Source organism: Spongiibacter sp., from assembly GCF_984394615.1.
On record NZ_CFHTQA010000025.1, the window covers coordinates 1 to 53056 of the forward strand.

The 53056-nt window shown below is 57.1% G+C and carries 60 protein-coding genes; 33 read left to right on the forward strand and 27 right to left on the reverse strand.

From position 1 onward, the window contains the following. Positions 1 to 98 precede the first annotated feature (98 nt). Together AC5DB9_RS10500 and AC5DB9_RS10505 are read left to right on the forward strand one after the other, a co-directional pair. A complete protein-coding gene (locus AC5DB9_RS10500) occupies positions 99 to 482 on the forward strand; it encodes a SpoIIAA family protein (protein ID WP_022958879.1) in 384 nt (127 codons plus the stop codon). 79 nt (positions 483 to 561) lie between these two features. Beyond that, positions 562 to 1254, forward strand: coding sequence for a cytochrome b/b6 domain-containing protein (locus AC5DB9_RS10505; RefSeq protein ID WP_272994073.1), 693 nt, complete (start codon positions 562 to 564; stop codon positions 1252 to 1254). Here AC5DB9_RS10505 and AC5DB9_RS10510 read toward each other — a convergent pair. From AC5DB9_RS10510 to AC5DB9_RS10545, 8 genes are all read right to left on the reverse strand, one after another. Beyond that, positions 1244 to 1693 carry a c-type cytochrome gene (locus tag AC5DB9_RS10510; RefSeq protein WP_272994072.1) on the reverse strand — a complete coding sequence of 150 codons (450 nt, stop codon included), beginning with the start codon at positions 1691 to 1693 and terminating at the stop codon, positions 1244 to 1246. The two genes, AC5DB9_RS10505 and AC5DB9_RS10510, sit on opposite strands and share 11 nt — an antisense overlap. A 126-nt stretch (positions 1694 to 1819) precedes the next feature. Beyond that, entirely contained in the window at positions 1820 to 2239 is a 420-nt protein-coding gene (locus AC5DB9_RS10515; protein WP_272994071.1) for a CBS domain-containing protein, read from the reverse strand. A 9-nt stretch (positions 2240 to 2248) separates the two neighbouring features. Next, positions 2249 to 3472: a saccharopine dehydrogenase family protein gene (locus AC5DB9_RS10520; RefSeq protein ID WP_272994070.1), complete on the reverse strand. Its 1224-nt coding sequence runs from the start codon at positions 3470 to 3472 to the stop codon at positions 2249 to 2251. A 132-nt stretch (positions 3473 to 3604) separates the two neighbouring features. After that, positions 3605 to 3775, reverse strand: a complete 171-nt coding sequence (locus tag AC5DB9_RS10525; protein ID WP_022958874.1) for a hypothetical protein — start codon at positions 3773 to 3775, stop codon at positions 3605 to 3607. Beyond that, positions 3760 to 4173, reverse strand: a complete 414-nt coding sequence (locus tag AC5DB9_RS10530; protein ID WP_272994069.1) for a CBS domain-containing protein — start codon at positions 4171 to 4173, stop codon at positions 3760 to 3762. The genes AC5DB9_RS10525 and AC5DB9_RS10530 overlap by 16 nt, the downstream gene beginning before the upstream one ends. Before the next feature lie 69 nt (positions 4174 to 4242). Then, on the reverse strand, positions 4243 to 5109 hold the full coding sequence (locus tag AC5DB9_RS10535; protein ID WP_272994068.1) for a pirin family protein: 867 nt from the start codon (positions 5107 to 5109) through the stop codon (positions 4243 to 4245). Positions 5110 to 5138: 29 nt separating this feature from the next. Beyond that, the gene (locus AC5DB9_RS10540; RefSeq protein WP_272994067.1) at positions 5139 to 5744 is read right to left on the reverse strand and encodes an FMN-dependent NADH-azoreductase; all 606 of its coding nucleotides are present in this window, start codon (positions 5742 to 5744) and stop codon (positions 5139 to 5141) included. Between the two features lie 135 nt (positions 5745 to 5879). Further along, on the reverse strand, positions 5880 to 7400 hold the full coding sequence (locus tag AC5DB9_RS10545; RefSeq protein ID WP_272994066.1) for a carboxylesterase/lipase family protein: 1521 nt from the start codon (positions 7398 to 7400) through the stop codon (positions 5880 to 5882). Positions 7401 to 7579: 179 nt separating this feature from the next. Between AC5DB9_RS10545 and AC5DB9_RS10550 the strand changes: the two genes are divergently transcribed. Beyond that, positions 7580 to 8488, forward strand: coding sequence for a LysR family transcriptional regulator (locus AC5DB9_RS10550; RefSeq protein WP_272994065.1), 909 nt, complete (start codon positions 7580 to 7582; stop codon positions 8486 to 8488). Positions 8489 to 8542: 54 nt separating this feature from the next. Here the strand turns inward: AC5DB9_RS10550 and AC5DB9_RS10555 are convergent, their stop codons facing one another. Together AC5DB9_RS10555 and AC5DB9_RS10560 are read right to left on the reverse strand one after the other, a co-directional pair. Then, a complete protein-coding gene (locus tag AC5DB9_RS10555; protein WP_022958868.1) occupies positions 8543 to 8857 on the reverse strand; it encodes a hypothetical protein in 315 nt (104 codons plus the stop codon). Between the two features lie 173 nt (positions 8858 to 9030). Continuing rightward, positions 9031 to 10353 (reverse strand): MATE family efflux transporter, encoded by a 1323-nt coding sequence (locus AC5DB9_RS10560; RefSeq protein WP_273009860.1) that lies wholly within the window; start codon positions 10351 to 10353, stop codon positions 9031 to 9033. Positions 10354 to 10819: 466 nt separating this feature from the next. Between AC5DB9_RS10560 and coxB the strand changes: the two genes are divergently transcribed. From coxB to AC5DB9_RS10580, 4 genes are read left to right on the forward strand one after another with little or no spacing between them, the layout of a single operon-like run. Beyond that, complete coding sequence (gene coxB / locus AC5DB9_RS10565; protein WP_272990143.1) at positions 10820 to 11983, forward strand: cytochrome c oxidase subunit II; 1164 nt, start codon at positions 10820 to 10822, stop codon at positions 11981 to 11983. A gap of 11 nt (positions 11984 to 11994) precedes the next feature. Continuing rightward, on the forward strand, positions 11995 to 13551 hold the full coding sequence (ctaD, locus tag AC5DB9_RS10570; RefSeq protein ID WP_022958865.1) for a cytochrome c oxidase subunit I: 1557 nt from the start codon (positions 11995 to 11997) through the stop codon (positions 13549 to 13551). Positions 13552 to 13563: 12 nt separating this feature from the next. Further along, positions 13564 to 14130, forward strand: a complete 567-nt coding sequence (locus AC5DB9_RS10575) for a cytochrome c oxidase assembly protein (protein WP_022958864.1) — start codon at positions 13564 to 13566, stop codon at positions 14128 to 14130. Positions 14131 to 14172: 42 nt separating this feature from the next. Next, entirely contained in the window at positions 14173 to 15156 is a 984-nt protein-coding gene (locus AC5DB9_RS10580) for a cytochrome c oxidase subunit 3 (protein WP_272990139.1), read from the forward strand. Between the two features lie 73 nt (positions 15157 to 15229). Here AC5DB9_RS10580 and AC5DB9_RS10585 read toward each other — a convergent pair whose 3' ends face one another. Continuing rightward, a complete protein-coding gene (locus tag AC5DB9_RS10585) occupies positions 15230 to 15487 on the reverse strand; it encodes a DUF2909 domain-containing protein (protein ID WP_022958862.1) in 258 nt (85 codons plus the stop codon). Between the two features lie 50 nt (positions 15488 to 15537). On the opposite strand from AC5DB9_RS10585, the gene AC5DB9_RS10590 reads away from it, so the two are divergent. Genes AC5DB9_RS10590 through AC5DB9_RS10610 form a run of 5 tightly spaced genes read left to right on the forward strand, consistent with a single transcriptional unit; the run spans position 15538 to position 19580 of the window. After that, positions 15538 to 16266 (forward strand): SURF1 family protein, encoded by a 729-nt coding sequence (locus AC5DB9_RS10590; protein WP_272990136.1) that lies wholly within the window; start codon positions 15538 to 15540, stop codon positions 16264 to 16266. 11 nt (positions 16267 to 16277) lie between these two features. Further along, positions 16278 to 16895, forward strand: coding sequence for a redox-active disulfide-containing membrane protein (locus AC5DB9_RS10595; protein WP_022958860.1), 618 nt, complete (start codon positions 16278 to 16280; stop codon positions 16893 to 16895). 35 nt (positions 16896 to 16930) lie between these two features. Beyond that, a complete protein-coding gene (locus AC5DB9_RS10600; RefSeq protein ID WP_335986804.1) occupies positions 16931 to 17983 on the forward strand; it encodes a COX15/CtaA family protein in 1053 nt (350 codons plus the stop codon). Further along, a complete protein-coding gene (cyoE, locus tag AC5DB9_RS10605) occupies positions 17980 to 18912 on the forward strand; it encodes a heme o synthase (protein ID WP_022958858.1) in 933 nt (310 codons plus the stop codon). The genes AC5DB9_RS10600 and cyoE overlap by 4 nt, the downstream gene beginning before the upstream one ends. Further along, positions 18912 to 19580 (forward strand): SCO family protein, encoded by a 669-nt coding sequence (locus AC5DB9_RS10610; protein WP_022958857.1) that lies wholly within the window; start codon positions 18912 to 18914, stop codon positions 19578 to 19580. Before cyoE ends, AC5DB9_RS10610 begins: the two co-directional genes overlap by 1 nt. Before the next feature lie 44 nt (positions 19581 to 19624). On the opposite strand, the gene AC5DB9_RS10615 is transcribed toward AC5DB9_RS10610, so the two are convergent. The 3 genes from AC5DB9_RS10615 to AC5DB9_RS10625 are packed head-to-tail and all read right to left on the reverse strand — an operon-like array spanning position 19625 to position 21660. After that, the gene (locus tag AC5DB9_RS10615; protein WP_335986806.1) at positions 19625 to 20446 is read right to left on the reverse strand and encodes a metal ABC transporter permease; all 822 of its coding nucleotides are present in this window, start codon (positions 20444 to 20446) and stop codon (positions 19625 to 19627) included. Beyond that, entirely contained in the window at positions 20409 to 21179 is a 771-nt protein-coding gene (gene znuC / locus AC5DB9_RS10620; protein ID WP_022958855.1) for a zinc ABC transporter ATP-binding protein ZnuC, read from the reverse strand. The genes AC5DB9_RS10615 and znuC overlap by 38 nt, the downstream gene beginning before the upstream one ends. Further along, entirely contained in the window at positions 21172 to 21660 is a 489-nt protein-coding gene (locus tag AC5DB9_RS10625; protein WP_272990128.1) for a Fur family transcriptional regulator, read from the reverse strand. Before AC5DB9_RS10625 ends, znuC begins: the two co-directional genes overlap by 8 nt. A 172-nt stretch (positions 21661 to 21832) precedes the next feature. Here AC5DB9_RS10625 and AC5DB9_RS10630 point away from each other — a divergent pair, with 172 nt between their 5' ends. After that, entirely contained in the window at positions 21833 to 22600 is a 768-nt protein-coding gene (locus AC5DB9_RS10630) for a metal ABC transporter solute-binding protein, Zn/Mn family (protein WP_272990125.1), read from the forward strand. Positions 22601 to 22624: 24 nt separating this feature from the next. Here the strand turns inward: AC5DB9_RS10630 and AC5DB9_RS10635 are convergent, their stop codons facing one another. Continuing rightward, positions 22625 to 22891, reverse strand: coding sequence for a hypothetical protein (locus AC5DB9_RS10635; protein ID WP_272990122.1), 267 nt, complete (start codon positions 22889 to 22891; stop codon positions 22625 to 22627). A 260-nt stretch (positions 22892 to 23151) separates the two neighbouring features. Between AC5DB9_RS10635 and polA the strand changes: the two genes are divergently transcribed. Then, positions 23152 to 25881 carry a DNA polymerase I gene (gene polA, locus AC5DB9_RS10640; RefSeq protein ID WP_272990119.1) on the forward strand — a complete coding sequence of 910 codons (2730 nt, stop codon included), beginning with the start codon at positions 23152 to 23154 and terminating at the stop codon, positions 25879 to 25881. A 14-nt stretch (positions 25882 to 25895) separates the two neighbouring features. On the opposite strand, the gene yihA is transcribed toward polA, so the two are convergent. Further along, a complete protein-coding gene (gene yihA / locus AC5DB9_RS10645) occupies positions 25896 to 26504 on the reverse strand; it encodes a ribosome biogenesis GTP-binding protein YihA/YsxC (protein WP_022958850.1) in 609 nt (202 codons plus the stop codon). Positions 26505 to 26706: 202 nt separating this feature from the next. Here yihA and AC5DB9_RS10650 point away from each other — a divergent pair, with 202 nt between their 5' ends. From AC5DB9_RS10650 to AC5DB9_RS10665, 4 genes are all read left to right on the forward strand, one after another. Further along, the gene (locus tag AC5DB9_RS10650) at positions 26707 to 27003 is read left to right on the forward strand and encodes a c-type cytochrome (protein WP_022958849.1); all 297 of its coding nucleotides are present in this window, start codon (positions 26707 to 26709) and stop codon (positions 27001 to 27003) included. 38 nt (positions 27004 to 27041) lie between these two features. Next, positions 27042 to 27668 (forward strand): c-type cytochrome, encoded by a 627-nt coding sequence (locus AC5DB9_RS10655; RefSeq protein ID WP_022958848.1) that lies wholly within the window; start codon positions 27042 to 27044, stop codon positions 27666 to 27668. A 128-nt stretch (positions 27669 to 27796) separates the two neighbouring features. Continuing rightward, entirely contained in the window at positions 27797 to 28468 is a 672-nt protein-coding gene (locus AC5DB9_RS10660) for a thiol:disulfide interchange protein DsbA/DsbL (RefSeq protein WP_028968287.1), read from the forward strand. 135 nt (positions 28469 to 28603) lie between these two features. Next, positions 28604 to 29509, forward strand: a complete 906-nt coding sequence (locus tag AC5DB9_RS10665; protein ID WP_272989262.1) for a DMT family transporter — start codon at positions 28604 to 28606, stop codon at positions 29507 to 29509. Here the strand turns inward: AC5DB9_RS10665 and AC5DB9_RS10670 are convergent. Next, positions 29463 to 30413 carry an AraC family transcriptional regulator gene (locus tag AC5DB9_RS10670; protein ID WP_272989265.1) on the reverse strand — a complete coding sequence of 317 codons (951 nt, stop codon included), beginning with the start codon at positions 30411 to 30413 and terminating at the stop codon, positions 29463 to 29465. The genes AC5DB9_RS10665 and AC5DB9_RS10670 overlap by 47 nt on opposite strands. A 132-nt stretch (positions 30414 to 30545) precedes the next feature. Between AC5DB9_RS10670 and AC5DB9_RS10675 the strand changes: the two genes are divergently transcribed. Next, positions 30546 to 31694: an iron-containing alcohol dehydrogenase gene (locus tag AC5DB9_RS10675; protein ID WP_272989268.1), complete on the forward strand. Its 1149-nt coding sequence runs from the start codon at positions 30546 to 30548 to the stop codon at positions 31692 to 31694. A 1-nt stretch (position 31695) separates the two neighbouring features. On the opposite strand, the gene AC5DB9_RS10680 is transcribed toward AC5DB9_RS10675, so the two are convergent. From AC5DB9_RS10680 to AC5DB9_RS10705, 6 genes are all read right to left on the reverse strand, one after another. Next, on the reverse strand, positions 31696 to 32808 hold the full coding sequence (locus AC5DB9_RS10680) for an alpha-L-glutamate ligase-like protein (RefSeq protein WP_022958843.1): 1113 nt from the start codon (positions 32806 to 32808) through the stop codon (positions 31696 to 31698). Beyond that, the gene (locus AC5DB9_RS10685; RefSeq protein ID WP_272989272.1) at positions 32805 to 34340 is read right to left on the reverse strand and encodes an inactive transglutaminase family protein; all 1536 of its coding nucleotides are present in this window, start codon (positions 34338 to 34340) and stop codon (positions 32805 to 32807) included. Before AC5DB9_RS10685 ends, AC5DB9_RS10680 begins: the two co-directional genes overlap by 4 nt. After that, a complete protein-coding gene (locus AC5DB9_RS10690) occupies positions 34337 to 34921 on the reverse strand; it encodes an ATP-dependent zinc protease family protein (RefSeq protein ID WP_051151266.1) in 585 nt (194 codons plus the stop codon). The genes AC5DB9_RS10685 and AC5DB9_RS10690 overlap by 4 nt, the downstream gene beginning before the upstream one ends. 112 nt (positions 34922 to 35033) lie before the next feature. Next, positions 35034 to 36404 carry a deoxyribodipyrimidine photo-lyase gene (gene phrB / locus AC5DB9_RS10695; RefSeq protein WP_272989277.1) on the reverse strand — a complete coding sequence of 457 codons (1371 nt, stop codon included), beginning with the start codon at positions 36402 to 36404 and terminating at the stop codon, positions 35034 to 35036. After that, complete coding sequence (locus tag AC5DB9_RS10700) at positions 36401 to 37360, reverse strand: YbgA family protein (RefSeq protein ID WP_272989280.1); 960 nt, start codon at positions 37358 to 37360, stop codon at positions 36401 to 36403. The genes phrB and AC5DB9_RS10700 overlap by 4 nt, the downstream gene beginning before the upstream one ends. Positions 37361 to 37533: 173 nt before the next feature. After that, positions 37534 to 38064 carry a MarR family winged helix-turn-helix transcriptional regulator gene (locus AC5DB9_RS10705; RefSeq protein WP_022958839.1) on the reverse strand — a complete coding sequence of 177 codons (531 nt, stop codon included), beginning with the start codon at positions 38062 to 38064 and terminating at the stop codon, positions 37534 to 37536. A 232-nt stretch (positions 38065 to 38296) separates the two neighbouring features. Between AC5DB9_RS10705 and ectA the strand changes: the two genes are divergently transcribed. The 10 genes from ectA to AC5DB9_RS10755 all read left to right on the forward strand — a co-directional run bounded on the left by ectA (position 38297) and on the right by AC5DB9_RS10755 (position 46799). Next, positions 38297 to 38824, forward strand: a complete 528-nt coding sequence (ectA, locus tag AC5DB9_RS10710; RefSeq protein ID WP_037509050.1) for a diaminobutyrate acetyltransferase — start codon at positions 38297 to 38299, stop codon at positions 38822 to 38824. Between the two features lie 52 nt (positions 38825 to 38876). Next, positions 38877 to 40148 (forward strand): diaminobutyrate--2-oxoglutarate transaminase, encoded by a 1272-nt coding sequence (ectB, locus tag AC5DB9_RS10715; protein ID WP_022958837.1) that lies wholly within the window; start codon positions 38877 to 38879, stop codon positions 40146 to 40148. A 90-nt stretch (positions 40149 to 40238) separates the two neighbouring features. Next, positions 40239 to 40622 (forward strand): ectoine synthase, encoded by a 384-nt coding sequence (locus AC5DB9_RS10720; protein ID WP_022958836.1) that lies wholly within the window; start codon positions 40239 to 40241, stop codon positions 40620 to 40622. 58 nt (positions 40623 to 40680) lie between these two features. Beyond that, the gene (locus AC5DB9_RS10725; protein WP_022958835.1) at positions 40681 to 42120 is read left to right on the forward strand and encodes an aspartate kinase; all 1440 of its coding nucleotides are present in this window, start codon (positions 40681 to 40683) and stop codon (positions 42118 to 42120) included. Next, positions 42108 to 42995 carry a TPR end-of-group domain-containing protein gene (locus AC5DB9_RS10730; RefSeq protein WP_272990008.1) on the forward strand — a complete coding sequence of 296 codons (888 nt, stop codon included), beginning with the start codon at positions 42108 to 42110 and terminating at the stop codon, positions 42993 to 42995. Before AC5DB9_RS10725 ends, AC5DB9_RS10730 begins: the two co-directional genes overlap by 13 nt. Positions 42996 to 43148: 153 nt before the next feature. Beyond that, positions 43149 to 43814, forward strand: a complete 666-nt coding sequence (locus tag AC5DB9_RS10735; RefSeq protein WP_272990006.1) for a TetR/AcrR family transcriptional regulator — start codon at positions 43149 to 43151, stop codon at positions 43812 to 43814. 45 nt (positions 43815 to 43859) lie between these two features. After that, on the forward strand, positions 43860 to 44762 hold the full coding sequence (locus tag AC5DB9_RS10740; RefSeq protein WP_272990003.1) for a TIGR03619 family F420-dependent LLM class oxidoreductase: 903 nt from the start codon (positions 43860 to 43862) through the stop codon (positions 44760 to 44762). A 30-nt stretch (positions 44763 to 44792) separates the two neighbouring features. Further along, positions 44793 to 45206, forward strand: a complete 414-nt coding sequence (locus AC5DB9_RS10745; RefSeq protein WP_272990000.1) for a nuclear transport factor 2 family protein — start codon at positions 44793 to 44795, stop codon at positions 45204 to 45206. Further along, positions 45203 to 46048, forward strand: coding sequence for an SDR family NAD(P)-dependent oxidoreductase (locus AC5DB9_RS10750; protein ID WP_272989998.1), 846 nt, complete (start codon positions 45203 to 45205; stop codon positions 46046 to 46048). Before AC5DB9_RS10745 ends, AC5DB9_RS10750 begins: the two co-directional genes overlap by 4 nt. Beyond that, complete coding sequence (locus tag AC5DB9_RS10755) at positions 46032 to 46799, forward strand: SDR family NAD(P)-dependent oxidoreductase (protein WP_272989996.1); 768 nt, start codon at positions 46032 to 46034, stop codon at positions 46797 to 46799. The genes AC5DB9_RS10750 and AC5DB9_RS10755 overlap by 17 nt, the downstream gene beginning before the upstream one ends. Before the next feature lie 57 nt (positions 46800 to 46856). Here the strand turns inward: AC5DB9_RS10755 and AC5DB9_RS10760 are convergent, their stop codons facing one another. Beyond that, the gene (locus tag AC5DB9_RS10760) at positions 46857 to 48404 is read right to left on the reverse strand and encodes a SulP family inorganic anion transporter (RefSeq protein ID WP_272989994.1); all 1548 of its coding nucleotides are present in this window, start codon (positions 48402 to 48404) and stop codon (positions 46857 to 46859) included. A gap of 12 nt (positions 48405 to 48416) precedes the next feature. After that, complete coding sequence (locus AC5DB9_RS10765; protein ID WP_022958827.1) at positions 48417 to 49076, reverse strand: carbonic anhydrase; 660 nt, start codon at positions 49074 to 49076, stop codon at positions 48417 to 48419. 134 nt (positions 49077 to 49210) lie between these two features. On the opposite strand from AC5DB9_RS10765, the gene AC5DB9_RS10770 reads away from it, so the two are divergent. Then, the gene (locus AC5DB9_RS10770; RefSeq protein WP_272989990.1) at positions 49211 to 50149 is read left to right on the forward strand and encodes a hydrogen peroxide-inducible genes activator; all 939 of its coding nucleotides are present in this window, start codon (positions 49211 to 49213) and stop codon (positions 50147 to 50149) included. Positions 50150 to 50184: 35 nt separating this feature from the next. Here AC5DB9_RS10770 and AC5DB9_RS10775 read toward each other — a convergent pair whose 3' ends face one another. Then, a complete protein-coding gene (locus tag AC5DB9_RS10775) occupies positions 50185 to 50958 on the reverse strand; it encodes a sulfite exporter TauE/SafE family protein (RefSeq protein WP_022958825.1) in 774 nt (257 codons plus the stop codon). A gap of 103 nt (positions 50959 to 51061) precedes the next feature. Here AC5DB9_RS10775 and AC5DB9_RS10780 point away from each other — a divergent pair, with 103 nt between their 5' ends. The 3 genes from AC5DB9_RS10780 (at position 51062) to AC5DB9_RS10790 (ending at position 52470) form a co-directional block, all read left to right on the forward strand. After that, a complete protein-coding gene (locus AC5DB9_RS10780; RefSeq protein WP_272989985.1) occupies positions 51062 to 51304 on the forward strand; it encodes a DUF2164 domain-containing protein in 243 nt (80 codons plus the stop codon). 74 nt (positions 51305 to 51378) lie between these two features. Beyond that, positions 51379 to 52044: a nitroreductase gene (locus AC5DB9_RS10785; RefSeq protein ID WP_022958823.1), complete on the forward strand. Its 666-nt coding sequence runs from the start codon at positions 51379 to 51381 to the stop codon at positions 52042 to 52044. Between the two features lie 21 nt (positions 52045 to 52065). After that, a complete protein-coding gene (locus AC5DB9_RS10790; RefSeq protein ID WP_272989978.1) occupies positions 52066 to 52470 on the forward strand; it encodes a putative signal transducing protein in 405 nt (134 codons plus the stop codon). A gap of 23 nt (positions 52471 to 52493) precedes the next feature. Here AC5DB9_RS10790 and AC5DB9_RS10795 read toward each other — a convergent pair whose 3' ends face one another. Then, entirely contained in the window at positions 52494 to 52901 is a 408-nt protein-coding gene (locus tag AC5DB9_RS10795; protein WP_286846201.1) for a DUF805 domain-containing protein, read from the reverse strand. Between the last annotated feature and the right edge of the window lie 155 nt (positions 52902 to 53056).

Sequence of the window (53056 nt, forward strand, 5' to 3'; positions counted from 1 at the left end):
CGCGGAAATTTGGCGATATTTTATAAAAGGGAGAGGTTGTGCAGACCTTCCTTAGAGTAACGGCGTGACGCGGTTTCGACCGCTGTGGAGGTAGCAGCATGTTGGAGTTATTGCCTATTCCCTTTCCCCACGTGGTGGGCCTGCGGGTGTCTGGCAAGGTTAATCACACAGATGTAGAGCAGTTGCGTGACAGTGTGGCGCGTAAACTTGAGAGCGAAGATCATCTGGGTATCTATATCGAGCTGGAGCATTTTCAGGGCTTCACTCTGCGTGGCTTGTTGCGCGAGATGCGCTTTGTCGCCAGCTTTTTTAAACGGATTACGCGTACGGCCTTGGTGGGTGAAGCGCGCTGGTACAGCCGTGCGGCGCAGTTGATAACGCACTGGATGCCCAATGCAGAAATTGAGCACTTTACCGATATCCAGCGTGACGAAGCGCTGCTTTGGGTGAGCGAGCGCGATGTTGGCGCGTTTTCAGGTTGATGTGACCGCTGGCGCGATCAACCGCCGGAATGGCAAGGCGCAAGGCAGTAATCAGACAGCAGTAAGGTAATGACTCCGCATGGCATCTTCCTCTCCCGCAATAGCGAGTTCCTCTCTCAAGGTCTGGGATGGCTTTGTCCGTATATTTCACTGGCTGCTGGTGGCCTGTGTTGCTTTTGCTTGGTGGTGCGGTGAGCAGGGCGGCGAGTGGATGGTTTGGCATATGCGTTGTGGCTATACCGTGCTGGGCCTAGTGATCTTCAGACTGGTGTGGGGCTTTGCTGGCCCCTTCTACGCGCGCTTCGCCCAGTTTGTGCGCTCCCCAACAACCGTGCTGCGCTACGGGCGAGAACTCATCAAGCGTCGTGAGCCTCACTATGTGGGGCACAACCCGGTCGGTGGCTGGGCGGTTATCTTGCTGCTGATGTTCTGTGCATTGCAGGCCGGTACCGGACTGTTCGCCAACGATGAAATTTTCAATGAAGGCCCGCTGGCCCATTGGGTGGATTACGACCTGAGCGTCGCCATTACCGAGTGGCATGAAATACTGTTCAATGGCCTGCTGGCCGTAGTGGCTGTGCATGTTCTTGGGGTGTTTTACCACCAGGTAATTCGTCGTGAAAATCTGATTTCGGCGATGTTCCACGGCAAAAAGCCGGCGGCGGACGCCGTCGACGCAGCGCCTGCCACGGCGCCAAAAGCGCGTAACGGCTTGGGGATTGTGGTGGCCGTTGTGGCAGGGCTGTTGGTGTGGGGGCTGATCAGTCTTTAAAGTTGTCGTGACAGCCTTTGCAGCTTTTCGCGACGTCCATAAACGCGGGCGCTACACTGGCTTTATCACCGCTTTTAGCGGCTTCCGCGAGGACGGCCGCGCTTTCTTGGAAAGCGGTCATGCGTTCGTTGAAATCGTCCCAGTTCTTCTCTATGGCGGGCAGTGCATCGCTGTCATCATCGCTGTAACTGCCGGGAATGAAGCCCTCTAATGGCATGGTGCTCAAGGTGGCGACATTCGCAGCGCGGCGGCTGAAATCTTTGCCATCCCAGTCCAGTTTGCCCTTCATCATGTCGCCCATCGGACCGAAATTCCAATAGATGGCGGTAAAGATGCCCTGCCGGTAGTCGATGGCGTCTTCCGGGTCTGGAGTGGCGAGTGCCAGCGTACTGGCGCTCAGCAAGCCGGCGGTCAGGCTGAGAACGGCCATTTTCTTCATGGTGATTTCCTCTCTCTTCATTACAGGGAAATGATCCACTCTCCACTGGATAGCGGATCTAACAAATCCATTAATGCCCTACCATACTACAGCGCTGCGGCGTTGGGGTGGGTTGGAATGCCGCCGTCAGTCGCCGTTGAAGCCGCTTTTCTCCGCCTGACGCAAAACGTCGCGCCAGGTGAGAATGCCGAGTGGCTGATTCTTGTCGTTGATAACGGGGAGACCGGAAACCCGGTGTTCGTTCAATCGTTGGATCGCGGTTTGCAAATCCTCGTCGGGGCGCAGGGTGACCAGTGCCCGACTCATGATTTGGTGAGCCAGCTTGTTCAGCGTGGCAAGGTCTTTCGCCGTCTCGGCGGGGGTGCCGATATTGGGGCTGATGGCAGCGAGCAGGTCGCGGTCAGAAATAATGCCCCGCACCTGCCCTGCGTCCATTACCACAAGGTGGTGAAATCCCGTCTGCTGAAACAGTTCCCTCAGCGTTGCCAGGCGGTCATCGGCGTCGACGGTGACCACCGGGGTGCTCATCAGCGCATCGACCCGCATGGTATTGCCCTATTCCTCGACGACGGCGAACTGCATGCCCGCGTGTTGTTCCAGGCGTTGCATCAGGGTAACGCCCATGCTGCTGGCTGGCGTCCAACTGCCGCCGGCACACTGTGATTCATTGACATCGCGGGCGAGGCAGAGAGCGGCTTGGGAAATCATTTTGGCGGTGGCGCCGTAACCGGGATCGCGATCGCCAGTCACCTTGCATTGCAGTGTTTTGCCGTTGCCGGACAGTGCGTAGAAGCGCATATCGAAAAAGCCCTTTTGCTGGGCTTCAGGACTTGGACCCTCACCGGGAGCGGGTAACAGTTTTTCCAGCAACCAGCGTCCCGGTTTGATGGCGGCTCCCAGCATAAAGGCGGCGAGGCTGCCCCCGATAGCCGAGGCGCGCAGTCGTCCGGCAAGGCCGGTACCGGTCAACATGGTTTCTTCGTAGCGGAAGTGATCGCCGTAGGCTTTGCCCAGCAAATAATGGCTGCGCTGTACGACTCGGGTGTTGATGGCCGCCATGATAAAGGGCGACATCCAACGGCCGCTGATGACGTCCAGTTCGGCGAGGCCGGGGTTGCGCTGTCGGCCGTGGAAGCCGGCACCGGGACACAGCAGGTAAGGGTCTGCCATTTGCTTGCGCAGCGCGGGGTCTTCGGAGGCTTCTTTCATCACGTTGAGCAGGCTGGCGAAGGTGCCGCCGGACAGGCCGCCCTTGGCTGCCTTGACGCGCATGCGGATATCTTCGCTGGGGTGGCCGTAGCGCTCGCGGAAGTGCGTCTGGGTAAACAGCACGCCGAGATCTGAAGGGATGGAGTCGAAACCGCAGCAGTGTACCAGCCGGGCGCCGCTCTGGCTGGCGGTTGTCTGATACCGGTCGATCATGGCGCGTATCCAGTGGACTTCACCCGTGAGATCGCAGTAGTCCGTGCCGGTTTCCGCACAGACTTTGACCAGGGCCTCGCCGTACAGCGCATAGGGTCCAACGGTAGACAGCACAACCTGCGCTTTGGCGGCCATGGCGCGCAGGGAGACTTCGTCGCTGGAGTCTGCGATCAGCAAGTCAGGTTTGTCGCCGCTCAAGGCGTCGCGAGTTTCCTGAAGCTTGCGTTCATTTCGGCCCGCCATTGCCCAGCGGAGCGGGGATTCTTCTCCACGATAGCTGCTCAGGTATTCGCAGATAATCTGTCCGACAAAGCTGCTCGCTCCAAAAACAATCACCTCGTATTGCGTGTCGCTCACGTATCACTCCTCTGTGGGGGTTCAGCCCTATGCTTTTTGGGTTTGCAGCCAGTGTAGTTGTACCCGCTGCGATTGCCATGATCTGCGATGTCCGGTTTGGTCCTGGGCGCGCCAGCCCCGGTATGTCATGGCTTACTGAATGTAGTGGGGGGTGTTGCGCATACAGGCAGAGCGATCTTCTTCATAGAGGATTTTTTCACACTCTCTGAGCCGCCATTCGCGCTCGGCATCGTACTGACCGCTGGCGCAGGCACTGAGTCCTGCGCAGCTGGCCAATGTGAAGAGGATTACTGCATATCGCATGTGGCTCGGTTTTCCCAAAGAGCAGCAAGGATCGCGCTGCGCGTGATCAGGCCGACCAGTTTGCCGTCATCAATAACCGGATAAAGCTTGGGCTTGTTTTTGCCCATGTTCTGCGCAAGATCGACGATGTTCTGCTCAGGAGATACCGCCAGTACTTCGTTGTGCATCACGTCATCAACATTGGGGGCGCCTTCGCAGTGATAGCTGCTGACCAGCATGGAGTGAATACAGTCCTGCTCGGATACAAAGCCGACGACTGCGCCGCCGTCAGCCACAACGGGCAGGCCCATTACGCGGTTACGCAGCAGAATGTCTACCACTTCTCCCAGGGGCGTATGGTGCTTAACGTAAGGCGAAGGGCTGATCATGACGTCCCGAACGCGAATACTTGTACTCATGGAATGCTCCTCCTTTTGCTGTTCACTATACGCCGCTACTTCTGCAAAGTGTGAGTGCTATTCATCAGCTTATGCGGTCAAGCGGCCGTCGCGATAATCGCGCAGTGCTTGTTCGATTTCCTCGCTGCTGTTCATCACAAACGGGCCGTATTGAACGATCGGCTCCCTCAGTGGCTGCCCTGCCAGCACTAATGCCCCGCCGCCGCTTGGGGTACTGAGGCAGAGCTCATCGCCCGGCGTTAAGATGCCCGCCTGTCCTTCTGTAAGTTGGCGGTCGCCGATTTGAATCTCGCCGTCGTAGGCATAGACAAAGGCATTGTGCTGCGGGTTCAACGCGATATTCAGGGTGTTACCTGCCGCAAGCCCAATATCGAGATACAGTGGGTCGCTGCGCAGTTGCCGCCCGTCCAGGCCGTTTACATAGCCGATACTTTCCTGGCCGAAATCGGGAAGCCAGCAGCGCCCGGCAATATGCCGCAGTGAGATGCCGGCTTCGGGGGAAAGGGACGGTATCTGTGCGGCGGGAATATCATGGTAGTCGGCAGCGCAAAGCTTCTCGGCAGCAGGCAGGTTGACCCACAATTGGAAGCCACGCATCAGTCCGGACTCCTGCTGCGGCATTTCTGAGTGAATAATGCCCCGCCCTGCGGTCATCCACTGCACGTCTCCGGGGCCGAGGTCACCGCGATTGCCCATATGGTCCTCGTGCAGCATGTGGCCGGCGAGCATATAGGTGACCGTTTCAAACCCCCGGTGAGGGTGTGAGGGGAAGCCTGCGAGATAATCCTCGGGTTGGTCGGAGTAAAACTCATCCAGCATCAGAAACGGATCCAGCCTCACCCCGGCCGATTGGCCAAGGCTGCGCTTGAGCTTCACGCCGGCGCCATCGGATGTCGCAACGGCAGGAATGATCTGTGCAATATTACGGTGACTCATGGGACTGTCTCCTCCTGCGGGCGGCCATATCAGCGCAGCTGAGCCTGCATCGCTTCGCGGGCCTGCTGACGAGCCGCGCTGGCGTGTTCAGGCCCCATGTTCAGGCCTTCGGCGTAGATGAAATGGATGTTGCTGACGCCCATCAACCCGAAGATGTGGCGCACGTAGAGCGTTTGGGTGTCCAGCTCGGTCCCGACATATTGCCCGCCGCGGGCTGCCAGCACGGTCACCGGCTTATCACCCACCAGGCCTACCGGGCCGTTCTCAGTGTAGCGGAAGGTTTCCCCGGCCCGTGCCACGTGATCAATCCATGCCTTGAAGGTTGAAGGAATACCAAAGTTGTACATGGGCAGGGCAATAATCAGCTCATCGGCGTCGCGCAGCTCCTGAATCAGCGCGTCTGACTCGGCCACGACGGCGGCCTGCGCGCTGCTGCGCTCAGTGGCGGGGGTGGTGAATGCGCCGAAGCGCTCACCGTCGATATGTGGCAGAGGCGCGGCATTCAAATCGCGATGCACGATAGTGAGGTCTTCACCGGCCTCTTTGCGCAGCGCGATGAACTCGTCGGCCATTTGTGAAGACTGGCTGTCGGCGCCACGCAGGCTGCTGCTGAGATAGAGAATCTGTGTGCTCATACTAGGTTCCTCCTGAGGAATCACTGTCGGTATGGCACTAGTTAACTATCTATTTATTTGGTTAAAAAGCGCATTTTTATGCTCTATATGATCTAGTATTTTGATTGTTTCTGGTCGTTATCTCTATATCTGTTGCTACGGCAGCCTGTCTGAGTCCGAATCGCTGGCCCACTTCTGCCACCAGAAATTCATCGCTTTTGGCGAAAATTTCGCTTGAGGGTGGGCGCCATCTTGATCAATGAGGAGGACTCGGCTTTGGTGTTCTGCCGCCTGAGGCCAAAGGGGGCGCTCTGAGCCGGTATTAGGGTTGCCGTGTTTGATGAATGCCGCCCAGTAATCGCGCAGGCGTTCGGCTGTTTTGCGGTCACCGTCACTGGTCGCCGGAGTCAGTCCGAACAGGTAATTCATATCGGCGCAATGAGCGGCCCCTGCTTGCGTTTTGCGTTTGTCTTGCGGGACATAGTCAAAATGGTAGGCCCAGGCTGGTGCCCGCTGCGAGGCAAAAGCCGGCATGCCGACGGCGGCTGAGGTGAACATGAAGTCGGTCTGTACCTGCCGCAGAAGGTCTTGCGGCGATGAGGCCTTTGGGTAGATCTCCGCCACGTCTTTTAGCGTAATACCAAACTTTTGCTTCAACACCTGCTCATCGAAGCCCATTAGCCCAAAGATGCTGGCTTCATCGCTGGTCGACCCCGAGAGATACGGCACGGCAGACTGCTGTCCGCTGGCGAAGGCTTCTGCTAGCGATGTGCGCAGTAAGTGGCGATCGACAATGGCGCCGTAGTCTGGCGGGCCGGGGTCGGCATTCAGGATGGCGGTCGGGCTCAGTTGTCTGAGTAACGACAATGCTTCCTCACCTTCCCCGTCGATACCGGCGCGTTGTGCAAAGGCCAGCCCTTCCTGTTCGGCTCGCGCCAGCGGGCGCGCGGCATTGAAAAGCCCGCCAGCAGAGTGGGCGGCTGCACCGGCAAACAGTCCCTGCGAGGCGGGCGATGTCATCAGTGCGTTGACGCTTGAGCCACCGGCCGAACAACCCAGTAGGGTGATCTTGTCAGGGTCACCGCCAAAGGCGCGAATATTGCGTTTTACCCACTGCAGAGCGGCGATCTGGTCGCTGAGCCAGAAATTACCTGTGCCGTGACCAGCTTCTGCGGTCAGTGCCGGGTGAGAGAAAAAGCCCAATCGCCCCAGTCGATAGTTCGGGGATACCAGAATAACGCCGCGTTTCACGACGGGCGACAGCATGTGCTCGGCGATGTAACGGCCTGAGCCAACAAAGTAGGCGCCACCGTGGATGGAGAACAACACGGGAAGGTCCTGCCCTTCATGCTCTGGGACAACAATATTCAGCGTCAGGCAGTCTTCGCTCTGTCGCGCCGGGGCTTTCCCTCTTCGCGGGGGTTGGATGCAGTCGGGGCCGAACTCGCGGCCATCGTGAATGCCTTCCCAGGGCTGTGCGGCTTGGGTTTCCTGCCAGCGCCGGGTGCCGACCGGGGGCGCCGCGTAGGGAATACCGAGATAAGCCGCACCTTGCTCGAGCGCCCGGCCTCTGACTTTTCCTAGGTCCGTGGCGACGATCGGATCTGAATTCTGGGCTATGGTGGCTGAGCTAATAGCCAGCACGACAGCGGCTATGCTGGCTCGAAATATCGGCATGATATGGCACCCTGTTATTGTCTTATTCAATCGCTACATTCTGAATAATATTAACCATGTGTGCAAGTTTGATCTTGCGAGCAAAGCCAAAAGATGCGTAATGCCAGCTTCCTAATATTGATTTTCTCGCTCAAAGCGCGCAGTTTTTGCCTATCTCATATCAAATAAGTTGATTAATTATGCGTGGACCGCGAACCAGCCTCGATCAGTGGCACTGCTTTATGGCCGTCGTGGACGAAGGCAGTTATGCCCGTGCTGCGGAAGCCCTGCACAAGAGTCAGTCGGCGGTGACCTATGCGATTCAGAAGCTGGAAGAGCAGTTGGATGTCGCGTTGTTCGAAATTCGCGGCAGAAAGGCGGAGCTGACGGAAGCTGGGCAAATTCTGTATCGGCGTGGGCGTGCGCTGCTGGACGAGGCGGTACGGGTGGAAACCTCGGCCAAAGCTGTGTCGGCGGGCTGGGAGCCGCAGTTGCGGATTGTCAGTGATACGTTGTTTCCACAGAGTGCGATGCTGGACTGCCTGGCTGTGCTGGCTGAGGAATGTCCGGAGACTCGGCTTGAGAGCATTGAAACCGTGTTAAGTGGTGCGGAAGAAGCGCTGCTTGAGCAACGCTGTGATATTGCGATCACCGGTATCGTGCCGCCAGGGTTTCTTGGTGATCCCCTGCTGCGGGTGCGCTTTCTGGCGGTTGCCCACCGAGACCACCCTCTTCACCAAATGGAGCGAGAGCTGAGTTACCGTGACCTGCGCCCTCACCGCCAGGTCGTTGTGCGCGATTCGGCTGTACGTCGCCGCCGGGACTCTGGCTGGCTGGATGCTGCGCAGCGTCTCACGGTTAGCCGCATGGATATGTCGCTCAAGGCGGTTTGCCGCGGTTTGGGCTTTGCATGGCTGCCAGAAGTGGTCATGCAGGAGCAGCTGGCCAGTGGTGAGTTGCAGGTATTGCCGTTGCGAGAGGGCCGCGAACGCTTTGCTGATTTGTTTATCGTGCTTCCTGATCGCGAACTGGCAGGGCCGGTGACCCGCCGGGCAGAGGCATTGCTGAAAGCGGCAGTTGGTCGCCTGGACTGCGGCTTAGAGGCATAAAAAAGGAGGCCCGAAGGCCTCCAATAAAGTTAAGGCACTGGGTGGAGCAAAAACTTAGTCGAGCGCGGCAACGCGCTGGTTGTACTGGCGAGCTAGGCCGTTGTACTGCTGGGCGTAGCTTTCCAAGCGTCCGACGGCGTAGTTGTACACAAAAGCATCCGGAGCCTGACAGGACTCCAGGCGTTTGCTGGCCGTTTCAATGTATTCATTCACACGTTCGCGCAGAGCGGCGACTTCTTCGATGCTGCTTTCCGAAAAAGCGGGCAGTGCGGGTGCGCCCATAATGGCAGCCATCGCGCAGGCGGCATGTGCGCTGCTGGCCGAGACATACATCACCAGGGCGATCGCGCCCATCGATAAACGTTTCATGGTCTTGCCTCGTTACTGATGTGGAAGGGTGTGTAGTTGTATGCTACCAAAATACACACTAAATGCACGGAGTGTTACGACTTAAATGTCGGATTCGATGAAAAATTACACAAATTTAAAGATTGTGCGGGGAAAATCCGGGTTTTCGGTGGGTTTTGGTGGGCGGAGAAGTGTTACCGGAGGATGTTTTGCCAGCGTGACGGGGAAAATATCCACACAAAACATAGGGCAAGTGTTACCCCTCGGGCGATATTCAGGCAGGTAAAGGCGAACCATAAGCCGTGATTACCCCAGCTCTGGCTGGTGTACCAGATAGGCAAATAGAGCCCGAAGACACTGACAAGCATGCAATATTGCAATGCCTTGGTGCGCAGCGCGCCAATGAAAATGCCGTCGTAGCAATAGCAGGCTGCGCTTGCTAGTGGGAGGATAATCAGCCAGTTGTAGTATTCGCTGGCTGCGCTGCGGACATCGGGAAGGTCAGTCATGGTGTCGAGCAGAGGTGTTTCGGCTACGAGTAAAAGCAGGCTGGCGGCAATCGCCGAATACAGTGCCCAGCGCCCGCAGCAGCGGCATACTGCTATGAAGCGCTGCCGATCGCTATCGGCAAAGGCTCTGCCAGCCAGTGCTTCGGCGGCATGTGCGAAGCCATCCATGCCATAAGCGGCGGCCATGACCAATTGCATCAAAATGGCGTTCGCTGCCAGTGTGGTTGCGCCCTGCGATGCCCCTTGTGCCGTGAAAAAGCTGAGGCTGAAAAGCAGCGAGGCGGTACGCACAAAAATCTCGAAGTTGTTTTTTGCGAGCCGGCGTATCGTGGGTCCTTGCTGAAGGCTTTGTTTGAGCCCTCTGCGAATCGCTTGGCTGAGCGGCTTGCGGGTGGCCCAGAGGCCAAGAATCAGTGCCAGGTACTCGCTGATTGTGCTGGCGATGGCTGCGCCAGTGCTGTTCATCTCCAGTCCGATAATAAACAGCAAGTCCAGCAGGATGTTGGCGCAGTTGCCGCATACGGCGATCAGCAGAGGCCATCGCGCTTGGCGTTGTCCCAGCAGCCAGCCCGTGATCGCGTAGCTGCAAAGCACCGCCGGAGCGCCGTAAAGGCGCCAATAAAGGTAGCCGCTGGCTATCGGTTGCAGGGAGTCACTGGCATTCATCAGTGAAAGGCCGACGCTTCGCAATGCTGGGCCTGCCAGGAAAATCAGGCAGCCCAGCAGTATTCCGGCTCCCAGTGCTTTTACCAACAGGGCGCTGCTGTCTTCGTGATGGCTTTGGGCGCTCGCGCCGGTGGTGCCCATACGCAAGAAGCCAAATGCCCAATAACACAGGGATAGCAGGCTGCTGCCGATGGCGACTGCGCTCAGGTAGCGACTGTCTGGCAAATGGCCCAGGATGGCGGTATCAACCAGACCAAACAGCGGAATCGACAAATTGGCCAGAATCATCGGCCAGGACAGCGACCAGACTTCGGCGTTGAGGCTTTTGGTTTGCGACGACATGGCTGATTTCCCGTTGAGCGCGCAGTGTACGGGGTGTGTGAGGGTTTTGCACAAGACCGGTGCAAATTTGACCAACTTTTTTGGCGTTGCCAAACTGGCGAAATTTCGCAATATGTAGTGGTTCTGAGGGCTATGTGGGCGCCTAATTTGTGTTGAGTGCATTCAAGGGTGTTTCGGCTTTAATGCCGTGCACTCGGATTTGCACCGCTTCGGAGTAGCCTTGCTGCTTTCTTCAGGTTTATAATTGCGGCGTTTTGTCGCACCCAAAGCTGACTCAGCGCGGGTTTATACACAATTATAAAGAAAGATGAGGGGACTTCCGTTCTTCACTGAGCGGTGCCGCTGCTCGTCTTTTTTTGGTAACCCTCCTTAAATCGCGAAGGCGTTCCAAAGAGTGGAAACCGCTGTGTATTGCCAGCCGTAGGTAAGCAGAGGGGTTTTTATAACTTATACGGAGACACGGGAGATGTATCTACAAGCGAAACGGCTGTATAAGCTGGCGCTTAGTCCTGTGCTGATGCTGCTTAGCCTGTTTAGTACTGGCGCGTGGGCGAATGATGGTAGCCCCCAGCGTTGGCAAACCAATATGACGCCAGGCGTCACTGAAGTTGGCGCCAAGATCTATGACCTGCATATGCTGGTACTTTGGATCTGCGTTGCCGTCGGTGTCATTGTTTTTGCCGTGATGTTCTACTCGGTATTTGCGTACCGCCGCGATCGTCACCAGGAGCCGGCGACTTTCCACGAAAATACCAAACTGGAAATCGCGTGGACGGTTGTGCCTTTCCTGCTGTTGATCGTCATGGCAGTGCCGGCCACCAATACGCTGATCGAGATCTACGACACTGACGACGCTGAGCTGGACATCCTGATTACCGGCTACCAGTGGAAGTGGAAGTACGAGTACATCAATCCCGAAGGCGACAATGTCAGCTTTTTCTCCTCGCTGCTGACGGACAAAGCTGAGATCGGCAATACCGAAGACAAAGGGTCCAACTACCTGCTGGAAGTTGATGAGCCCCTGGTCCTGCCGGTTGGTAAAAAAGTACGTTTCCTCGTCACTGCAAACGACGTGCTCCACGCTTGGTGGGTTCCCGCCCTGGCAGTTAAGCGCGATGCGATTCCCGGCTTTATTAACGAGGCGTGGACAAATGCCACGGAAACCGGCGTGTATCGCGGCCAGTGTGCAGAGCTTTGTGGTCGTGACCACGGCTTCATGCCCATCGTTGTCAACGTTGTTGAAGAAGCCGACTACAAGACGTGGATGGCTGATAAGCAGGCCGAAGCAGCAGAAATCAAAAAGCTGATGGAACAGACCTTCAGCATGGATGAGCTGGTTGAGCGCGGCAAAACCGTTTACAACCGTTCTTGTGTTGCTTGTCACGGCGCTAACGGTGAAGGTGGCGTGGGTAAACCTATTGCCAACAGCCCGATTGCGACCGGCGAAGTTGCCCAACATATCAATGTGTTGGTTAACGGCGTACCAGGCACTGCCATGCAGGCCTTTGGTGGTCAGCTGAACGATGTCGATCTCGCGGCAGTAGTGACTTACACCCGTAATGCCTTTGGCAACAACATGGGTGACAAAGTACAGCCGATCGATGTTTACAACTTCAAGAAAGGTCAGTAGGAGGATTCAACATGGGTGCTCACGGACCTGCTAAAGGTTTCACCCGGTGGTTAACCACCACCAACCACAAAGACATCGGCTCGATGTATCTGTGGTTCAGCTTCGCGATGTTCCTGTTGGGCGGCTCGTTCGCCATGGTTATTCGCGCTGAGCTGTTCCAACCCGGTCTGCAAATTGTAGAGCCGGAATTCTTTAACCAGATGACCACCATGCACGGTCTGGTCATGGTTTTCGGCGCCATCATGCCGGCCTTTGTTGGCCTGGCGAACTGGATGATTCCGATGATGATTGGTGCGCCCGATATGGCGCTGCCGCGGATGAACAACTGGTCGTTCTGGATTCTTCCTCCGACCTTCCTGATGCTGGCATCTACCCTGTTCATGGAAGGGGGCGGTCCTAACTTCGGTTGGACGTTCTACGCGCCACTGTCGACGACCTATGCGCCGCCGAGCGTAACCTTCTTTATCTTCGCGGTTCACGCGATGGGTATTTCGTCGATCATGGGCTCCATCAACATCATCGCAACCGTTGTAAACATGCGCGCTCCGGGCATGACTTACATGAAGATGCCGATGTTTGTATGGACCTGGCTGATCACGGCTTTCCTGCTGGTTGCGGTTATGCCCGTACTGGCTGGCGCGGTGACCATGATGCTGATGGATATCCATTTCGGTACCAGCTTCTTTAACGCAGCAGGTGGCGGCGACCCGGTTCTGTTCCAGCACGTGTTTTGGTTCTTTGGTCACCCCGAGGTATACATCATCATTCTGCCGGCCTTCGGTGTTGTGTCCGAGATCATTCCGACCTTCTCCCGCAAGCCGCTGTTTGGTTACGCCTCTATGGTTTACGCAACAGCGTCGATCGCTTTCCTGTCGTTCATCGTGTGGGTTCACCACATGTATACGGTGGGTCTGCCGATTGCCGGTGAGCTGTTCTTCATGTACGCGACCATGCTGATCGCCGTTCCGACAGCCGCGAAGGTGTTTAACTGGATTACCACTATGTTCAAGGGCTCTATTACCCTTGAAACGCCGATGCTGTTTGCGATCGCCAAGGTATTCCTGTTCACCATCGGTGGTTTCTCTGGCCTGATGCTGGCAATGGCGCCCGCGGACTTCCAGTACCATGACAGCTACTTTGTTGTTGCTCACTTCCACTACACCATGGTGGCGGGTGCGATCTTTGCGCTGTCTGCAGCGGTATACTACTGGCTGCCCAAGTGGACTGGCCGTATGTACAACGAGACCATGGGTAAAACCCATTTCTGGATTTCGTTCATCGGTTTCAACCTGACCTTCTTCCCGCAGCACTTTGTGGGTCTGGCAGGCATGCCGCGCCGTATTCCTGACTACAACCTGATGTTCGCAGATTTCAACATGATCTCGTCCATCGGTGCGTTCATCTACGGCTCCAGCCAGCTGCTGTTCTTGTTCAACGTGGTTCGTACTATTACCCACGGCAAGCCAGTATCTGATGCGAAAGTATGGGATGGTGCTACCACCCTTGAGTGGACGGTGCCCAGCCCCGCGCCTTACCATACTTTCAGCACGCCGCCGGAAGTTAAGTAAGAGAGGTCAATCATGGCAAACACAACGCAGAACAACATCATTAAAACCAGCGGTAAGCTGATGGTCTTGGTGGTTGCAATGTTTGCGTTTGCCATGTGGGTGATGCCCCCCTTGTACGACGCCTTGTGCGAAGTGCTGGGCATCAATGGCAAGACCGGCGGCCGCTATGAGGTCGTCGAGAGCAATATCGATACTGAGCGTACAGTGAAGGTGCAGTTCGTTGCTCAAAACAACGAGCAGATGCCCTGGGAGTTTGGCCCGAATATCAGCCAGGTTGTTGTTCACCCCGGTGAGGCGACAACGGTGACGTTCCATGCCAAGAATACGCAGGACAAATTTATGGTGTCCCAGTCTATTCCCAGCATCGTGCCATCACGGGCGGCGGAGTACTTCCATAAAACGGAGTGCTTCTGTTTTAACCAGCAGCCGCTGGAGGCTGGTGAAAAAGCCGACATGCCGTTGCGCTTTATTGTCGATCGCGATTTGCCTAAAGATGTTCACGTCATCACCCTGTCCTACACTATTTTTGACGTAACCGAGATGGCCGCAGAGCAGAACTCTGTTGCGGCATCACAATAGGAAAGAGATTTTTCTCTAACGAGAAAACGGAGACTTATACACATGGCGGGTCAAAGCAACGCCGGGCACGAAACGTATTACGTGCCTGAAAAAAGCAGCTTGGCTGTAAACGCAACGATTGGTTTAGTCGCGTCGGTTTATGGTGCGGCGGCAGTCATTAATGATCACACCTACCGCCCTGGAGAAGAGACCAATTCTTCGTTCATCCTGTTTGCGGGTCTGGCATATTTCGCCGCTACGTTGTGGATGTGGTTTGCCACGACTATCCGCGAAAACCGACAGGGTATGAACAGCGGGCAGCTCAAGCACTCCTACGTGATTGGCATGCAGTGGTTCATTTTCTCTGAGGTGATGTTCTTCGCCGCGTTTTTCGGTGCCCTCTTCTATATCCGCAACCTGGCGGGTCCCTGGCTGGCAGGCGAGGGCGATGGTGGCTCGATGAACGAACTGCTGTGGCCGGGCTTTGAGTACAGCTGGCCGCTGCTCGAAACGCCTCAGGACGCCATCGGCGGTGTTGCTGCGCAGCAAGCTGCCGGTCACCTGGCTAACAATGGTGTTTTCACCGGCGCAGAAAAGCACTTGTCCTTCCCGGGCTTTGCAAACATTGGCCACTGGCTGCCGCTGTACAACACGCTTATCCTGCTGACTTCCAGCTTCACTTGCCACATTGCCCATATGGGTATTAAAGAAAACAACCGCAAGAAGTTTAACTTGTGGCTGTTCATCACTGTGGCGTTGGGTGCGATCTTCCTGTACCTGCAGTACATGGAGTATCACGAAGCGCTGTTTGAATACGGCATCAAGCTGAACAGCGGTGTCTACGGTACGACGTTCTTCATGCTGACCGGCTTCCACGGCTTCCACGTGGCAATGGGTACTATCATGCTGCTGATCCAGTGGCTGCGCTCAACAACCAAAGGTCACTTTAGCGCTGAAGACCAGTTTGGTTTCGAGGCCTCATCCTGGTACTGGCACTTTGTTGACGTGGTATGGGTATTCCTGTTCCTGTTCGTTTACATCCTCTGAGTTTTCTCTGAGGGGTGCCGAAACGGCCGGACTCGTACATTTGCTTTGCAAATGAACGGCTCCGGCCGATTTTTTATTCTGAGTCTTGAGTGAGTTGGGCTTCTCCGCTGTCGAGATAGCGTTGATCCCAAGGGGCTTTAGAGCCGAGTTGGCCGGTATAAACACCGTAAAACAAAAAGCCCATCAGCGCCGTTGCCAAGGCAAGACGAACACTCAGTGACTGCCAGGTCCGCATCGTGGTGCCGCGGTCCTTAAACAGAAAAAACAGGCCGCTGAACAGGCTGATGCACAGTGCAATAAACAGCACAACGATGACCACTTTTAACCACATAGATCGTCTCCCTCGGATTTTGCCGCAGTATACACAATCGGATTCTTGCTATGTCTGATCGACCGGAACGTTTGCAGTGGCACCTGGATTGGAAATCCCTGTTAGCGACCGTGCTGATACTCCCGGTGTTGGTCAGTCTGGGGTTTTGGCAGCTGAGTCGGGCCGATGAGAAGCAGGCCTTGCTGGATGCCGCCCAGGCTCGTCGAGGCCAGCCTGCCGTGGATGTTGCTCAGCTGGAGGCGTTTCCCAATTATTTGCCGGTTTACGCTGATGGCGAGTTCGATAGCGAGCGCTATTGGTTGTTGGATAACCGGATCAGGCAGGGCCAATTCGGTTATGAGATAATCGCACTTTTTGTGCTCAGTGATGGGCGTGAGTTGCTGGTCGAACGCGGCTGGGTGGCGGCGGATCCTTCGCGCCAAACGCTACCAGTGCTTGATTGGCCAGAAGGCAAGGTGCGCTTGCAGGGTGAGCTGTATCGCTCTACAGAAAAGCCTTTCAGTCTGGGCGAAGAAGTGCCGCAAGGATGGCCTCGCCGTCAGCAGTGGCTGCAGGAAGAACGGCTTCACGAGGAATTTCCCGCTTTGTTACCTACCGCACTCATGTTGAGTGAGCTGAGTCCGGCTGCATTGCGTACCAGCAGGGTATTAATTAATGTGTTGCCGCAAAAGCATCAGGGCTATGCCGTCCAATGGTTTGCGATGGCGGCGGTGTTAAGCGTGATTTTCATCATCCGCAACAGTAATATCCTGTCGCGCCGAAAAAAGCGACAAGACTAAAGGAAACATTCATGACTTCAGAGGCTACATCCGGCAACAAAAAGCAGGTTGCCCTGATATTGGCGATCCCAGTGGTGGTCATTCTGCTGTCCAGCCTGCTGTTTATGCTGGCGCAGCGCAATGTGCTGGATTTCGGAACGGTCAATCGCGGTGCATTGATCCGCCCTCCGGTTCAGCTTTCTTCGCTGCACCCACATCGCATTGACGGCGGAGAGTTCCTGTTCAACCAGCCCGAATCTAAATGGGTATATATGGTCGTGGGTGGCAAAACCTGTGAAGGTACCTGCGAACGCATGCTCTACCTGACTCGTCAGACTCACGTTGCATTGGGTAAAAAAACCAACCGGGTTGAGCGGGTGTATCTTGCGACCGATGGGGCTATTTCGCCCGAGCTGCGCGATTTTCTGGAAGCCGAACACGAAGACATGACGGTGTTAAGTGTGGATGGCTCGGAATTCGTTGCTTCGCTCAAGCATTTGCCGACCTCGCCGCTCGATCCGCTGAGCTTCTTTGTGGTGGACCCCAAAGGGTGGGTGATGATGACGTACCGGGCTGAGGACACGGAAACCGACACGCTTACGACTCTGGGTAAGGATATCCTCAAAGATATGAAACGCCTGCTGAAATAGCAGAGGGCGAATGACGACATAGTGGTAGAACAACAATGATGACGCTATTTAACGCTCCTGAATATCGCAAGCCCGGTTTTAGGCTTGCCCTGCTCGCTTGCCTGGTGGCCGTTATTGTATTGGGAATGGGGGTGTTTACCCGCCTTGCCGATGCTGGCCTGGGTTGTCCCGACTGGCCTGGCTGCTACGGCCATGCCTTGTGGCCAAAAGCCGATCATGAAGTGGCTCGCGCGAACGAAGCGTTCCCCGATATGCCAGTTGAGCATGACAAGACCTGGCCAGAAATGATCCACCGCTACCTTGCAGCCAGCTTGGGACTGTTCACCATTGGTCTACTGGTATTCGCCGTACGCAACCGCAGCCCCGAGCAGCCGCTCAAGCTGCCCGCTTTTATCTTTGCCTTCATTATCTTGCAGGGCATGTTTGGTATGTGGACGGTCACCTTGAAACTGTGGCCGCAAGTGGTCACCGCGCACCTGCTGGGTGGGTTCACAACATTGAGTTTGCTGTGGCTGCTGACATTGCGGCTGAACAATCAGCGTTGGCAGGTTCCGGCGATCAGCGAAGCGCGCCTCCTGGCGCTGCGTAAACTGGCGGTGCTGGGATTAATCATTGTGGTCTGCCAGATTGCGCTGGGCGGATGGACGACATCGAACTATGCCGATATCGCTTGCCCGGACTTCCCGCGTTGCCAGGGGGCGTGGCTACCGCCGATGGACTTCGCCAATGGTTTTAATATCGCACAGCACGTAGGGCCTAATTATTTGGGAGGAGTGCTGGACAATGATGCGCGCGTGACCATCCATGTCATGCACCGCTTTGGCGCGATCGTCACCACTGCATATCTTCTCTTCCTGTTTGTTCGCTTGCGTGGTTTGGGCACCGTCCCGGCCAGCCGTCTGTCCGTTGTTATGTTGCTGGTACTGGCCGCGCAGGTCATGCTGGGCATCAGCAATATCATTTTCAATTTTCCCATCGCTGTTGCCGTAACGCACAATCTTGTGGGTGCGCTGCTGCTGCTGGTGATGGTGACCACGAACTATTGCGTTTTCACCACTGAGGTGAATCGCGGGGGTACGAAAGTATGAGTGAAGAAAACGCCGCGGCTGCCGGGAGGCATCACGAGGCGGTGAGCTGGCGGGACTACTACGAGCTGTGCAAGCCCAATGTGGTGCTGTTGATGCTGCTGACGTCGGTAATCGGCATGTTTATGGCGGTGCCCGGTATGGTGCCCTGGCGAGTGCTGGTATTCGGTAACCTCGGTATTGCCCTGTGCGCCGCCTCGGCGGCAGCGGTAAACCATCTGGTGGACCGTCGTATCGACCTTATCATGGCGCGCACCCACAACCGGCCGATTGCCCAAGGGCGAGTGAAAACGCTTAACGCCGGGATTTTCGCCGGTGCGTTGTGCGTGATCGGTATGGCGATACTGTTTGTCGAAATCAACGCCCTGACAGCGTGGCTGACCTTTGCTTCACTGCTGGGTTATGCAGTGATTTACACCCTCTATCTGAAGCGGGCGACACCGCAAAATATCGTGATTGGTGGCATTGCCGGTGCGGCGCCCCCGCTGCTCGGCTGGACGGCCGTAACCGGCGAAATTCACGGTCATGCTCTGTTGTTGGTGTTAATTATTTTTGTGTGGACACCCCCGCATTTCTGGGCGCTGGCGATTCACCGTCGGGATGATTACGCCAAAGTCGACATTCCCATGCTGCCGGTCACCCACGGCATTGGGTACACCAAGCTGCACACCTTCCTCTACACTATTTTGCTGTTTGTTGTAACGCTGTTACCCTTCGCCACGGGTTTGAGTGGCCCGCTGTACCTGCTAGGTGCGGTGTGTCTGGGTGCTGGTTTTATCTATTGGGCCATCGTGCTGTTGCGCGGTAATGATCCCAAGGCGCCGATGGCGACATTCAAGTATTCGATCATTTACCTGATGGCACTGTTCATTGTGATGCTGCTCGATCACTACATGCTGCCAGCAACGGTGATATATGAGGTCTCTGGCTAATGAGTGGTGAAAATACTCCGGCGAACAGCCAACAAAAACGCGGTATTCGCCTCACAGTACTGGCGATTTTTGTGGTTGCCAGTGTGCTGGTGGGCAGTTTTTTCTATTCCTTCACGCAGGCTCGGGTAATGACTCGCGATGAGTTGCGAGAACAGGGTGCCTACCTCTACGAAAATCCGCGTATGCTGCCGGGCTTCAGCCTGGTTGACGAAAGTAACGCGACGCTGACGCCGGATAGCTTGAAGGGAAAATGGAACCTGATGTTTTTTGGTTTCACATACTGCCCTGATATCTGTCCGACCACATTGGCTCAGCTCAAGCTGTTTTATCAAGAGTTGGATCCCGAGGTGCAGGCCGATACCCAGATTTGGCTGGTGAGCGTGGATCCCGCGCGGGATACTCCCGAGCAGTTGGACAGCTACCTGGAGTTCTTCCATCCGGCATTTCGTGGCATGACGGGCGACTTTCTGGAAATTCACCGCTTCGCGACGGCGTTGAATATCCCCTTCGCCAAGGTGCCCGGTGGCGGTGACGAATATATGGTGGATCACAGCGCCAATGTCGCGCTGGTAAATCCTGAGGGGCACTCTGTGGGTTTCTTCAAAGCGCCGTTGGACATCAGCAAAATGCAGCGCAACTTCCTGACTATTCGTGAGCACTATTATTGAGTGTGGGTCTGGCAGGGTAAAAACGCCGCTTTATGCGGCGTTTTTTATGTCCGGCGAAACTGACTGGCGAGCTGTGCAAGCAGGAAAATCACCGCGGCACCCAGTACCACGCTCGGGCCGCCGGGGCTGTCGAAGTGCCATGCACTGAGTAGTCCCAGTGCCACGGCCAGACACCCGCCTACGATGGCCAGTAGCGCGCATTGCTCGGGACTGCGTGCCAGTCGGCCGGCTGCCGATGCAGGAATGATCAGCATTGCGGTAATCAGGAGTACACCGACGACCTTCATGGCTACCGCAACAGTCGCGGCAATCAGCAGCATTAGCAGCAGCTTCAAGGCATCGACAGGCCGCCCTTCAACGGCTGCTATGTCGGCATTGGTGGTAATGGCCACCAGCGGTGTCCAAAACGCGAACAGCAGGCTGAGCACGACCACGGCAATACCGGCAAGCAGGTAGAGATCATCGCGCATGACCGCCAGTAGATCGCCGAACAGGAAGCTGTTCAGGTCAAACGCGGGGCCGTCGAGAAAGGATAGGCACACGAGACCCAGTGCAAGGCTGCTGTGCGACAGGATGCCCAGCAAGCTGTCCAGAGAGGTATTTCGCCAGCGTTGCAGGGCAAACAGCAGTACGGCGATCGTTACACAGGCCAGCAGTACAGCAACCTCAAGCCGAATCTGCCAGGCAAGTCCCAGCGCGAGTCCCAGCAGGGAGGAGTGAGCCAATGTATCGCCGTAGTAGGCCATCCGTTGCCAGGTGACCAGCGCGCCTAGCGGTCCGCAAAGGGTGGCGAGAATCAAGCCCGCGATCAGCGCGTGTTGCAGAATATCAATCATGATGGTGGTGGCACCCGGTGTCGAGATCAACGGCCTCACCATGCATGTTATGGCGGTGGTCATGGTCGTGCTGATATAGCGCCAGCGCTTCCGCGTGGCGGCGTCCGAATAACTCCAGGTAAGCGGGGTCATTGCTGACGGCTGAAGGGTGCCCGTGACAGCACACGTGCTGATTGAGGCAGATAACCGTATCTGTCTGCGCCATGACCCAGTGCAGGTCGTGGCTGACCATCAGCACCGCACAACCCAGTTCGTCGCGCAGCGCGCTGATCAGCTCGTAGAGTTCTGTCTGTCCGGTAATGTCGACACCTTGCGCGGGCTCGTCGAGGGCCAGTAGCTGTGGCTTGCAAAGCAGTGCGCGGGCGAGCAAGGCGCGCTGGGTTTCTCCACCGGACAAACCTTGGAGAGGCCGATCGGCCAGGTGGCTGATACCCACTCGTGCCAGGGCGTGTTTGATACTCATCCGGCGCTGGCTGGACATTCGCAGAAAGCGGCTGACGGTGACGGGCATCAGCGGATTGATGCGCAGCTTTTGTGGCATGTAGCCGACCCGCAATTTCGGCTGTCGCGATACAGTGCCGCTGCTCGGCTTTTGAAGGCCGAGGGCGATATGCAGCAGAGTGCTTTTGCCGGCGCCGTTGGGGCCGATAATCGTCATAATCTGGCGCGCACTCAGGCTTAAATTGACCCTGTCCAGCAAGGTCTGCTGGCCGTGTACCAGAGAGACATCGTGCAGACTTAACAATGCGCTGCTATCACTCATCGCCCTGCTCCTGACAGCGCTGGCAGCTGCCAATAATTTCCACGCATTGTTGGTGAATGCGAAAGCCCAGCGCGCCTGCGCTCTGTGTAATGGCGTCGCTGATAGGTGGCTCCTGCAACTCTATGGCGGTATTGCAGTGCTGGCAGATAAGGAAGTGCCCGGCGTGGCGATGAGTTGGGTCAGTGCAGCCGATAAAGGCGTTCAATGACGCGATACGGTGAATCAGCCCCTGTTCAAGCAGGAAGTCCAGGGCGCGATACACCGTGGGTGGCGTAATGCGCCCTTTCCCCTGTTCCGCCAGGGCCTCCAGCAGGCTATAGGCACCAACGGGTTGGTGATTGGCCCAGACCAGTCGCAGCACTTGCTCACGATTGGGGGTAAGGCGTGCGCCCCGCTCGCGACACAGTACGCGAGCGCTCTCGAGTGCGCTGTCGATACAGTGCTGATGATTATGGCGGCGCTCGCTTGCGCGGTTATTCATGGTTGAGGAATCTGGGTGAAATTTAAATGTTATAATATTACAATTACGTTTCTGTGAACACCGCCGCTCCAAGAGGTTTTTGTCGTTTATGTTACGCCGCTGCTTGCTTTTGCTCTCGATGTTAATTGCCCTGCCGGTCTTTGCTGGCCCTGAGCTGCGGGTGGTGAGTAGCGTGAATCCTCTGCATCTGCTGGTCGCGGAGATCGGCGGTGATGCAATAGACGCTGTGCTGCTGCAATCCCCGCAGATTTCGCCTCACGACCTGCAGCTCAAGCCGTCGGATATGGAGGTGCTGGAGCGTGCAGATTTGATTTTGTGGTTTGGTCCCGTGCTGGAAACCAACCTGCGGCGGCCGATACGCCGCTATAAGCAGGCTGTGGCCTTGTTTCCCGATGCACAGTCCGGAAAGGACGACGCCCACTTCTGGCTGGACGCCGCGATCATGCAGGATTTGGCCAGACGAGTGGCGCGGATGTTGTCGGAGCAGCTGCCTAGCCGAAGCGCTTACTTCCACGCCAATGCAGCCCGCTTTGTGACGGCGCTGCGTCATTACGACAAGCAGTTGATGGCGGTTTTCTCGCGTTTGGGGGCGTCGCCTTATCTTTTACTGCACGATGGCTTTGAGCGTTTCGAAGCCCACTACGGGCTGGAGGGTGGGCAGGCGCTGATGACTGGCGATGATCGCTTGCCGGGCGCAAGGCATTTGGTTGAGCTTCGTCGTCAGATTCAGAACGGCGAGTTTGCCTGCGTATTTCGCGAGCCACAGTATCCTGGTGCGATGCTGAGAACGCTGACGGATGGCGTGGACGTGACAGTGATTGAATTGGACCCGATGGGGCTGAACTCAGAGACTACAGAGGGTTTTCTGGGTCTTTACCGGCGGTTGGGTGAGGCCTTCTTGCAGTGCTTTCAGAAATCGACAGATCGCAGCGCTGCGTAATACGCAGAGCTGCGATGAGATTGCTTAGCGTGCGCTGCTCAGCTCGGGCATATCAAAGCTGTCAAGCTCAACACTCAGCGAGGCAGAAACCACATCGAGGGTGCGGTTCAGCACGCGGGCTGCCGATTGCTCGCTGACGTGGCTCACCGCGATATCGCTGCGGTCGTTGCTGCCAATAGCAGCGTCATTGTAAGCCAATACCAGCGACTGTTTCGTGCCGGCATCCGGCTCAGCAGCAGTCGCCATGGCACTGGCAACCAAAATTAAGATGGCGCTGGTTAACTTTTTCATCACTCTTTCTCCTTTAAGTGGGGAGTTTTCCCCGCACAAGATGTGTCTGTCACCTTGTGTTACGTAAGGTAACACATGTGGGATGCCAAGTCTTGCTTAATTTTTGTTCATTGTTTGGTAATAACCCATACATAAAGGGTTTTTTAGTGTTACCCGTGTAAACATTGGGTAACACTTTGAGTGCTGAGTTGTGACGTTGCACGGTCGTTGTCACCGCCGTGCTACACTTCGCCTTCCCCGACGACAATGAATTTGCAGGCATGACAGCAAAAACTCCTCTGGTGCTGGTTGACGGCTCCTCCTATCTCTATCGCGCCTTTCACGCGCTGCCACCACTGACGAACTCCAAGGGACAGCCCACCGGGGCGGTTAAAGGGGTGATCAGCATGTTGAGACGTCTGGAAAAGGATTATCCGGATAGCCCCATTGCGGTGATATTTGACGCCAAGGGCAAAACATTTCGCGACGAGCTGTTTGCCGAGTACAAGGCTAATCGCCCCCCCATGCCCGATGATCTGCGGGCGCAGATCCAGCCTATTCACGACATTGTGGACGCTATGGGCCTGCCTCGATTGGTGATTGAGGGGGTTGAGGCCGACGACGTGATCGGGACCTTGGCTGCACAGGCCGAAGCGGATCGCCCGGTGGTGGTGTCGACCGGTGACAAGGACATGGCGCAACTGGTAAATGCCCACGTTACGCTGGTCAATACCATGACCGACACGCGGATGGATGAGGCGGGCGTAGAGGCTAAATTTGGTATTCCGCCCTCACTGATCATCGACTTTCTCGCGCTGATGGGGGACAAGATCGACAATATTCCCGGCGTGCCCGGCGTGGGGGAAAAAACGGCGCTGGCGTTGCTGCAGGCACTGGGTGGTATCCGCGATATCTATGCGTGCCTGGATGAGGTGCCTACCTTGGAGATTCGCGGTGCCAAGAGTCTGGCCAAGAAGCTTGAGGACTCCCGCGATGCTGCCGAGTTGTCTTATGAACTGGCGACCATCAAGTGCGATGTGGCGCTGGATGTCAGTATTGCTGATTTGCAGCATCAACCGGCAGACAATAGCCGTCTTTTGACGCTGTTTCGCGAGCTGGAATTCAAAGGCTGGACGGACGAACTGCTGCGCGATGCCGACGCCAGTGTTGATGACGAGGTAAGCACGGCGTCTGCCGCACTGGAGAAAGACTACCAGGTTGTTACTGACGCCAAGCAGTTTGAGGCGTGGTTGGACGTCCTTCGCAAGGCAGCGCTATTCGCCTTTGATACCGAAACCACCAGTCTGAATTATATGCAGGCCCGCGTCGTGGGAGTGTCTTTTGCGGTGGAAGCCGGAACGGCGGCCTATGTACCCTTTGGTCACGACTATATCGACGCACCTGAGCAGTTGAGTGAAGAGCAAGTCCTGGGTGCGCTCAAGCCGTTGCTGGAAGACCCGGACAAGGCCAAGCTGGGGCAAAACCTCAAGTACGATGCCAATGTGCTTAAAAACCACGGTATTACTTTGCGTGGCATTGCCGAGGACAGCATGCTGGAGTCCTATGTACTGGACTCCACTGGCAGTCGGCACGACATGGACAGCCTGGCGCTAAAATATCTGGGTGAATCCACCATTCACTACGAGGATATCGCCGGCAAGGGGGCCAAGCAGCTTAGCTTTAACCAGATTGCGCTGGAGCAGGCCGGGCCCTATGCCGCCGAAGATGCCGATATCACACTGCGCCTGCACCAGGCCTTGTCGCCCATGCTGTGCGGTGATGAGGCGCTGGAGCGAGTGTATCGCGATATCGAGCTGCCGCTGGTGCCCGTGCTGTCGCGGATCGAACGAAACGGCGCGCTGATCAGCAAGGCGATGCTGGCTCAGCAGAGCCTGGAAATAGCCGACAAGTTGAAAGTGCTGGAGCAGCAGGCCTTTGACATTGCCGGCGGTGAGTTCAACCTGTCATCGCCCAAGCAGCTCGGTGAAATCCTGTTTGAGCGCCTGAATATTCCGGTCATCCGCAAGACCCCTAAAGGCGCTCCGTCGACGGCCGAAGAGGTGCTGGTGGAGCTGGCTCACGACTACCCCCTGCCCCAGGTCATTTTGGAATACCGCGGCCTGGCCAAGCTCAAGTCGACCTATACCGACAAGTTGCCGCAGTTGATTGATGAAAACACCGGGCGGGTTCACACCTCCTATCACCAGGCGGTCGCGGCAACGGGACGACTGTCGTCGTCGGACCCGAATTTACAGAACATTCCCATTCGCAGCGCCGAAGGGCGCCGTATCCGCAAAGCCTTTATTGCGCCGAAGGGCTACAAAATACTGGCGGCGGACTACTCTCAGATCGAGCTTCGCATCATGGCGCATCTGTCGGGTGACGAGGGCCTGATTCGCGCCTTCAAGAACGGTGAGGATATCCACCGCACCACGGCCGCCGAGGTATTCGGCGTTGCCCCCGAGGCAGTCAGCGACGAGCAGCGCCGCAATGCCAAGGCGATTAATTTTGGCTTGATCTACGGCATGTCGGCGTTTGGTTTGGGGCGGCAACTGCATATCGGACGTAATGAGGCGCAGCAATATATCGATCTGTACTTTGAGCGTTACCCCGGTGTGCATCGCTACATGGAAGACACTCGCAAGCTGGCAGCGGAAAAGGGCTACGTGGAAACGCTGTTCGGTCGCCGCCTGCATCTCCCGGAAATCAATGCCCGCAACGGTCAGCGTCGTCAGGCCGCCGAGCGCACAGCCATCAATGCGCCGATGCAAGGCACGGCCGCCGATATTATCAAGCGCGCGATGATCGCTGTGGACGACTATCTGCTATCTGAGCAGCCGGATGCGCGAATGATCATGCAGGTCCACGATGAATTGATTCTCGAAGTTGCCGAGGCGCAGCTCGACGCTGTGCGCGAGCGAGTCGTCGCGTTGATGTCGGGGGCGGCTGAACTGGCCATACCTCTGGAAGTCGGGGTCGGTGTGGGCGACAACTGGGACGAGGCGCACTAAGGCGCCCGTCGCAGCTACTCTGCAGGCGTGATTTCGTCCTCGTCCTCAAAGCGGGTCAGCAGCCAGACATCGAGCTGCTCCTGCAGGTCTTCAAGCCCGTCGCCGCGTGTCGCTGAAAACAACTGGGCTTCTACCAATGCACCGTAGGGCTCAAGGGCTTTGCGAACCGACAGGAGTGTGGACATCGCCGGGCCACGTTTTAGCTTGTCCGCCTTGGTGAGCAGGATACGTACCGGCATACCCGCTTCGTGAGCCCAGTTGATCATGGTGGTGTCGAAGTCGGTCAGCGGGTGACGAATGTCCATCAGCAACACCAGGCCACGCAGCGACTGACGGTGTTGCAGGTAATATTCCAGGTTGCGCTCCCACTCCTGCTTCACCTTAAGTGGTACTTTGGCGAAGCCGTAGCCGGGCAAGTCTACCAATCGCATGCCGTCGTGTTCGTCTACGGAAAAGAAGTTGATAAGCTGTGTGCGTCCCGGTGTTTTACTGGTCTTCGCCATTTTGCTGTTGCCGGTCAGGCGATTGATGGCGCTGGACTTGCCAGCGTTAGAGCGCCCGGCAAAGGCGACTTCCGCACCGCTGTCCTCCGGGCATTGCGCCAGTTTTGGGGCACTTTTCATATACATGGCGCGTCTATAATTTACGGTATTGGACATGATGCTCGATAAATCCGGGGAATTTCTCGGGTGGCTGGGCGAAGCCGGGCAAAAAATGGCCCCGACTCCAGCATGTTGTGTATAATGCCGCAGTTTTTACGGGGGGTCATCACCCAGCGGATCGCAGTTACAGCGCGGACGCCGGTCAGAAGAGAGAGGGTAATCCATGAAAAATTGCTTATTCGCAGTACTTCTTGCCACCATCAGCGTCGCTGCCAGCGCCAACGCGGATCTCGAAGCACGTTACAAAAAATCCTGTTACGCCTGTCATGGCTTTGGTGCCAACGGTGCGCCAAAATCGTTTGACGCCGAACAGTGGGCTCCACGCATGGAGAAAGGCATGGAGACCTTGGTCAAGCATGCGCGCGACGGGTTCAATGCCATGCCGCCAAAAGGTCTGTGCTTTGATTGTAGCGATGCCGACTACCAGGCCCTGATTGAGTATATGGCCAAGCCTCAGTAAGGCTCGCCAGAGTTTCTGTCTTTAAAGAGTAAGTGATCATGAAAAAAACACTGCTAGCTTTTTTCGCCTCTGTTGCGCTGAGCAGCGCTGCCGTCGCGCTGGAAGGAAACGCGTCAGCAGGTAAAGCGAAGACCGCTGCCTGTGCTGCCTGTCACGGTGCGGACGGCAACAGCCCTGCCCCGACGTTCCCGAAACTGGCTGGTCAGGGTGAGCGTTACCTGGCCAAGCAGATTCACGACATCAAATCCGGCGCACGTCCTGTGCCCATGATGGCGGGTCAGACCGATAATCTGAGTGACCAGGACATTGCCGATATCGCGGCCTACTATGCCAGCCAGACCAGCAGCACCGGTCAGGCAAATCCCGAGCTGGTTGAAAAGGGTGAAGCGATCTACCGTGGCGGCGTTGCCGAGCGCGGCGTGCCAGCATGTTCCGCCTGCCATTCGCCCACCGGCGCCGGTATGGCGGCAGCGGGTTATCCCCGACTGGCTGGCCAGTACGCTGACTACACGGTCGCGCAGCTGAAGGCATTCCGTGCGGCGATGGACGGTCGAGAAGGTCGTGACAACGACGGCGAAGCCAAGATCATGCGCACAATTGCTTTCAAGATGAGCGACTCCGAGATCGAAGCCGTAGCCAGCTTCATCCAAGGCCTGCATAATTAAGCGAGCAGACTTGAGATAAAAAGGCGGCTGTGGCCGCCTTTTTTATTTGTGGCAGCGGTATTGGAACCGCCGGCCATGCCGAGGGTCTTACACACATTGTGTCCGGTGGACCAAACTCTGGGGGAATCATGATCAAGAAAAACCTGTCTCTGTGGGTACTGTCGTTGACCACGTTCTTTCTGTTGGCATGCAGCAATGGCTCTGAGGCCAGTGGTGATGCCAAGCCTGCTCTCGCTCCAGCCAGCAGCGAGAGCTATATCAAGATTGCCCAGCCTGTGAGAACGTCTGATCCGAACAAAATCGAAGTGTCGGAAGTGTTCTGGTACGGCTGCAGCCACTGCTTCAGTTTTGAGCCGATGGTGCACGCCTGGGCAGAAAAACTGCCAAGCGATGTCGTATTTGTGCGCTCGCCGGCCATGTGGAATGAGCTGATGGTGACCCACGCTCAAGCGTTCTATGCCGCAGAGGCACTGGGTGTACTGGATAAAGTCCACCAGCCACTGTTTGACGAGATTAATCTCAAGAAAAATCCGCTGCGTGACCGCGATGCCATTGAGAAAGTCTTCCTGGCTCATACTGAGGTGAGCGCGGAGGATTTCCGTAAGGCTTTTGACTCCTTCGGGGTGAAAAGCCAGGTACGCCAAGCTGATGCCCGTGCTCGCAGCTACGGTATTGCCGGCACCCCTGAGATCATCGTCAATGGCAAGTACCGCGTAACGGGCCGGTCTGCAGGCAGTAAAGCCAATATGCTGAAGGTCGCTGAACAGTTGATCGCTCAAGAGCGCGCCGCCAAAAAGTAATCCGCCCATGAGCGGTAATTAAGCAAGCGCGGCCTGGCCGCGCTTTTTTGTGGCTGTTCGCGCCATACTAAAGTCGTCTATGGTGCAGTGCGCGAGCTCTGCATAATGCCTGTTCGTCCATTGTTGGATTGCGTTATGGCGCCGTATCGCCTCGTTATTTTCACTGCCCTCTCCATGCTTGCCTTTACGGGCAATGCGCTGATTTGCCGCGCGGCGCTGTTGGGCGGTTCGATAGACGCCGCGAGTTTCACCCTGCTCCGGCTACTGTCGGGAGCCGTGATGCTGTGGCTGATTATTCTCCTGCGCAACATCCCTCATCGGGCGGTATCGCCCTCGATGACCGAGCGCCTTACCTCCGGTTTTGTGCTGTTCGCCTATGCGGCGGCCTTTTCCTATGCCTATGCCCGCGTATCGGCAGGTGCTGGGGCGCTGATTCTGTTTGCTGCAGTGCAGACCGTGATGATCGGTTATGGCTTTTTTCGCGGTGAGCGTTTCAATGGCCTCCAGTGGCTGGGGCTGATGCTGGCCTATGCCGGTTTGCTGGCGCTGATGTTGCCAAGTGCGCTGGGCGCTTCCGCCGACAGCCCTTCACTTTTTGCCTATCTGATCATGCTGGTATCCGGAGCCGCCTGGGGCGTCTATTCGCTGCTGGGACGCAAAGCGGGGGATCCGCGCGTGGTGTCGGCGCACAATTTTCTCTATGCCCTGCCCTTTGCGGCTTTGCTCAGCGTGTTGATGCTGGCGGTCGAGCCCCCGCAACTGGGGGCAGAGGGTGTCATGTATGCGGTGTTATCGGGAGCGGGAGCGTCTGCGCTGGGCTACATTGTCTGGTATTCAGCGTTGCCGGAACTGAAAGCAACGACGGCCGCCAGTGTTCAGTTGAGCGTGCCGCTGATGACCGCTTTTGGCGGTATTTTGCTGTTATCAGAGCCCTTCACCTTGCACTTTCTCATTGTGTCGTCGGCAATTATTGGTGGTCTGGCGATGGTGATATTCAGTAAGTCCCAGCGAGTGGAAAAGCGGCGGCTGGGCTCGTCGTAGCGTCGGCATGGCTGGCCGCTTGTTTGAAGTGGCGTTTGAATTCGCGGCTGAATTGCGACGGGCTGCGATAGCCGACCAGCCACGCTGCCTCGTTGGCTCGCCGACCGTCGTGCAGCATCAAATCGCGCGCCTTGCTCAGGCGCAGCTTCTTCAGGTATTGCAGCGGGGTTTCGCGGGTGACCTGCCGAAAGGCGCGGTGAAAGCCAGACGGACTCATATTGGCTTGGGCTGCCAGCGATTCCACCGTGAGCGGGTCGGCGAAATGTCGGTGAATGTGGATCAGTACCGTCGCAATGCGGGCGTAGTGGCTATCGTGCTGTGCAAGCTCGGTGAGCACATGGCCTTTGGGGCCAATAAGAACGCGATATATCAACTCACGCACAATGCTAACACCCAGGATTGCCGCGTCTTGCGGGTTGAGCAGGGCATCGAGTAGCCGATGAACGGCGGTGGTCATGCCTGGCGTAAGGTGATCGGAGCTGAGGCTGCAGTCCCGGTTGTCGCTATCCCGTCGACGGGTATCCGGCGGTGCCAGTTGGCTTATCAGTTCCTGAAGCATCGGGGTGTTAATGCTGACAGATACACCGAGCAAGGGCAGGCCGTTATCACTGTGTGCCTCGCATTCCAGGGGTAATGGAACACCCTGAACCAAATAGCGGCCAGGGCCGTAATCGACCTGCTGGCCGTTTAAGTGAATGCGCTTGCGACCCTGGCCCATAACAATAATGCCGGACTGATAGACAAACGGCTGCCGGGGGCTCCCCCGGCTGGCGCGATAAATATGCACACCCGGAATGGCTGTCCGCTGGCTTCCCTCCAGTTGGCTGAGGCCATTGCGGTCGAGATACTGTTGTATCTGGCTGGCGATGTCTGTCACGTTATCCGGCGGTGTCATAGCATTCATAGGACGATGTTGACAGGATTAGGCAATAGAAATCCACATATTTCGGTTTTTGTCTGCCATGATAAGCAGTATTGTGCATTTCATGAGGGCGACGCCCAGCTTGTTAACGCTAATTGATCAGTGAGGTCTGCCATGAAATTTTCGTTTGTTAACCCCACGCAAATCCACTTTGGTCAGGGCCAGATAGCCCGCATTGCCAGTGCGATCCCCAGGGATGCGCGCGTGCTGCTGCTGTACGGCGGCGGCTCGATCAAGCGCAATGGCGTCTATGAACAGGCGGTTGCCGCACTGGAAGGATTCACGTGGCAGGAGTTTGCTGGCGTTGAGCCTAATCCCACGGTAGAGACCCTGAATCGCGCAGTGGAGCAAGTGAAAGCGGAAGGCTTGAGCTACATTCTCGCGGTGGGAGGGGGTTCCGTCATTGACGGCGCCAAGTATGTTGCTGCAGCGGCCTGTTACGACGGCGATGGTTGGGACATTCTGCTGGGCAAGCATCGTGTTGCAGAAGCTCTGCCGATTGGCGCGGTGCTCACCCTCCCGGCAACGGGGTCGGAGTCCAACGGTGGTTCGGTGGTTACCAAAGCGGCGACACAGGAAAAACTGAATTTTGTCTCGCCGCTGGTGCAGCCTCACTTCGCGGTGCTCGATCCCGATGTGATGAAAACCCTGCCTGAGCGCCAGTTGGCGAATGGCCTGGTCGATGCCTGGGTCCATACCTGCGAGCAGTATCTCACCATGCCGACCGAGGCGATGGTGCAGGAAGGCTACGCTGAAGTGCTGCTGCGCAGCTTGAAGACACTGGGCGAAAAGTTTGCCCAGCGAGACAGCGATGCCTGGCGAGCAAATCTGATGTTAGCGGCCAATCAGGCATTGAATGGCTTTATCGGCAGCGGTGTGCCGCAGGATTGGGCAACCCATATGATCGGTCATGAACTGACGGCGCTGTATGGGGTAGATCATGGCCGCTCACTGGCGATAGTGCAGCCCTCGCTGTTGCGCCACCAGATTGAGTACAAGCGCGCCAAGCTCGAGCAAATGGCGAGGAATGTCTTTGGGCTTTCCGACGGCGACGCCTTGGCTGAACGCTGTGTTGATGCCATCGAGGCGTTCTATCACTCGCTTGGGGTGGCCACGCAGTTAACGGAGCACGATGGCGACAAGGCTGCTGCCATCGATACCATCGTTGCGCGTTTGGAGTCTCATGGCATGGTGAAGCTGGGTGAGCGCCGCGCGATCACCCCTGCGGAGAGCCGGGAGATTCTCCAGCAGGCGGTGGCCTGAGTCAGGGTGTGCGATTGCCGGGAATGCGAATCCCGGCATCGACCTCAGGTTGATTGCCGTCGCGTTTGGCCGCCGCCAGAATGGCGGCTTCTTCCGCAGCGGCCTGTTCTTCATCCCGCTGCTTTCGCAAGGCCGCGCACTCGGCGTTGGCAAAGTGCTGCTGGCAGAACTTCTGACGCTTTTCCGGAGGGGCTTTGCGGATTCCCTTGGCGGCCAGTCGTTCGATTTCAGTTTCAACCTCGTGGCAACGAGCGCTCAGTCCGGCGTCGTTGGCGATCTGAATATTCAGCCCGGGGCGGGCATTCAGTTCCAGCATCAACGGGCCCAGGTCTTTATCCAGCACCATGTCCACGCCGATATAACCCAGGCCGGTCAGCTCATAGCAGCGCGTCGCCAGCGAGATAAAGCCGTCCCAGAATGGCAATTGCACGCCGCGTACCGGGTTGGTGGTGTCGGGATGGGTCTGGATTTTCCGATTCAGCCAGGTGCCGTCGAGTGTAATACCGGTGGCAAGATCTACCCCCACTCCGATTGCGCCCTGATGGAGATTCGCCTTGCCGCCAGACTGCCGGGTGGGCAGGCGTAACATCGCCATGACGGGGTAGCCCTTCAGCACAATGATGCGAATATCGGGCACACCTTCGTAGCTGATGGCACTGAAAATCGGGTCTGGAATGACCCGGTACTCAATCAGCGCGCGATCCCGGTGACCGCCCAGCGAGTAAATGCCGGAGAGTACGCCGGACAGGTGGAATTCCAGATCTTCCAGGGTCAGCAGCCGGCCGCCCGCACTGCGATAAAAGCCCTCAAACTGATCGGCAATCACCATAATGCCGTCGCCACCGGCCCCCTGTGAGGGTTTGATGACAAAGTCGCGGTGACCACTGACCAGCGTTTGCAGCTGAGCAATTTGTTTTTCGGAATCGATCACGCCGTACATGGGCGGCACGTGTATGCCGTTTTCAATGGCTTTCTGCTTGGTGAGGATTTTGTCGTCCACCAATGGATAGCGATGGCGCTCGTTGTAGCGCAGCACGTAATCCGCGTTGCGCTCGTTGATGCCCATAATCCCTTTGCGCCGCAGGGTGCGCCAGGTGTTTACCAGAGAGATCATTGTCCCTCCTTCAGTAGTGCCTTGAAGCGCAGCAGCTCACTGATGCGGTAGCCTCGGTAGTGGCCCATGGCCAGCATGATGGCCATCATCATCAGCAGGATGCCGGGGAAGGTGAAAACAAAGTAAATCGACGGGCCGTAGCTCATCATCACGTGGGCGAGGGTAGCGGCAATCAGGGTGCCGATACCGACCTTGACGCTGTGCAGACCGCCCCGCTCTTCCCAGACAATGGACAGCCGTTCTATCGACATGGTGAGGATGACCATCGGGAACAGCGCAATGGCGAGGCCGCGATCGAGGCCAAGTTGGTGGCCGAGCACGCTGATCAGCGCCATGACCATCACCACAAAAGTCAGCACCACCGATAAGCGCGACAGCAGTTGCAGGTGCAGATGCTCCAGATAGGAACGCAGCCCCAGCCCCAGCGCCGAGATGGTCGTAAACAGAATAATGCCCCAAACCACCTCGGTTTCGCGGAAGGCGAGACCGATCAGCACGGGGGTGAAAGTCCCCAGGGTTTCAATGCCGATAATATTGCGCAGAAACAGGATCAGCATGACGCCAATCGGAATCATCAGAATAATTTCAAAGGTTTGCTGGCTTTGCACCGGCAGGCTGTACATCGGCAGCGACCAGTTATTGGCCTGTCGGCTTTCGCTGATGTTCTTGGCCAGCATGATCGAGTTGACGGTCTGCTGGGTGGCGTTGATCTCAACATTGAGTCGATGACCTCCATCGACCTTCGCCAGCGGCTCGCTGCCGGTCCACCAGATAATACGGTCGTCGGGCAAGCCGAAATCGCTGGTTTGGGGATTGAAGTACAGCCAGCGCTGTCCGTTGTAACTGCGCATCCACAGCTCTGGTTGCTGGTTTGATCCGCTGACCAGTCGCAGGGTGTGTACCGGCTCGGCGGGGATATGCGCTGAGGACAGAAGCAGCTCCAGCACACGTGCTTTGTTCAGCTCGGTGTAGTCGTTGCGCAGCAGCAATCGGGCGTTGTCGTTGCTCTTGTCGTTGATCAGTTTGATCGACTCGCGGATAAAGGTCTCGATATCTGCCGAGCGCTCGCGGACCGGCTTGAGCAGCGCTTCAACGGCAACCTTCTCGGCGCCCTGCAGATTGGGGCTTTCGCGGAACTGCGGTCCCGGCTCTTCATTCGACAGACGGCGGTTACTGCGCTGGGTCAGCATCAGCCGGTAGAACAGTTGTTGCTGGCCTTCGGCCCGTCGCGCCGACCACACGGCGCGACGGTTTTGCTCCAGTTCGTCGATATTGACCCCATAGTTGCGTGCGATGAAGGTCTCGTCGAGGGTAATAAACTTGCTCCAGCTCGGCGGAAGAAACATCTGCACTTTGATCGGGCTGTTCTCTCGGGCCGAAAAGCTGACCCGGCTATCGATGACCCAGACCGGTTCAGTGGTCTCTGCACTGACTGGAATATTCAGGACAAAAATCTGCCATGCGATGCTGGCGGCACCGATCAGCAGTAGCGCCAAGGCCAGCACTTTGACATGCAGTTTTACGCCCTTCATTCACCGCTCTCCTTGTTGTCGTCTTTGGCGCCTTTTCCGCAGGCATTTTTGTCTTGAAGGTATTCGGCGCCGGGGTCAACCATCGCATTGAAAGCGCTGATTGGCCGCGCGCCGATCAACATGGCTTTTGAGAACTGGCGGCGGTCGGCGAGGTTCACCTCGGTTTTATGCCGTTGGCCACCAATGCACAGTGTCATTTCCAACACCGGACGACGGTGATAATACTTGTCCCCCTCGTCCATGTCCCCTGCCCGGCGGATAATGCGAATGTGTTTTTCCAGCGGCAGGGACACCGCGCGCAGATCGCCGTTGGGCAGCACCAGGTCGAAGTGCACCATGTCGGGTTCATCATCGTCGCGGGATTCTTTCACCTCGGCGTTGATGGCGTTGATCGATGCACTCTCTGCGCCGGTATCAATCTTGGCCTTGTAGCGAACCCCGAGCTCTTCGATGTACACATATTCACTGAGGCCGAATATGGTTTTAGGGGCGGCGCTTGCCGGAGCGGGGTCGGACATGGCTGAGGCCGACAGTGATACGCCGGCGACTAATGCAATCAGGCTACGTCGAGTTTTATTCACTTTTCCTCCCAGTGTTGAGTGGCGGCGCGCTATGCCATGCCAAGCATAGAATAGCGCGCCGGAACTGCGCCAGTCGCTATCAAAATGACTGACACTGGTTTGCTGAATGCCTTTAGTCCTTAATTTGCTGGAAAAGTGCGAGAGTTGTTTCGCGACTTGCGCGATGATCCACAATCGGTGCCGGATAATTCCCTACTTCACCGGGCTGGTGGATGGCTTTATCAGACTGTTGCGCCAGTTCTGGCACATAGTGACGGATAAACTGGCCCTGCGCGTCAAAGCGCTGGCTCTGGGTGGTGGGATTGAAGATACGGAAATACGGCGCGGCATCGGTGCCTGTTGAGGCAGCCCACTGCCAGCCGCCGTTATTCGAGGCAAAGTCGGCGTCGATCAATTGTTCCAGAAAATGGCGCTCGCCCCATCGCCAGTCAATGTGCAGGTGCTTACAGAGAAACGACGCGGTAATCATCCGCAGGCGGTTATGCATCCAGCCGGTCTCAGCCAGTTGTCGCATGCCGGCATCCACAATGGGGTAACCGGTGCGGCCCTGCTGCCAGGCGGCAAACAGTTTGGCGTCATTGCCCCAGGCAATCGCTTCGGTGTCTGCCTGGAACGCCCGGCCCATAACCACGCGGGGGAAGTGGAAGGCGATCTGGTGATAAAACTCCCGCCACAGTAATTCATTCAGCCAGGTGCCGGGATTGGATTTCGGGTCCCAGATATCGTTGCCCGCCTCCGCGTGCAGGCGGGCAAGACACTGACGCGGACTCAGCAGCCCGAGGGCCAGTGCGGCAGACAGCTTCGAGGTGCCGGGCACCGACGGGAAATCGCGCTGCTCGCGATAGGCTTCCGCGCGTTCCCGGCAAAAGTCGCGCAGCTGGTTCAGCACCGCCTCTTCCTCCGCGGGCCAGTCGCCGGAATCCTTTTCTTCGCCAAAGGCCGGACACTCTGCCGGCGGGAGTTGGCTGCCAATAGCCTTTGGGCGTCGCAGGCAGTTTGGTGGCGCACTTTGCAGCAGGGCGCGTCCGCGCCGTGCGTAAGGGGTAAAAACTTTGTACGGACCGCCATCATCTTTCAGTACGCGCTGCGGGTGCAGCAGGCAGTCGTCCAGTAGCGTCAGGGGAACAGTCAGTGCCTGCTGGCAGGCACGGTCGCGCCGCCGCTCATCTACCAGTAGCTCTTCGTGGGCGAATACCTCGCTGATGTTGTGCTGCTGGCAGTAGTCGACGAGCGCCGCCGGTAGTGCTCGAAAGTGTCCAGCATCAATAATATCGAAGGGAATGCCAAGGTCGGCCAGTTGCCCGGCCAGTGCGTTTAGCGCCCGTCGCAGATAGTGCCGACGAATCGGTGCAATAACATGTTCGTCGAGCTGCTCGGGGCACAGAAAGTATACGGCGCGGCAGTCGCCCTTGGCGGCGGCCGCAGACAGTGCCGGGTGATCAAGGCTGCGAAGATCGTTGCGAAACCAGGCCAGCGCTGTCACAAGCCAACTCGCAATTTCAGGTCGCGGGGGTAGGGGTCGAAATAATACTGATCCAGCAGGTAGTCCACGTGATATTTCTTCAGGAACATGGCGAACATTTCCAGTGGCACCAGCAGCGGCAGCAGGCCATTCGAATAGTCTTCAATCACCTTGCTGAGCTGTTGGCGGTCATCGCTTTCCAGGTGATCGCGAAAGAAGCCCTGAATGTGCATCAATGTGTTGCGGTGGTTGCGCAAGGACGCGGGTTTGCCCAGCGCCCGCATAAACAGCGCGATGTAGCGCTGGCTGTTTTCGTCGAGGTTTTGTTTGTCGGTCTCTGCGACCAGTGGACCGAGTTCCCGGTACAGTGCCTGGTTGTGGGCCAACAGCAAAAACTTGTGCCGACGATGGAATTCCTGCAACTGGGCAACGGTCAGCCCATGCTGTTGCAGTGACTGCCAGCGCGCGTAAGCGGTGACGCGCAGGACGAAGTTTTCGCGCAGGGCGACGTCATTGAGGCGGCCGTTTTCCTCTACCGGCAGCAGCGGCAGTGCCTCCATTAATTTGCGGGCGAACACACCGACACCGATTTTGCCCAGCCCCTGACCGCTGTCCGACACCACCGGCACCCGCTCCATGCCGCAGCTCGGTGACTTGGCGCAGAAGATATAGCCGCTGATGTGTTGCAGCTTGGCAGCGGTGTCGCTGGCGAAGACTTGCATCTTTTCGGTGACATCCAGTGCAGGGCCTTCTTTACTGCCCTGCAGGCGCGGGTTGTCGGGATCGCCAACCAGGCGAATCGTGGGGCGCGGCACGCCGAGACCAATCGCCTGTTCGGGACAGACCTGAATGAAATCGAAATGCCGACTTAATTCATCGGTCGCAAAGGGAAGTCGTTTGTGGCCGCCATCGTAGCGAACAGGCTCGCCCAGCAGGCAAGCGCTGATACCGATTCGAATGCGTTGTGGTTCGTCCATGGATTTTTCCTGCCGTGGCTGACATTTATGGCTGCGCTGATATCCGGGGCGGGGGCAGCTGGTCGCCTGTGTAGGCATTACGCGTCGACCCGCCTTGCAGATCAGCTGCAGGCGGATTAAGCGTAGTGGTGTTTCCGGAGAATGGGCAAGCCAGTGGCTGCCCGGTGTGCGATTTACTTCTCGTCTTTATCGTCAAAGCCAAAGCGCGAGGGCTCGTGCTCGCTTTGTCGGTCGATTGCACCCACGTCGAGTAGCGGTGCGGCATCGATGTGCTGGGCATCCATCATCTGGGCGACGCGCTGCAGGGAGCTGATGATCTGCATTTGCTCCCAGTCCTGCAGGTCGCGAAACTGGCGCTTGAAATATTCCTGCAGCGGGGTGGGGGCATTGCGAATGATTTCGGCGCCCTCGTCGGTCAGGCAGGCAAATACTTTGCGTTTATCCTGGCTGGAGCGCTCGCGCACCACCAGCTGGCGCTTTTCGAGGCGGTCGATAATGCTGGTCACTGTAGCCTGGCTGAGGCTGACTTGCTTGGCGATGTCCGAAATGATGGCGTCGCCGTGATCCCGCAGTGTTTGCAAAATCAACATCTGTGGTGCAGTCAGGCCCGAGGTTTTCATCAGATGTTTGGAGTGCAGGTCGACGGCACGGGTCACCCGTCGCAGGGCGATCAAAACGGCCTCGATATTAGCGTCAGCATTCATGGTGGTGTTCCCTCTTGATCGCGCTATTTTAGGGCTCTCGCCGGGAAAATGCATCGCATTGATGCAGCAATAAGCCGCTATCTGTTTGAAAAATACCCAGCTATCGCGTTATAATTCATCGTGTACTAACTAATTATTTAGGAGGTTGGGTTCAGAAATCGGTGCATCGCGTTGATTTGTAGGTATTTAAGCGATGTTGGCAATTCCGATTTATAATGAACACAAATCAATTGTGTTGAAATCAAAAGAAGCGACGCAAGCGGACGCTTTCCAGCTCGTCTTTCGCCAGCCAACGGCCGAAGATGGCTATCCCCTCAACAAGTTGGTGGAGAACAGTCCACCCCTCGACCCGAATTCGGTCTACTGCAATTTGCTGCAGTGCACCCACTTTGCCGATACCTCGGTTGCCGTTGAAGAAGACGGGCAACTGGTGGGATTCATTTCGGCCTACATTCCCCCTGCCAAGCCCGACACTGTGTTCGTATGGCAGGTTGTGGTGGACAAAAGTCAGCGCGGACGCGGTCTGGCCAAACGCATGATGCAAGAAATTGTGCGGCGCCCGGCTTGTGAGAATGTGCGCTATCTCGAAACCACCATCACCCCGGACAACGACGCTTCCTGGGCCCTGTTTCGTAGCTTTGCGCGGGACATGGACACCGAGCTCAACCACCACATCTGGTTTGAGCGCGAGGCGCACTTTCAGGGCCATCACGACAGTGAGGCACTGCTGCGCATCGGTCCCTTCGGTCAGCGCGCGTAAAGACTTTTCCGTCGTCGATTTAGAACAACTAACGAAATTACGAGGACAAACCATGACTATTTTTGATCAGCTTGAATCTGAAGTTCAGTGCTACGCCCGGTCTTTCCCGGTTACCTTTGACAAAGCCCAGGGCGAATACCTCTACGACACCGAGGGCAACAAGTATCTGGACTTTCTTGCCGGCGCGGGCACGCTGAACTACGGCCACAACCACCCCGCATTGAAAAAAGCGCTGGTGGATTACATCAGCCGTGACGGCATCACGCATGGTCTGGATATGCACACGGCAGCGAAGGCCGAGTTCTTGAGCGCTTTCAACGAGCACATTCTCAAGCCTCGTGATCTGGAGTACACCTTCCAGTTTACGGGCCCCACCGGCACCAACGCTGTTGAGGCGGCGATGAAGCTGGCGCGTAAAGTGACCGGTCGCAACACCATTGTGTCGTTCACCAATGGCTTCCACGGCGTGACCCTGGGCAGTGTCGCGGCTACCGGTAACAGCCATCACCGCGGTGGTGCGGGCGTGGCGCTGGGCGATATTTCTCGGATGCCGTTCTGTGGCTACCACGGTCGCGATGTCGACAGCCTGAAAATGATCGACAAGCTGCTCAGCGACCCGTCGTCCGGTGTCGATCTGCCTGCCGCCATGATTGTCGAGTGTGTGCAGGGCGAGGGCGGCTTGAATGTGGCCAACGCCGACTGGCTGCGCGGTCTGGAAAAACTCTGCCGCAAGCACGACATTCTGCTGATTGTCGATGATATTCAGGCGGGTTGTGGTCGCACAGGCACCTTCTTCAGCTTTGAGCCCAGCGGCATCAAGCCCGATATCGTGACCCTGTCCAAGTCGCTCAGTGGCTATGGCCTGCCCTTTGCGGTAGTGCTGTTGCGCCCCGACCTGGATGTCTGGGAGCCGGGTGAGCACAACGGTACGTTCCGCGGTAACAACCATGCCTTTATCACCGCGGCCGCCGCACTGCGCCACTTCTGGCAGGACGAAAGCTTCGCGAACCAGGTCATTGAAAAGGCGGCGATTGTCAGCGACCGCTTCAAAAAAATCTCTGACCGCTATGGCGTGACCAAAGTCGGTGTGAAAGGTCGCGGCATGATGCAGGGCCTGGTGATGAACGATGGTGACACCGCCGATGCCGTGGCCCGCGCCTGTTTTGAGCGTGGTCTGGTCATCGAGACCTGCGGTAACCGCGGTCACATCGTGAAGTGCTTCTGCCCGCTGACCATCGAGAAAGATGCACTGATCCGCGGTCTGGACATCATGGCTGAAGCGGTCGCCGAGGTGATGTTGAAAGAGGTTAAGAAAGCCTCCTGATCCACCCGGCATTATTCGGCAAAACATATTTGAGCGCCCGCTGCTACGGCAGCGGGCGCGTTTATTCAAACCGAATTTGGAAGGCAAACAATGATTGTTAGAACCCTGGAAGAATGTCAGAACACTGAACGCGATGTGAAAGGCGGCAACTGGCGCAGCGTGCGTATGTCCCTCAAGGACGACAATATGGGCTTCGCGTTCAACATCACCACTATCTATGCAGGTACCGAAACGCCCATCCACTATCAGAACCACCTGGAAGCGGTGTACTGCATGGCGGGTAACGGCGAGATTGAAACCGTCGACGATGGCAAGGTCTACAAAATTGAGCCGGGCACCCTCTACCTGCTCGACAAACACGACAAGCACCTGCTGCGTGGTGGCAGCGAAGATATGCAGATGGCCTGCGTCTTCAATCCCCCGCTGAGTGGTCGCGAAGTCCACGACGAAAACGGTGTTTATCCCATCGACTGATTGCGAGAGAAGTTGCGGTAACGCAAACCTTTTTTCTGATCAACGAATGGAGCACAGCATGTCACACAGTGTAGAAAAAATCGGCGGCACCTCGATGAGTGATTATGTCGCCGTGCGCGACAATATCATCAAAGGTGGTCGCAAGGACGACGAGCTTTACGGTCGCATTTTCGTGGTGTCGGCCTACGGCGGCGTTACGGACCTGCTCTTGGAGAACAAGCGCAACGGCAACCCCGGCGTCTACGCGCTGTTCGCCGACGAGGAAGGCAGCGAGGCCCTGTGGCGCGAAGCGCTGCGCGGTGTCGGCGAAATGCTGCACAACATTAACGCCGAGCTGTTCGACAATACCGAGCAGCTCAACGAGGCCAATGCCTTTATCGATGGTCGCCTGTTTGAAGCCGAGCGCTGCATGGACAATCTGCATCGCCTGTGTCAGCACGGCCACTTTGGTCTGGAAGATCACCTGCTGACTGTGCGCGAAATGCTGGCCAGTATCGGGGAGGTTCACAGTGCCTGGAATACCGCCCATCTGCTCAAGCGGGATGGCGTGAACGCCCGCTTCGTCGACCTTTCCGGCTGGCGCATGGAAGTCGCGGTACCGCTGGATGAGCATATCAGTCAGGAGCTGGCAGGCATCAATCTGGATCGTGAGCTGCCGATTGTTACTGGCTATGCCTATTGTAAAGAAGGGCTGATGGCGACCTTCGATCGCGGCTACAGCGAGATGACCTTCAGCCGTATGGCGGTGATCAGCAACGCGGCCGAGGCGGTCATTCACAAGGAATACCACTTGAGCAGTGCCGACCCCCGTCTGGTTGGCGCCGACAAGGTCGTACCGATCGGTCGCACCAACTACGATGTGGCGGACCAGCTTGCCAACCTCGGTATGGAAGCGATTCACCCCCGTGCGGCAAAAGGCCTGCGTCAGGACAATATTCCCCTGCGCGTGAAGAACACCTTTGAGCCTGAGCATGGCGGTACACTGATCGATGGCGACTATCACAGCGAGAGCCCCTGTGTGGAGATCATCGCCGGGCGCAAGCAGGTCTATGCGCTGGAGGTCTTCGATCAGGACATGGTCGGTTCGCTGTGGGAATACGAACAGAAAATCCTGAGTGCGATCTCGCGTTTCAAGGCAACCGTGATCACCAAGGATATCAACGCCAACACGATCACCCACTACCTGGGCACCAGCCTGAAAACTGTCAAGCGCATTGTGAAGGTGGTGAGCGAAGAATTCCCGACGGCGGAAGTCAGCACCCGCAAAGTTGCCATCGTGTCGGCGATTGGCAGCGATATGAAAGTGCCGGGCATGCTGGCGAAAACCGTATCTGCGTTGGCGTCGGCAGACATCAGCGTGCTGGCCATGCACCAGTCCATGCGCCAGGTTGATATGCAGTTCGTGATCAACGAGGACGATTACGAGGCCGCTGTGGCGAACTTGCACCGCTGTCTGGTGGAGGTTCACGACCACGGTGAAGCCATATGCGTCGCCTGATCATACTCCTGAGTCTGTGGCTGCCATTGTTGGCCGCCGCAGCGCCGGCAACCCCCGACGGGGACGCCGAGCTGGAGTCGCATATCAATGAAATGAAAGAACCGCTGTACTCGCCGTTTATCGAGCGTTACCTGCTGGATGAAGTGCGTTCCCTGCGTATCGATATGGAGCGCAAGCACCGTGAGCTGGCCGCGGAAGTCGTGGATCGTGAGCTTGAAGCCGCCGATAAAGCGGTGAGTTATGCCACCGATACGGTGACCTATTTCTTCTACCTCATCGCCGGCGTCAGTTCGGCGCTGGTCTTGATTGGCTGGAACTCGCTGCGCGATATCAAAGAGAAGGTGCACAGCGTTGCCAACGATCAGGTGGCCGAGCTGGTGGGGGAATATGAGAAACGCCTGCGGGTGATCGAGAAGCAGCTCAAGCAGGAAACGGCACATATCGAGCTGAACCGCGAGGAGATCAATCGGACCCAGGAGATCCACTCTCTGTGGCTGCGAGCGAGCCAGGAAAGCACGCCGGGGGGCAAAATCGCCATCTACGACCAGATTCTGGCGATTCGTCCCAACGACATCGAAGCCATAACCTACAAGGCCGATGCGGCGCTGGATCAGGGAGAGCCCCAGTGGGCGGTAAACCTTTGCCAGCAAGCGCTCGCTCACGATGAAACCAACGGCCACGCCTTCTATCAGCTTGCCTGCGCTCACTCCGCGATGGGCCACCTTGATGATGCCGCGCGCTACTTTGCCAGGGCGGTTGCGCAAACCGAAGTTTATCGCGAGGAACTGGAGCGCGACGCCGCACTGGAGCAACTTCGTGAGCACCCCCTGCTGCACGAACTGCTGGACGCGCAGCTGAACGACTCGGCGGTATAAGCCTTTTCTTTCGGGGCATGTCGCGATGTGCGACGGCCCCTTCCCTCTCTTTTTCTCTCTCAACTCACTGATAACTGAAGTGCGGCCTTGTTGTTGACAAAATGTCATTAAGAAGTGATGCTGAAAACATTTCTTATTCAACAAGGCGTTCCGGTGACCACAGTACAAGCCAGTCCTGCGCCCTCTGCGGCCCAGCAGCGTCTTGCCTTGATCGGGCATTTGAATCAGCGCGCCAGCCGCGAAGAGCGGCATACTCAACTCGTTAAGTTGGCCAGCTATATCGTGGAGTTCGAGGGATTAGATGCCCTCAAGCATCAGCGTCTGGCAGAGCTGGCGGGTTGTGGTCGACCGCTGATCTACAGCTACTTCCCCCGCCGCAGCGATATATATATTGCGGTATCCGAAGCCTTCTACCAGCGTCTGGACGCTGCCTTTTCCTGCGAGCAGCAGTACTCCGGTCTGGTGTCAGGACTGTCCGGGGATGGCCGTCTCAGCGCTGAAATGGAGGCGCTGATTTGGGACGTGGTGGATGAGTACGGCTGCGGTGGCTTGATTCTGCGTTGCATTCCCGAGCTCAACGAGGACTTTCAGCAGTATCAACAGACGCTTATTTCGCGCTACGAATACCGCTGGCTGCGCTATTTTGACGCTCTGGGTATCGGCGATAACGCCGCGCGGCTGCTGCTGGAAAACTGCACCGCCATTACCAAAAACTACGCGCTGGCCTATGGCCGGGGGGAGTTGGATCGTCCGGCCGCCATCAGTGCTGTGCTGAAAAGTCTGGCGGCCCTGATCAGCGCTGAACTACCGGCGCGCTGAGCGCCAGCCAATAATCATAAAAAATGATAATAACGAGGAAAAACCATGTCGAAGTTCAAACTCACGATAGGCATCTATGGCCTGGAAAATCTCTACGGCGGTGATCCGCGGGGCTTGATTGAGGTTGCCCAGAAAGCCGAAGCGGCTGGCATCGACCAGCTCAGCATGACCGACCACGTGGTGATGGGAAACCGCACCGACCGCTATCCCTATGGCGAATTTCCCAGCCCGCCGGAAACCCCTTGGCTGGAGCCGATCACCACCGAGGCCGCCATTGCGGCGGCCACCCAGCACATTGAGCTGTCACAGGGCGTGCTCATCTCCCCGCTGCGTTCGGCTGCATTGCTGGCCAAGCAGGTCGGAACGCTCAATGCTTTTGCACCGGGCCGCATGGTCATGGGGCTGGGAACGGGCTGGCAGCGCGAGGAATTCGACGCCAGTGGCTTGCCGTTCAAGGGGCGCAAGGCACTGATGTTTGAGCAGATTGCAGCAATGAAGGCATTGTGGAAATCCGCGCCGGCAAGCTATCACGGCGAGCACATTGCGTTTGATGATATCTACTGCCGCCCCGCGCCGGAGAACGTGCCGTGCTGGGTGGGCGTCAAGGCCACCCCGGAAAACTGCGCGTCTATTGCTGCCGTCGCCGATGGCTGGATTCCTATCGAACAGGACCCCGCGATTTTTGGGCAAGGCGTCAGGGATTTGCGACGCGCATTTGAAGCCGCCGGGCGGGACCCCGATGCGCTGTCGGTACGGGCTATGGTTGACCACAAATTTGGCGCCGATGGTGTGCCGGATTTTCAGGCCACCATCGACACGATTCCCGCCATGTTGGAAGCCGGTGCCAACTATATTGAAATTCTGCCGCTCTACTTCGTGCAGGACCCGGCAGCCTTCGACGAATTCTTTGGTCGCCTCGCGGAAGTCAAAAGCCGTCTGGGCGCCTGAGCTTCTAAGCGGTCTTGAAGGAGAACATACATGGATAAAAATACCCTTCCCAATCACTTGGCTAACCACTACGTGCGCTGTATCGATCAGCGCTGTTTCGGCGAGCTTGAACAGATTATGTGGCCCGAGTTCAGCCAGCGCGGTCCGGGCTTTGCGGCAGAATCTCGTGAGCAGTTTATCGGTAATCTGGGCATGCTTGAGCACTTCTCCCACACCTTTCATATGCTGGGCAGCCAGTTTGGCGAATGGCAGGGCGGGGAATACCGCGGCGAAACCTACTGCGTCGCGTCCCATTTTTACGAGCGCGACGGGCGTCGCTGGAAAATGGATATGGGGATTCGTTACCACGATGTGATTGTGCTGCGTGACGGCATCGGCAAGTACCTCAGCCGCGATCTGACGCTGGTCTGGCAGGAAGATCGGCCCCTGGAGGTCGCTCAATGAATCGCAAAGTGGCGTTTATTACCGGTGCCAGCCGGGGCATCGGTGCGGCAACGGCTGTCCAGCTAGCCCGATTTGGATACGACCTGGCCATTACCGCCCGTACCATGAGTGAGGGCGAATCCCACGAACACGGCAGTTGGCAGAGTAACACTGCGCCGCTGCCCGGCAGTCTGGAGTCGACCGCAGAGCGGGCCCGCGCCGAAGGGGCTCAGGTACTCTGTCTGCGTTCCGATATTCTCGATCTGGACTCCGTCGCGGCCGCCGCCGCCGGCGCACTAGCGCACTTCGGGCGCGTGGATCTGCTGTTTAACAACGCCTGCTATCAGGGGCCGGGCAATATGCAGCGGGTGCTGGATGTGGAGCTGGCGCAGATCGACAACATCTACCGCGGGAATGTGCAGGCGCCGGTGCTGCTGGTGCAAAAGCTGCTGCCCGGGATGCTGGCACGGGGTAACGGCGCCGTAATCAATATGGTCTCCGGCTCGGCGATCAATGACCCTCCTGCCCCGGCTGACGAGGGCGGCTGGGGCTTTGCCTACCCTTCTTCCAAAGCAGCGCTGATCCGTCTGATGCCGGCATTGCGCGTCGAGCATGCCGACAGTGGTGTGCGTTTCTTCTCCGTGGAGCCAGGCTTTGTCTACACCGAAGTGATGCGGGCCAATGGTCTGGATGAAAAAATCGCTGCCCGGTTCAATGCCACGCCGCCAGAGCACGTCGCCGATATTATTCGCTGGCTGGCGGAGGACGATGCGGCACTGGAGCATCATCACCGGGCGGTGATTTTTGCACCGCAGCTTCACGGAAAGCTGTTTGGGGAGGCGGACAATGCTGCTGCAGAATAAAGTCGCCTTGATTACCGGCGCGGGCAGCGGCATTGGCCGCGCCTGTGCGCTGACCTTCGCGGCCGATGGCGCGCGAGTGGCGGTGCTGGACTACGACCGTGAGAGCGCTGAGGAGACCGTGGCACTGGTTCGTCAGGCGGGCGGCGAGGCGCTGGCGATCTACGCCAATGTGGCGAAAGAGGCCGAGCAACGCCAGGCTGTTAACGATTGCGTTGAACACTTTGGCGCGCTGCACTGTGCGGTTAACAATGCTGCGCTGGGCGGGGGCTTTGCGCCGCTCACCGAGTTTGAGGAAAAGCGCTGGCAACTGGCGCAGGACGTAACCCTGAAAGGCGTCTGGCTGGGAATGAAATACCAGATACCCGCCATGCTGGCTGCCGGGGGCGGGGCGATCGTTAATATTGCCTCGCTCTCCGGCGTGCGCGGTGAAGCCCTGCAAATTGCCTACAGTGCGGCAAAAGGGGGGGTGCTGGCCGCCACGCGCACGGCGGCGGCGGAATTTGCCCAGCGCGGTGTTCGGGTGAATGCCATTAATCCCGGCGCGGTACGCACACCGGCCTTGCAGATGTATTTCGATTCGGTGGCGGACGCCGAAGCGGAAACGGCGGGTGTTCATGCCATGCGACGGGTGGGCGAGCCCCACGAAATTGCCGATGCGGCGGCGTATCTCTGCTCGGATCGTGCGTCGTTTATTACCGGCGCAAAGCTGGATGTTGATGGCGGGGTGATGGTCAATCCACACACGCTGTAGTGCATGTGGATTGACCGTGGGGCCGACGCCAGGGAGTAGCGCCGGCCTTACGCTGCCCTACTGGGGATCGGGTTGAAACTTGATGGTTTCGACCTTGATATTCCGGTACTGGGCTTGATCAATATAATTCCGTACCAGCTCGATCACGTCGAAGGCCACGGATTTGGAATTGGAAAAGTCCAGAATCAGTTGGGAGTTTTCGGGGATTTCATTCAGCTTCTTCAGAATGCTGGGCTTGTTGAAGAACGAGACTTCTTCCGCCATCACAATATGGTGGGTTTCATACTCGCCGTCAGAAGACACCGTATCCTTGAAGTGATAGTCGTTCCGGTAGCTGTGTTTCAGCGTAAAGAACACACTCACTGCCAGCCCCGCCAATACACCGGTCAGCAGATCGGTAAACAGCATCACCGCGATAGTCGTCACAAACGGCGCGTACTGCTCGGCACCGTTGCGGAACATCACCGCGAACACGCTGGGGGTTGCCAGCTTGTAGCCGACAATAATCAACACCGCCGCCAGTGACGCCAGCGGAATGTAATTCAGCAGCGAACCGATGCTGACCACACTGATTAGCAGCATGAAGCCGTGGAGGATGGACGACAGCTTGGTCTTGGCGCCAAAGGTGATATTGGCCGAGCTGCGCACGATCACCTGGGTGATAGGCAAGCCGCCGATCAGACCCGAACAAATATTACCCAGTCCCTGCGCCTTGAGTTCGCGGTTAGTCGGTGTGACCTGCTTCTGCGGATCCAGCTTGTCGGTGGCCTCGACACTCAGCAGCGTTTCAATACTGGCGACGATGGCAATCACAAACGCAATGCTGATTACTTCCCAGCTGAATACCGCCGAGAAATCCGGGAACGACAGCTCCTGAGCGAAGGCGGAGAAGCTGCCCAGCTCTGGCAGCACAACGAGCTGAGTGCTATCGAGTCCGGCACCGTTCTGAGTGAGCAGGAACGAGACCAGAATGCCCAGCAAAACCACCGCGATCGGGCCTTGGATCAGCTTGAAGATGCGGTGCTGTTTTGCCAGCACCTTATCCCAGAGCACCAGCAACACCAGCGACACCGCCGAGATCGTCAGCGCAATCGGCGACATCATGTCGAATGCGTGGGAAATGGCTGAAAGGGTGTTCTCGCCGTTGGCGTGGAAGAAGGTCTGCTCGCCGAGGAAATCGCTATGCCAGCCGAACAGGTAGGGGATCTGCTTGATGATAATGAGCAGACCAATACCGGTGAGCATGCCCGCGATCACTGATGAGGGAAAAAAATAGGCGATAAACCCCGCGCGAAAAAAGCCCAGTGCCAACTGGATAATGCCCGCCAGCACTACGGCGCAGAGGAAGATTTCCCAGGTGCCCAGCGTGGTAATCGCATCAAATACGATGACCGCCAGCCCTGCAGCGGGACCACTGACCCCGAGTCGGGAGCCACTGGCAGCGCCGACGATGACGCCGCCGACAATCCCGGCGATGATGCCTGAAAACAGCGGTGCGCCGGAGGCCAGCGCAATACCGAGACATAGCGGAAGGGCGACAAAGAAAACGACGATACTGGCCGGAAGATCACTCTTGATCTCCCGGAGAGATAACTCTGTCTTCATTGCTAAGTCTCCTTAGACGGTGACAGCGGCTTTGTGGGAAAACGCTTCGTAGCGAGAGTCCATCGGTTCGAACTCACCACTTTCTTCGTTGTAGCAGGTCACACCACCGGTTTTGATGTTGTAAATCCAGCCGTGCAGTGCGACGCGCCCGGTCGCAATCTTGGCGGCGACCGCGGGGTGTGTGCGCAGATGCTGCATTTGCAGAACCACGTTTTCCTGGGTCACTGCTTCCAGGTGGTCAAGGCAGAGCTGGTCCTCGCCGCAACGCTCTTTTACCACCTCAGTGGCGGCGCGGCAGTGGCCCAGCCACTCGCGAACGTGGGGCAGCGAGTCCAGCTTCTCGGGATTGATGGCGCCTTTAACCGCGCCACAGTCCGTGTGGCCACAGACGACGATATGTGACACGCCCAGTGCGGCAACCGCGAACTCGATAGATGCAGTCATGCCGCCCGTCTGGTTGCTGTGAGGGGGAACGATATTGCCCGCATTGCGGCAGATAAACAGCTCGCCGGGGTCTGTTTGTGTCACCAGATTGGGGTCAATGCGCGAGTCGGCACAGGTGATAAACAGCACTTCAGGGTTCTGACCTTCGGCCAGTTTACGGAAGGTGGTCTCTTTGCTGGGGTAGACTTCTTTCTGAAACTTGGCAACGCCGGAAATAACGTGATCCACGGGTACTCTCCATCAAGGTTGCGGGTGAATTGACCGCCACAATGGCGGTTGATTATTATTTCGTGACAGCTTTATAAGAATAAATCCCATTTTATGATAACTAAAAGTTATCACCAGCTTGAGGGTGTGCCGCTGTGATTCTCGCCAAGAAATCGCCCAGCCTGAGGCAGCTTCAGTATTTCCTGTCGGTGGCTGAGTTCGGTAGTTATCGACGAGCCGCTGAGGAGCTGGGCGTCAGTCAGCCCGCACTGACCAGCCAGATTGCCAGTCTGGAGGCCATGCTTGGGCTCACCCTGTTGGAGCGCTCACGTAACGGTACGCTGCCCTCGCCAGAGGGGCGGGAGTTACTCCAACAGGCGAGAGAGGTATTGCTGACCATGCGTGGCTTCAGCGACAGTGCCGAACTGTTATCCCTCGGTCACCAGACCACCTACAAACTGGGTATTCCGCCCACGGTGGGGCCGTATCTGCTGCCGAACGTACTGGGTGAGCTGCACGAGCGCTACCACGATATGAAGCTCTATGTGCGGGAGGGGGCGCCAAGGGCATTGCAGCAGGAACTCATCGAGGGCGGGCTGGATCTCGCCATTGTTCCTCTGCCCCTGGTCTCGCCTGATCTGGCAATAGAACCCCTGTTCACCGAGCCCTTAAAGTTTGTGGTGCCCGCTGAACACCGTCTGGCAGGCAGGCAGGTCGTAACCCCCTCACAACTGCGCGGCGAGAGCGTGCTGGTGCTGGAGGAAAAGCACCACTTCCACCATCAGGTGCACGACCTGTGCGACAAACTGGGGGCGACCGTTTTGCGGGATTATGAGGGAACCAGTCTCGATACCCTGCGGCAGATGGTGGTCATGGGGCTGGGTGTGGCATTTCTGCCGGGCCTATATGTGCACTCGGAAATGCACATCCCCGAGGCGCTGCACGTCTGTGAGCTTAAATCCATGCCCATCAACCGCCAGCATGCATTGGTCTGGCGGGCGTCAGCACCGGGGCGGATATTCTACCGGGAGCTGGCCGCCTATCTCAGAAACATCATCAAACAGCGGCTGGGTGATGTCGTTAGTGTCTTCTAAGACCGGCTAAGACAGGGCTGGCTTATAGGACCGGCTCAGAAAACCGACTGCCACAGCCCCGCAATACTGACCCCGAACAAAACGGTGCCGATAACCCGGAAGAACAAGGGGGTTTCGGCGCGCAGCATATAGTCGTGGACGCGCAGCCCAATAAAGTGACCAATCGTCGCGCAGGGTAACAGCCACAGGTGATGGCGAAGCTGGAGGTCGACGCCCGCCCACACGAAGGCTGCCATTTTGATGGTCACCAGAATAAACCACAGGGCGAAAAGCGTGTCCCGCAGCCGCTCCTTCGCCACATGCTGGGCAACAACCGCAATAATCAGCGGCGCGCCAATCAGCGAAGTACCGCTGATGTAGGCACCCAATATCAGAAACAGCGCGTCGACCCAGCGATTGTTGCTGCGAAACGGTTTGTTAAAGATGTAGCCCAGCGAAAACACCATCACGATCGCAAAAATAATCGCACTGAGTATGCCGCCCGGCAGGGTAATCAAACCGACCACTCCCAGCAGCTTGGGCACAATCATAATGCCGAGAATTTTCCACAGGTACGCCCAGTCCACCGAGCCCGGCTGCGAGTAGCCGCTGTGCTTCAGCTTGCGATGATTCAGGCTGATGGTGATGGAGGAAAAGATCAGCAGATGCACCGAGATCAGCGGCAGAAAGACCAGCGGATCGTTGTGTACCAACAGCAGAAAAGGCAAAGACAATACCGCGCCGCCAAAGCCCAGTCCGGAGCGCACAATCCCGCTCCAGATAAAAATCAGGCCAATGAGCATATACTGGTACAGCGCGAGATCGTTCATAGGCGTTCCTGTGTGAGCCGGAGGCGGCATTGTACTGGTGGTAGAACGACAGTGCGAGGCAGGGCGCGAATTCGAGACATAGGCAAGCCAAGGAGATAGCGTGATGATGCAGTTTTCAAAACAGGAGCGAGAAGCCCTCTGCGAGACGCTTAAAAGCTATATGGCAGAGGAACTGGACCGGGAGTTGGGGCAGTTCGAAGTGGAGTTTCTGCTCGATTTCATCAGCGACAATATCGGGGCCTATTTCTACAACCGAGGCCTTTACGATGCCCAGACCGTGCTGAGTGGCCGCATCGACGAGCTCAATGACGCCATTCTGGCGCTGGAGAAGACCCCCGGCCGCTAAGCTGGCCCACCAGAGCTTGTTCCGCCCTATCGCGCCCGTTTAGACTGGGATTTTGCCCAGAGGACAATAACATCATGCGCGTTGCTGACGCTGTAAAAGCCCGCCGCTCCATCCGCGGCTTCAAGCCCGACTCTGTGCCCGAGGAAACGCTGCGGGAAATCCTCGACATCGCCCGCCATGCACCGTCCAACTGCAACACCCAGCCCTGGCACGTCACCGTTGTTTCCGGTGACGCGCGCAAAAAGCTCGAAGACGCCATCGTCACCGAAATTCTCAGCGGCAAAGCGCCCTCACCCGCGTTCAAACCCGGCGATGCAGGACTGCAGGGCGTGTACAAAGAGCGTCAGTACGACTGCGCAATGACCTACTACGGCACCATGGGTATCGAGCGTCACGAAAAAGACAAACGTCAGGCACTGATGCTGAAAAACTGGCAGTTCTTCGGCGCGCCCCATGTCGCCTTTATCTCCATGCCCACCGACATGGGACCGGTCAATGCCGTCGATATCGGCATCTACCTGCAAACCCTCATGTTGCTGCTGGTCGACTACGGACTGGCAAGTATTCCCCAGGGCGCCCTGGCCTTCTATCCCGACCCGGTAATGGAGCTTGCCAAACTGCCCGACGGGCACGGCATTATCTGCGGCCTGTCATTTGGCTATGAAGCCGAGGGCGAGCAGATCAATAAAGTGATTATGGATCGCGCGCCGCTGGAAGATACGGTTACGCTGATTTCCTGATCATCACTATGTGTCGGCCCCATGCTTAAGACCATTGCCCACTACTCTTTCCCCTACGAGGCGCATATTGCCAGGGCCAAGCTGGAGTCAGAGGGCATTCCCGCGTTTGTTGCCGACGAAAACACCATCAACATGCAGTGGTTGTACTCCAATGCCATGGGTGGTGTGCGTTTGCAGGTGCCGCCACCCTTTGTCGAGCAGGCGTTGGCACTGTTGGGCGAAGATTGCAGCGAACTGGTTGAGCAGCAGCAGGGGGTAGAAGCCGAGGCCTGCGAACTTTGCGGCAGTCGCAATACCGAGCCGTTTCAGCGGGGAAGACGATGGGCGTTTCTGGTCTTTCTCGGCTTGGATTTTCCGCTGTTTCCCGCCAGAAATACCCACCGTTGCCGCGACTGCGGGCACATCAACAAACACGCCGCAGACTAATGGCTGGCGGCGTGTTGCGCTGACTAGACTTCCTCGACCGCCTCTTCTCCTTTGGGGTTCGGGCCAAAGTCATTGCTGCCCGGTTCACTGTCCATCAGCATGAAAACCAGAATAATCAGCGGCCCCAGAAAAGGAATGACCAGCAGCAACAGCCACAAGCCACTGCGGCCGATATCGTGGCAGCGGCGCACGGCATAGCCCAGTGACGGCAGCAATACTGCCAAACCGTACAGTGAGCTGAGCAGCCCCACACCCATCTCCATGTTGCCCAGCCCGAAGATGCCATCAATGATGCCCAAGCCAATACTGATCAGCACATTGAACAGCACAAAAAACCAGTACTCGCGACGACGTGAGCGCCCATTGAAATCGACATAGCGTCGCCAGGCATTCAAGTAACACTCAAACGGGGTGGGCATGGATTCCGACATATTCAGACGCTCCTGTGTCTCTGCTGTTTTGCGGGGTTCATCGTAGTGTAGCCAGCTTACCGATAGAGTGGTACTGCTGGTGTCGTGCTCCTGATAAGTGTTTGTAGTGGCATAGTCAATTTGGCCACCTGATTAGAGGTGATAGCATCACTTCA

What these genes read in the sequence shown, in the direction of transcription:
- AC5DB9_RS10510 (WP_272994072.1), bottom strand. Translation starts at nt 1,693, where the DNA reads ATGAAGAAAATGGCCGTTCTCAGCCTGACCGCCGGCTTGCTGAGCGCC.
- AC5DB9_RS10740 (WP_272990003.1), top strand. Translation starts at nt 43,860, where the DNA reads ATGTCGAAGTTCAAACTCACGATAGGCATCTATGGCCTGGAAAATCTC.
- AC5DB9_RS10590 (WP_272990136.1), top strand. Translation starts at nt 15,538, where the DNA reads ATGTCTGATCGACCGGAACGTTTGCAGTGGCACCTGGATTGGAAATCC.
- coxB (WP_272990143.1), top strand. Translation starts at nt 10,820, where the DNA reads ATGTATCTACAAGCGAAACGGCTGTATAAGCTGGCGCTTAGTCCTGTG.
- AC5DB9_RS10530 (WP_272994069.1), bottom strand. Translation starts at nt 4,173, where the DNA reads ATGAGTACAAGTATTCGCGTTCGGGACGTCATGATCAGCCCTTCGCCT.
- AC5DB9_RS10600 (WP_335986804.1), top strand. Translation starts at nt 16,931, where the DNA reads ATGATGACGCTATTTAACGCTCCTGAATATCGCAAGCCCGGTTTTAGG.
- AC5DB9_RS10745 (WP_272990000.1), top strand. Translation starts at nt 44,793, where the DNA reads ATGGATAAAAATACCCTTCCCAATCACTTGGCTAACCACTACGTGCGC.
- AC5DB9_RS10610 (WP_022958857.1), top strand. Translation starts at nt 18,912, where the DNA reads ATGAGTGGTGAAAATACTCCGGCGAACAGCCAACAAAAACGCGGTATT.
- AC5DB9_RS10515 (WP_272994071.1), bottom strand. Translation starts at nt 2,239, where the DNA reads ATGCGGGTCGATGCGCTGATGAGCACCCCGGTGGTCACCGTCGACGCC.
- AC5DB9_RS10720 (WP_022958836.1), top strand. Translation starts at nt 40,239, where the DNA reads ATGATTGTTAGAACCCTGGAAGAATGTCAGAACACTGAACGCGATGTG.
- AC5DB9_RS10505 (WP_272994073.1), top strand. Translation starts at nt 562, where the DNA reads ATGGCATCTTCCTCTCCCGCAATAGCGAGTTCCTCTCTCAAGGTCTGG.
- AC5DB9_RS10580 (WP_272990139.1), top strand. Translation starts at nt 14,173, where the DNA reads ATGGCGGGTCAAAGCAACGCCGGGCACGAAACGTATTACGTGCCTGAA.
- AC5DB9_RS10575 (WP_022958864.1), top strand. Translation starts at nt 13,564, where the DNA reads ATGGCAAACACAACGCAGAACAACATCATTAAAACCAGCGGTAAGCTG.
- AC5DB9_RS10790 (WP_272989978.1), top strand. Translation starts at nt 52,066, where the DNA reads ATGCTTAAGACCATTGCCCACTACTCTTTCCCCTACGAGGCGCATATT.
- AC5DB9_RS10685 (WP_272989272.1), bottom strand. Translation starts at nt 34,340, where the DNA reads ATGAAGGGCGTAAAACTGCATGTCAAAGTGCTGGCCTTGGCGCTACTG.
- AC5DB9_RS10500 (WP_022958879.1), top strand. Translation starts at nt 99, where the DNA reads ATGTTGGAGTTATTGCCTATTCCCTTTCCCCACGTGGTGGGCCTGCGG.
- AC5DB9_RS10525 (WP_022958874.1), bottom strand. Translation starts at nt 3,775, where the DNA reads ATGCGATATGCAGTAATCCTCTTCACATTGGCCAGCTGCGCAGGACTC.
- AC5DB9_RS10555 (WP_022958868.1), bottom strand. Translation starts at nt 8,857, where the DNA reads ATGAAACGTTTATCGATGGGCGCGATCGCCCTGGTGATGTATGTCTCG.
- AC5DB9_RS10730 (WP_272990008.1), top strand. Translation starts at nt 42,108, where the DNA reads ATGCGTCGCCTGATCATACTCCTGAGTCTGTGGCTGCCATTGTTGGCC.
- AC5DB9_RS10700 (WP_272989280.1), bottom strand. Translation starts at nt 37,360, where the DNA reads ATGGACGAACCACAACGCATTCGAATCGGTATCAGCGCTTGCCTGCTG.
- AC5DB9_RS10795 (WP_286846201.1), bottom strand. Translation starts at nt 52,901, where the DNA reads ATGTCGGAATCCATGCCCACCCCGTTTGAGTGTTACTTGAATGCCTGG.
- AC5DB9_RS10585 (WP_022958862.1), bottom strand. Translation starts at nt 15,487, where the DNA reads ATGTGGTTAAAAGTGGTCATCGTTGTGCTGTTTATTGCACTGTGCATC.
- AC5DB9_RS10655 (WP_022958848.1), top strand. Translation starts at nt 27,042, where the DNA reads ATGAAAAAAACACTGCTAGCTTTTTTCGCCTCTGTTGCGCTGAGCAGC.
- AC5DB9_RS10535 (WP_272994068.1), bottom strand. Translation starts at nt 5,109, where the DNA reads ATGAGTCACCGTAATATTGCACAGATCATTCCTGCCGTTGCGACATCC.
- AC5DB9_RS10755 (WP_272989996.1), top strand. Translation starts at nt 46,032, where the DNA reads ATGCTGCTGCAGAATAAAGTCGCCTTGATTACCGGCGCGGGCAGCGGC.
- AC5DB9_RS10670 (WP_272989265.1), bottom strand. Translation starts at nt 30,413, where the DNA reads ATGAATGCTATGACACCGCCGGATAACGTGACAGACATCGCCAGCCAG.
- AC5DB9_RS10750 (WP_272989998.1), top strand. Translation starts at nt 45,203, where the DNA reads ATGAATCGCAAAGTGGCGTTTATTACCGGTGCCAGCCGGGGCATCGGT.
- yihA (WP_022958850.1), bottom strand. Translation starts at nt 26,504, where the DNA reads ATGAAAAGTGCCCCAAAACTGGCGCAATGCCCGGAGGACAGCGGTGCG.
- AC5DB9_RS10675 (WP_272989268.1), top strand. Translation starts at nt 30,546, where the DNA reads ATGAAATTTTCGTTTGTTAACCCCACGCAAATCCACTTTGGTCAGGGC.
- polA (WP_272990119.1), top strand. Translation starts at nt 23,152, where the DNA reads ATGACAGCAAAAACTCCTCTGGTGCTGGTTGACGGCTCCTCCTATCTC.
- AC5DB9_RS10545 (WP_272994066.1), bottom strand. Translation starts at nt 7,400, where the DNA reads ATGCCGATATTTCGAGCCAGCATAGCCGCTGTCGTGCTGGCTATTAGC.
- AC5DB9_RS10725 (WP_022958835.1), top strand. Translation starts at nt 40,681, where the DNA reads ATGTCACACAGTGTAGAAAAAATCGGCGGCACCTCGATGAGTGATTAT.
- AC5DB9_RS10780 (WP_272989985.1), top strand. Translation starts at nt 51,062, where the DNA reads ATGATGCAGTTTTCAAAACAGGAGCGAGAAGCCCTCTGCGAGACGCTT.
- AC5DB9_RS10660 (WP_028968287.1), top strand. Translation starts at nt 27,797, where the DNA reads ATGATCAAGAAAAACCTGTCTCTGTGGGTACTGTCGTTGACCACGTTC.
- AC5DB9_RS10560 (WP_273009860.1), bottom strand. Translation starts at nt 10,353, where the DNA reads ATGTCGTCGCAAACCAAAAGCCTCAACGCCGAAGTCTGGTCGCTGTCC.
- AC5DB9_RS10785 (WP_022958823.1), top strand. Translation starts at nt 51,379, where the DNA reads ATGCGCGTTGCTGACGCTGTAAAAGCCCGCCGCTCCATCCGCGGCTTC.
- AC5DB9_RS10705 (WP_022958839.1), bottom strand. Translation starts at nt 38,064, where the DNA reads ATGAATGCTGACGCTAATATCGAGGCCGTTTTGATCGCCCTGCGACGG.
- AC5DB9_RS10540 (WP_272994067.1), bottom strand. Translation starts at nt 5,744, where the DNA reads ATGAGCACACAGATTCTCTATCTCAGCAGCAGCCTGCGTGGCGCCGAC.
- cyoE (WP_022958858.1), top strand. Translation starts at nt 17,980, where the DNA reads ATGAGTGAAGAAAACGCCGCGGCTGCCGGGAGGCATCACGAGGCGGTG.
- AC5DB9_RS10665 (WP_272989262.1), top strand. Translation starts at nt 28,604, where the DNA reads ATGGCGCCGTATCGCCTCGTTATTTTCACTGCCCTCTCCATGCTTGCC.
- AC5DB9_RS10680 (WP_022958843.1), bottom strand. Translation starts at nt 32,808, where the DNA reads ATGATCTCTCTGGTAAACACCTGGCGCACCCTGCGGCGCAAAGGGATT.
- AC5DB9_RS10550 (WP_272994065.1), top strand. Translation starts at nt 7,580, where the DNA reads ATGCGTGGACCGCGAACCAGCCTCGATCAGTGGCACTGCTTTATGGCC.
- AC5DB9_RS10775 (WP_022958825.1), bottom strand. Translation starts at nt 50,958, where the DNA reads ATGAACGATCTCGCGCTGTACCAGTATATGCTCATTGGCCTGATTTTT.
- AC5DB9_RS10650 (WP_022958849.1), top strand. Translation starts at nt 26,707, where the DNA reads ATGAAAAATTGCTTATTCGCAGTACTTCTTGCCACCATCAGCGTCGCT.
- ctaD (WP_022958865.1), top strand. Translation starts at nt 11,995, where the DNA reads ATGGGTGCTCACGGACCTGCTAAAGGTTTCACCCGGTGGTTAACCACC.
- AC5DB9_RS10635 (WP_272990122.1), bottom strand. Translation starts at nt 22,891, where the DNA reads ATGAAAAAGTTAACCAGCGCCATCTTAATTTTGGTTGCCAGTGCCATG.
- AC5DB9_RS10625 (WP_272990128.1), bottom strand. Translation starts at nt 21,660, where the DNA reads ATGAATAACCGCGCAAGCGAGCGCCGCCATAATCATCAGCACTGTATC.
- znuC (WP_022958855.1), bottom strand. Translation starts at nt 21,179, where the DNA reads ATGAGTGATAGCAGCGCATTGTTAAGTCTGCACGATGTCTCTCTGGTA.
- ectB (WP_022958837.1), top strand. Translation starts at nt 38,877, where the DNA reads ATGACTATTTTTGATCAGCTTGAATCTGAAGTTCAGTGCTACGCCCGG.
- AC5DB9_RS10595 (WP_022958860.1), top strand. Translation starts at nt 16,278, where the DNA reads ATGACTTCAGAGGCTACATCCGGCAACAAAAAGCAGGTTGCCCTGATA.
- AC5DB9_RS10760 (WP_272989994.1), bottom strand. Translation starts at nt 48,404, where the DNA reads ATGAAGACAGAGTTATCTCTCCGGGAGATCAAGAGTGATCTTCCGGCC.